This window comes from Rhizobium sp. K33 (assembly GCF_056501445.1).
On the sequence record NZ_CP096478.1, the window covers coordinates 2422343 to 2480013 of the forward strand.

Annotated in this window: 49 protein-coding genes and 1 tRNA gene (2 of these 50 running past the window's edge); 26 read left to right on the forward strand and 24 right to left on the reverse strand. The window is 56.4% G+C overall.

Annotation, left to right across the window (positions count from 1 at the left end; translation table 11 throughout):
• From alc to M1E12_RS11980, 3 genes are all read right to left on the reverse strand, one after another.
• A protein-coding gene (gene alc, locus M1E12_RS11970; protein WP_479561942.1) for an allantoicase crosses the window boundary here: on the reverse strand, positions 1–697 show its 5' portion. 326 nt of this gene lie to the left of the window's left edge; the window shows 697 of its 1023 coding nt (coding positions 1–697); its start codon is at positions 695–697; its stop codon lies off the left edge, out of view.
• A 1-nt stretch (position 698) separates the two neighbouring features.
• Positions 699–1196, reverse strand: a complete 498-nt coding sequence (uraD, locus tag M1E12_RS11975; RefSeq protein WP_479561943.1) for a 2-oxo-4-hydroxy-4-carboxy-5-ureidoimidazoline decarboxylase — start codon at positions 1194–1196, stop codon at positions 699–701.
• A gap of 135 nt (positions 1197–1331) precedes the next feature.
• On the reverse strand, positions 1332–2189 hold the full coding sequence (locus tag M1E12_RS11980; protein WP_479561944.1) for an urea carboxylase-associated family protein: 858 nt from the start codon (positions 2187–2189) through the stop codon (positions 1332–1334).
• Between the two features lie 112 nt (positions 2190–2301).
• Between M1E12_RS11980 and M1E12_RS11985 the strand changes: the two genes are divergently transcribed.
• Positions 2302–3198, forward strand: coding sequence for a LysR substrate-binding domain-containing protein (locus M1E12_RS11985; RefSeq protein WP_479561945.1), 897 nt, complete (start codon positions 2302–2304; stop codon positions 3196–3198).
• Here the strand turns inward: M1E12_RS11985 and M1E12_RS11990 are convergent.
• The 5 genes from M1E12_RS11990 to M1E12_RS12010 all read right to left on the reverse strand — a co-directional run bounded on the left by M1E12_RS11990 (position 3176) and on the right by M1E12_RS12010 (position 6885).
• Positions 3176–3457 (reverse strand): helix-turn-helix domain-containing protein, encoded by a 282-nt coding sequence (locus tag M1E12_RS11990; RefSeq protein ID WP_479561946.1) that lies wholly within the window; start codon positions 3455–3457, stop codon positions 3176–3178. The genes M1E12_RS11985 and M1E12_RS11990 overlap by 23 nt on opposite strands.
• Entirely contained in the window at positions 3454–3765 is a 312-nt protein-coding gene (locus M1E12_RS11995; RefSeq protein ID WP_246035068.1) for a type II toxin-antitoxin system RelE/ParE family toxin, read from the reverse strand. The genes M1E12_RS11990 and M1E12_RS11995 overlap by 4 nt, the downstream gene beginning before the upstream one ends.
• Before the next feature lie 54 nt (positions 3766–3819).
• Positions 3820–4740 carry an allantoinase PuuE gene (gene puuE, locus M1E12_RS12000; RefSeq protein ID WP_479561947.1) on the reverse strand — a complete coding sequence of 307 codons (921 nt, stop codon included), beginning with the start codon at positions 4738–4740 and terminating at the stop codon, positions 3820–3822.
• Positions 4741–4831: 91 nt separating this feature from the next.
• Positions 4832–5539 carry a DUF1045 domain-containing protein gene (locus M1E12_RS12005; RefSeq protein ID WP_479561948.1) on the reverse strand — a complete coding sequence of 236 codons (708 nt, stop codon included), beginning with the start codon at positions 5537–5539 and terminating at the stop codon, positions 4832–4834.
• A gap of 137 nt (positions 5540–5676) precedes the next feature.
• A complete protein-coding gene (locus tag M1E12_RS12010) occupies positions 5677–6885 on the reverse strand; it encodes an NAD(P)/FAD-dependent oxidoreductase (protein ID WP_479561949.1) in 1209 nt (402 codons plus the stop codon).
• On the opposite strand from M1E12_RS12010, the gene mnmC2 reads away from it, so the two are divergent.
• Positions 6884–7606 (forward strand): tRNA (5-methylaminomethyl-2-thiouridine)(34)-methyltransferase MnmC2, encoded by a 723-nt coding sequence (gene mnmC2, locus M1E12_RS12015; protein WP_479561950.1) that lies wholly within the window; start codon positions 6884–6886, stop codon positions 7604–7606. The two genes, M1E12_RS12010 and mnmC2, sit on opposite strands and share 2 nt — an antisense overlap.
• Here the strand turns inward: mnmC2 and M1E12_RS12020 are convergent, their stop codons facing one another.
• Both M1E12_RS12020 and M1E12_RS12025 read right to left on the reverse strand, forming a co-directional pair.
• A complete protein-coding gene (locus tag M1E12_RS12020; protein ID WP_479561951.1) occupies positions 7607–11596 on the reverse strand; it encodes a PAS domain-containing protein in 3990 nt (1329 codons plus the stop codon). It abuts the gene before it with no gap.
• A gap of 26 nt (positions 11597–11622) precedes the next feature.
• Positions 11623–11847, reverse strand: coding sequence for a hypothetical protein (locus tag M1E12_RS12025; protein ID WP_113465484.1), 225 nt, complete (start codon positions 11845–11847; stop codon positions 11623–11625).
• Here M1E12_RS12025 and M1E12_RS12030 point away from each other — a divergent pair.
• Positions 11837–13423: a trimethylamine methyltransferase family protein gene (locus tag M1E12_RS12030; RefSeq protein WP_479561952.1), complete on the forward strand. Its 1587-nt coding sequence runs from the start codon at positions 11837–11839 to the stop codon at positions 13421–13423. The genes M1E12_RS12025 and M1E12_RS12030 overlap by 11 nt on opposite strands.
• A 118-nt stretch (positions 13424–13541) precedes the next feature.
• Here M1E12_RS12030 and M1E12_RS12035 read toward each other — a convergent pair whose 3' ends face one another.
• Together M1E12_RS12035 and M1E12_RS12040 are read right to left on the reverse strand one after the other, a co-directional pair.
• Complete coding sequence (locus M1E12_RS12035) at positions 13542–15365, reverse strand: HAMP domain-containing methyl-accepting chemotaxis protein (RefSeq protein ID WP_479561953.1); 1824 nt, start codon at positions 15363–15365, stop codon at positions 13542–13544.
• A 108-nt stretch (positions 15366–15473) separates the two neighbouring features.
• Positions 15474–16151 (reverse strand): helix-turn-helix transcriptional regulator, encoded by a 678-nt coding sequence (locus M1E12_RS12040; protein WP_102018200.1) that lies wholly within the window; start codon positions 16149–16151, stop codon positions 15474–15476.
• An 85-nt stretch (positions 16152–16236) separates the two neighbouring features.
• Between M1E12_RS12040 and M1E12_RS12045 the strand changes: the two genes are divergently transcribed.
• From M1E12_RS12045 to M1E12_RS12060, 4 genes are all read left to right on the forward strand, one after another.
• Complete coding sequence (locus tag M1E12_RS12045) at positions 16237–16536, forward strand: hypothetical protein (protein ID WP_136541344.1); 300 nt, start codon at positions 16237–16239, stop codon at positions 16534–16536.
• A gap of 4 nt (positions 16537–16540) precedes the next feature.
• Entirely contained in the window at positions 16541–17656 is a 1116-nt protein-coding gene (locus M1E12_RS12050) for a DNA alkylation repair protein (RefSeq protein WP_479561954.1), read from the forward strand.
• On the forward strand, positions 17653–17955 hold the full coding sequence (locus M1E12_RS12055) for a DUF1905 domain-containing protein (RefSeq protein WP_479561955.1): 303 nt from the start codon (positions 17653–17655) through the stop codon (positions 17953–17955). The genes M1E12_RS12050 and M1E12_RS12055 overlap by 4 nt, the downstream gene beginning before the upstream one ends.
• 296 nt (positions 17956–18251) lie before the next feature.
• The gene (locus M1E12_RS12060; protein ID WP_479561956.1) at positions 18252–19655 is read left to right on the forward strand and encodes a DEAD/DEAH box helicase; all 1404 of its coding nucleotides are present in this window, start codon (positions 18252–18254) and stop codon (positions 19653–19655) included.
• 81 nt (positions 19656–19736) lie between these two features.
• Here M1E12_RS12060 and M1E12_RS12065 read toward each other — a convergent pair whose 3' ends face one another.
• Positions 19737–20621, reverse strand: coding sequence for a DMT family transporter (locus M1E12_RS12065; protein WP_479561957.1), 885 nt, complete (start codon positions 20619–20621; stop codon positions 19737–19739).
• A 389-nt stretch (positions 20622–21010) separates the two neighbouring features.
• Here M1E12_RS12065 and M1E12_RS12070 point away from each other — a divergent pair, with 389 nt between their 5' ends.
• The 4 genes from M1E12_RS12070 to M1E12_RS12085 all read left to right on the forward strand — a co-directional run bounded on the left by M1E12_RS12070 (position 21011) and on the right by M1E12_RS12085 (position 24782).
• On the forward strand, positions 21011–22420 hold the full coding sequence (locus tag M1E12_RS12070) for a circularly permuted type 2 ATP-grasp protein (protein WP_479561958.1): 1410 nt from the start codon (positions 21011–21013) through the stop codon (positions 22418–22420).
• A gap of 7 nt (positions 22421–22427) precedes the next feature.
• On the forward strand, positions 22428–23369 hold the full coding sequence (locus tag M1E12_RS12075; protein ID WP_113459757.1) for an alpha-E domain-containing protein: 942 nt from the start codon (positions 22428–22430) through the stop codon (positions 23367–23369).
• A 14-nt stretch (positions 23370–23383) separates the two neighbouring features.
• Positions 23384–24199 (forward strand): transglutaminase family protein, encoded by an 816-nt coding sequence (locus tag M1E12_RS12080; protein ID WP_479561959.1) that lies wholly within the window; start codon positions 23384–23386, stop codon positions 24197–24199.
• Positions 24200–24311: 112 nt separating this feature from the next.
• A complete protein-coding gene (locus tag M1E12_RS12085; RefSeq protein WP_479561960.1) occupies positions 24312–24782 on the forward strand; it encodes a hypothetical protein in 471 nt (156 codons plus the stop codon).
• 3 nt (positions 24783–24785) lie between these two features.
• Here the strand turns inward: M1E12_RS12085 and M1E12_RS12090 are convergent, their stop codons facing one another.
• Positions 24786–25238: a MarR family winged helix-turn-helix transcriptional regulator gene (locus tag M1E12_RS12090; protein WP_310241792.1), complete on the reverse strand. Its 453-nt coding sequence runs from the start codon at positions 25236–25238 to the stop codon at positions 24786–24788.
• A 349-nt stretch (positions 25239–25587) separates the two neighbouring features.
• Here M1E12_RS12090 and M1E12_RS12095 point away from each other — a divergent pair.
• Positions 25588–25664: transfer RNA gene (locus M1E12_RS12095), tRNA-Arg, on the forward strand.
• Positions 25665–25936: 272 nt separating this feature from the next.
• A complete protein-coding gene (locus M1E12_RS12100) occupies positions 25937–27262 on the forward strand; it encodes a DUF6538 domain-containing protein (RefSeq protein ID WP_479561961.1) in 1326 nt (441 codons plus the stop codon).
• A 330-nt stretch (positions 27263–27592) separates the two neighbouring features.
• On the opposite strand, the gene M1E12_RS12105 is transcribed toward M1E12_RS12100, so the two are convergent.
• Positions 27593–28225, reverse strand: a complete 633-nt coding sequence (locus M1E12_RS12105) for a recombinase family protein (protein ID WP_479561962.1) — start codon at positions 28223–28225, stop codon at positions 27593–27595.
• A 593-nt stretch (positions 28226–28818) separates the two neighbouring features.
• Between M1E12_RS12105 and M1E12_RS12110 the strand changes: the two genes are divergently transcribed.
• From M1E12_RS12110 to M1E12_RS12130, 5 genes are all read left to right on the forward strand, one after another.
• Positions 28819–31230 carry a hypothetical protein gene (locus tag M1E12_RS12110; RefSeq protein ID WP_479561963.1) on the forward strand — a complete coding sequence of 804 codons (2412 nt, stop codon included), beginning with the start codon at positions 28819–28821 and terminating at the stop codon, positions 31228–31230.
• Positions 31231–31781: 551 nt separating this feature from the next.
• On the forward strand, positions 31782–32087 hold the full coding sequence (locus M1E12_RS12115) for a hypothetical protein (protein WP_479561964.1): 306 nt from the start codon (positions 31782–31784) through the stop codon (positions 32085–32087).
• Positions 32088–32226: 139 nt separating this feature from the next.
• Positions 32227–32760 (forward strand): hypothetical protein, encoded by a 534-nt coding sequence (locus tag M1E12_RS12120; RefSeq protein WP_479561965.1) that lies wholly within the window; start codon positions 32227–32229, stop codon positions 32758–32760.
• Between the two features lie 68 nt (positions 32761–32828).
• Complete coding sequence (locus M1E12_RS12125; RefSeq protein WP_479561966.1) at positions 32829–34625, forward strand: DUF4365 domain-containing protein; 1797 nt, start codon at positions 32829–32831, stop codon at positions 34623–34625.
• Positions 34626–34673: 48 nt separating this feature from the next.
• The gene (locus M1E12_RS12130) at positions 34674–35393 is read left to right on the forward strand and encodes an HNH endonuclease (protein WP_479561967.1); all 720 of its coding nucleotides are present in this window, start codon (positions 34674–34676) and stop codon (positions 35391–35393) included.
• A gap of 169 nt (positions 35394–35562) precedes the next feature.
• Here M1E12_RS12130 and M1E12_RS12135 read toward each other — a convergent pair whose 3' ends face one another.
• Entirely contained in the window at positions 35563–36027 is a 465-nt protein-coding gene (locus M1E12_RS12135) for a hypothetical protein (RefSeq protein WP_479561968.1), read from the reverse strand.
• Here M1E12_RS12135 and M1E12_RS12140 point away from each other — a divergent pair.
• Positions 36021–37199: an ImmA/IrrE family metallo-endopeptidase gene (locus M1E12_RS12140; RefSeq protein ID WP_479561969.1), complete on the forward strand. Its 1179-nt coding sequence runs from the start codon at positions 36021–36023 to the stop codon at positions 37197–37199. The two genes, M1E12_RS12135 and M1E12_RS12140, sit on opposite strands and share 7 nt — an antisense overlap.
• Positions 37196–37600, forward strand: coding sequence for a hypothetical protein (locus M1E12_RS12145; protein ID WP_479561970.1), 405 nt, complete (start codon positions 37196–37198; stop codon positions 37598–37600). The genes M1E12_RS12140 and M1E12_RS12145 overlap by 4 nt, the downstream gene beginning before the upstream one ends.
• Before the next feature lie 522 nt (positions 37601–38122).
• On the opposite strand, the gene M1E12_RS12150 is transcribed toward M1E12_RS12145, so the two are convergent.
• A complete protein-coding gene (locus M1E12_RS12150; protein ID WP_479561971.1) occupies positions 38123–39757 on the reverse strand; it encodes a recombinase family protein in 1635 nt (544 codons plus the stop codon).
• A 929-nt stretch (positions 39758–40686) separates the two neighbouring features.
• Here M1E12_RS12150 and M1E12_RS12155 point away from each other — a divergent pair.
• Entirely contained in the window at positions 40687–41268 is a 582-nt protein-coding gene (locus M1E12_RS12155) for a hypothetical protein (RefSeq protein ID WP_479561972.1), read from the forward strand.
• A 20-nt stretch (positions 41269–41288) separates the two neighbouring features.
• Here the strand turns inward: M1E12_RS12155 and M1E12_RS12160 are convergent, their stop codons facing one another.
• Together M1E12_RS12160 and M1E12_RS12165 are read right to left on the reverse strand one after the other, a co-directional pair.
• Entirely contained in the window at positions 41289–45647 is a 4359-nt protein-coding gene (locus M1E12_RS12160; protein WP_479561973.1) for an NACHT domain-containing protein, read from the reverse strand.
• Positions 45648–45956: 309 nt separating this feature from the next.
• Positions 45957–46754: a hypothetical protein gene (locus tag M1E12_RS12165; protein WP_479561974.1), complete on the reverse strand. Its 798-nt coding sequence runs from the start codon at positions 46752–46754 to the stop codon at positions 45957–45959.
• A 171-nt stretch (positions 46755–46925) separates the two neighbouring features.
• Between M1E12_RS12165 and M1E12_RS12170 the strand changes: the two genes are divergently transcribed.
• Both M1E12_RS12170 and M1E12_RS12175 read left to right on the forward strand, forming a co-directional pair.
• On the forward strand, positions 46926–47765 hold the full coding sequence (locus tag M1E12_RS12170) for a HamA C-terminal domain-containing protein (protein WP_479561975.1): 840 nt from the start codon (positions 46926–46928) through the stop codon (positions 47763–47765).
• On the forward strand, positions 47762–49882 hold the full coding sequence (locus M1E12_RS12175; RefSeq protein WP_479561976.1) for a DEAD/DEAH box helicase: 2121 nt from the start codon (positions 47762–47764) through the stop codon (positions 49880–49882). Before M1E12_RS12170 ends, M1E12_RS12175 begins: the two co-directional genes overlap by 4 nt.
• A 367-nt stretch (positions 49883–50249) precedes the next feature.
• Here the strand turns inward: M1E12_RS12175 and M1E12_RS12180 are convergent, their stop codons facing one another.
• Genes M1E12_RS12180 through M1E12_RS12190 form a run of 3 tightly spaced genes read right to left on the reverse strand, consistent with a single transcriptional unit; the run spans position 50250 to position 52773 of the window.
• Entirely contained in the window at positions 50250–52286 is a 2037-nt protein-coding gene (locus M1E12_RS12180; RefSeq protein WP_479561977.1) for an AAA family ATPase, read from the reverse strand.
• Positions 52286–52609, reverse strand: a complete 324-nt coding sequence (locus M1E12_RS12185; RefSeq protein ID WP_479561978.1) for a hypothetical protein — start codon at positions 52607–52609, stop codon at positions 52286–52288. The genes M1E12_RS12180 and M1E12_RS12185 overlap by 1 nt, the downstream gene beginning before the upstream one ends.
• The gene (locus tag M1E12_RS12190) at positions 52609–52773 is read right to left on the reverse strand and encodes a hypothetical protein (RefSeq protein ID WP_479561979.1); all 165 of its coding nucleotides are present in this window, start codon (positions 52771–52773) and stop codon (positions 52609–52611) included. The genes M1E12_RS12185 and M1E12_RS12190 overlap by 1 nt, the downstream gene beginning before the upstream one ends.
• A gap of 141 nt (positions 52774–52914) precedes the next feature.
• Here M1E12_RS12190 and M1E12_RS12195 point away from each other — a divergent pair, with 141 nt between their 5' ends.
• Complete coding sequence (locus M1E12_RS12195; protein WP_479561980.1) at positions 52915–53406, forward strand: helix-turn-helix domain-containing protein; 492 nt, start codon at positions 52915–52917, stop codon at positions 53404–53406.
• A 79-nt stretch (positions 53407–53485) separates the two neighbouring features.
• Here M1E12_RS12195 and M1E12_RS12200 read toward each other — a convergent pair whose 3' ends face one another.
• Positions 53486–53674, reverse strand: a complete 189-nt coding sequence (locus tag M1E12_RS12200; protein ID WP_479564875.1) for a helix-turn-helix domain-containing protein — start codon at positions 53672–53674, stop codon at positions 53486–53488.
• 264 nt (positions 53675–53938) lie between these two features.
• On the opposite strand from M1E12_RS12200, the gene M1E12_RS12205 reads away from it, so the two are divergent.
• Complete coding sequence (locus M1E12_RS12205; RefSeq protein ID WP_479561981.1) at positions 53939–55675, forward strand: AMP-binding protein; 1737 nt, start codon at positions 53939–53941, stop codon at positions 55673–55675.
• A 16-nt stretch (positions 55676–55691) separates the two neighbouring features.
• On the forward strand, positions 55692–56591 hold the full coding sequence (locus M1E12_RS12210; protein ID WP_136538306.1) for a bile acid:sodium symporter family protein: 900 nt from the start codon (positions 55692–55694) through the stop codon (positions 56589–56591).
• Positions 56592–56792: 201 nt separating this feature from the next.
• Here M1E12_RS12210 and M1E12_RS12215 read toward each other — a convergent pair whose 3' ends face one another.
• A protein-coding gene (locus tag M1E12_RS12215; RefSeq protein WP_479561982.1) for a beta strand repeat-containing protein crosses the window boundary here: on the reverse strand, positions 56793–57671 show its end. Its footprint extends 4257 nt past the window's final position; only the last 879 of its 5136 coding nucleotides appear in the window; the start codon falls outside the window, past its right edge; the stop codon is at positions 56793–56795.

Genomic DNA, 57671 nt, shown 5'->3' on the forward strand with positions numbered 1-57671 from the left:
GACCGGGACCGCGGCGGCGCTTGGTTTCCCAGCCATCACCCATATTGGTGCCACGGCCGGGAGACAGGATCTTGTCGGGGTGGCCGTAATGCGCATCCGACCAGGCCAGCGCCTTGGCGCCATGGAAGATATAAGCGAGATCGATCTCTTCCGTCGCCCCGACCTTCGACCAGTCGAAATGGGCAGCGCCATAGACGCGCAGACGCGCAATGCCGCCGTCGGGATAGATGTGCAGGCGCAGATGCGTCCAGACCTTCGAACTGTCGGCATTGGCAAAGAAATGCTGTGCGGAGGGCCCAAGCGGCGACTTGACCACCAGCTCCGTCCAGACCGTCGCGTCGGTCGGATCACCGCTCTCGACGAAAGCCGCCTCGATCGAGCAATGGGGCGGGTAGTTGCCGGTGAAGAAGCGGGTATCGACATCGAAGCCGAAGATGCGGCCCGGCATGGCCAGACGGATGATGGCGTGGTCGTGACCCGGCACGCGCTTGCGACGGCTTTCCCAGCCATCCATGTACTTGCCGTTATCGTCATAGAGATCCGGATCGAAGGCAGCCGGATCGTCATTGAGCATACGCGACAGCGGCGCAAAGAACTCGTCCGTCGAGGAGATGCCGACGGCACCCAGGCGGGCCGAGGCCAGATTGACGGCACCGGCAGCAAACTCCGGCAGGGCGACGGTCGAGGTCTCAAGCATGTCAGTGTGTCTCCGGCAGCAGGGCTTCGAGACGAAGCCGGGCAATTTTTTCCACCTGCTGGCAGGCGGTGTCGAATTCCTGGTCTCTGGCGTTGGCGATGCGCGTCTCGAAGGCGGCGAGAATGTCGTCCTTGGTCAGTCCCTTCACCGCGATGATGAAGGGGAAGCCGAACTTTTCGACATAGCCGGTGTTGAGTTCGGTGAAGCGGGCATGTTCCGCAGCGGAAAGCCGGTCCAGCCCGGCACCCGCCTGTTCGCGTTTGCTGTCTTCCGTCAGTTCGCCAGCGATTGCGAGCTTGCCCGCGAGATCCGGATGGGCGCGCAGCACGCCGAGACGTTCATCCGGGCTCGAAGTCCGGAAAATCATCGCCATCGCATCATGCACGTCGAGCGCATTCAGCGGCTCCTCGATCATGCCGGCATCGAAGGCACGCTCGGCAATGAACGGCGAATGCTCGAACACGCCACCGAAACGCTGAACGAAGTCCGCTCTGTTCATGCCCTGATCCATCTGTCATGAGGCCGCGGCTGAAAAGGCGCGGCGAAGGGAAGCGCTTCGCTGATCGACGCGAAGCAGTCGACGGAAGGATTAGCCGAGGCTCAGACGCTTGTCGAGTTCCCCCTCGCGACAGGATCACACCTGCAGATGATAACCGTTCCGCTCCGGAAACGGCCAGTCTGCAAGCAGGCTCATTTCGGGCCGGTAGATCTCCACCTTCAGCGGATAGCATCTGGCCACATCGCTCGAATGGCTGGTGCTGCAATCGCCACCCGGGCAGGCTGAGAGCGCGCCGAGCAGGTCGATCTCGGCGAACATCTCGAGGAAATCGCCGGGACGCACCGGGCTTGCCTTCATGAAATACTGCTGCGTGTCACGGGTGAAGCCGGTGCACATGAAGACATTCAGGACATCATGCACATGCGGCTCGGCGGCCTTGATGTTGATGCCCTTGTGCTGTGAAAGTGCCCGGCAAAGGTTCGAATGGCAGCAGTGGTGGTAGTCGCCGCCGGAGAGCAGCCGGTTCGTATAAGGATCGCAGCGCGTACCGATCACGTCATGCACCCCGCCGCCGAATTCGTCGAAGCCGTACCAGCCGAGCGTGTCATGGCTGATCGTCGCCATGGGGCGCAGCGACGGCAGATTGCTCCAGAGGCGGTTGCCGGTCGTCACATGGGTCGCATGCAGTGCCCGCGTCTTGCCGGAAAAGAAGCGTTCGGACAGGTCGTTGGCATTCCAGAGGTTCAGGTCGCCGACCTGCGGCCCCTCGACGCTGACGATGCGAAAGAAATGCCCCTTCGGCACCTCGAATGTGTTGCCCTCGCGCGGCGGCACGATCACCTCGCCGATCTTGTTCATCGTCGCCCGCGCGCGCTCCAGGATGCCCATGTCGGGCGCTTTCAACGACTCCACCGGATAGCAGACGACAGGCTTGACCGCACGGCGGGCAGCCGCATCGGCAGGAACGGGGACGTTGGCGTTGAAGGACGACATGGGAGGCTCCGGGATCGGGATGAGACGTGAGCCAAAACTGCCCCACCTCCCCCTCGGCTGACAACTGTCTCTCTTCTTGCCCCATGGACAAGTCTGGCTTAGTCATGCGGTGATGAGACTCCCACCACCAGCAACCCTTCGGGCCTTCGAGGCCGCTGCCCGACGCGAGAGCTTTCTCCAGGCCGCAACCGAGCTCGGCATGACGGCAGCGGCCGTCAGTCAGCATGTGAAAGCATTGGAAGACTGGCTGGGTCTCGCTCTTTTCGAACGTCGTCCGCGCGGCGTGCGGCTGACCACCGACGGACGCGAACTCGGCGCCGCCTGTTCCGAAGGTCTCGGCCATATCGCCCGCGCGGCCGAGCGTTTGATGGCCCGCCGCGGCGGGTTGCGCGTCAGCCTCGCCTGCAAACCCTCCGTGGTGAACCACTGGCTCGGCCCCCGCCTGCCCCGCTTTCGCGCCGCACATCCCGAGATCCAGGTCTCGGTCGTCTATCCGCTTGGCGCATTGACGCCGGATGAGGCCGGCACCGACCTGCTGATACGCCACGGCACGCGACCGCCGGCGCGGGCGGAGCGTATCCTGGATGCGGCCACCCGCCCGACCTGTTCGCCGTCCTATCTGGAAAAATATGGACCGATCACCAAGCCAGCCGACCTTCTGACACAGCATCTGCTGCATGATGCGACGGAAGCCGCTTGGCAAACCTGGCTCGCCGCACAGGGCATCAATGGCCCGACCCCGTCAGGTCCACTCTATGCCGATTTCAACCTGCTGGTCAGCTCGGTGCTCTCGGGCCTCGGCATCGGCCTCTGCCCGACAGCCCTGATATCAGACCACCTGGCAGCGGGCACGCTGACAGTCCTGTTCGACGAAGCCGCCGACCAGGACAAGGCCTACTGGCTGCTGTCAGGTCCGGATCTGTCAGACCCCGCCGCGACCTTGCGGGACTGGTTGTTGGAGGAGGCGGAGGTATCGCCTGTAAACATCACTCTGCCGGGACCAAATTGATCTCGAGCTTGAGGCCGACGGCCGCCGCGTAGCGTCGTAGAGTCGTCAAAGATGGGGACACACCGCCGCCCTCAAGCCGCGCGATAGCCGACTGCGTTGTGCCCATACGTTTGGCGAGCTCGGCCTGAGAGATATTGCCCTCTGTCCGAGCGCGAACCAAGGCCTCGACGATCTGGAATTCGGCATCAGCCTTCTCATACTCAGCCCGAAATTCTTCGTTCTGCATGAGCGTCTTTTTCAGATCAGCAAGCTTCGTCATCTTTGTATCTCCTGCAATCTCGCTCTCGCAAGTTCGAGCGCGCGCTGCGGTGTCTTCTGCGTCTTCTTCTGAAAGACGTGCAAGACAACCACTCTTCTGCCTGTCATGGTCACATAAATACCGCGAGCAATACCCTCAGCGGATTTCGCCCTCAGCTCCCAGAGCTTCCCTTCGAGATGCTTGACGTGGGGTTCGCGGAGCTGTTCCAGCCCCAGACGCTCGACAGCTTCCAGCAACCGAACAACGCGTGCCTGAAGTCCTGGCGGCAAAGCCAGGATCTCGGCATCTGCTTCACGGTGGGTTTCCACGTGCCATAACATGCACGCTATATAGCATGCGCGCTATAATCCTTCAAGAAGATCTCACCACGCCGGCTTGTGATGCTTGTGCCAGTGCTCGGCAATCTCGATGCGCTTCGGCACCCAGACCTTTTCGTGGCTGGTCACATAATCGATGAACCGCGCCAGCGCCGCAGCGCGCCCCGGCCGGCCGACGAGGCGGCAGTGGAGGCCGACGGACATCATCTTCGGGCTGCCGTTCTTTCCCTCCTCGTAGAGCACGTCGAAGGCGTCCTTGAGATAGGTGAAGAACTGGTCGCCGGAATTGAAGCCCTGCGGTGTGGCAAAGCGCATGTCGTTGGTCTCGAGCGTATAGGGAATGATCAGGAAGGGCTTGCCCTCGAGATCCGGCACCCAGAACGGCAGGTCGTCGGAATAATTGTCGGAGGAATACATGAAACCGCCCTCCTCCATGACCAGGCGCAGCGTGTTCATGGACGGCTTGCCCTGATACATGCCGAGCGGATGCGAGCCGGTCAGTTCCTTGTGCAGGCGGACTGCCTCCTGAATGTGCTGCCGCTCGACCTCTTCGGGGAAATCCTTGTATTCGAGCCAGCGATAGCCGTGGCTGGCGATCTCCCAATCCGCTTCCTTCATCGCCGCGACCGCTTCCGGATTGCGCGCCATGGCAAGCGTCACACCATAGACCGTCACGGGGACCTTCCGCTCGGTGAACATCCGCCAGAGCCGCCAGAAGCCGGCGCGCGAGCCATATTCGTAGATCGATTCCATGTTGAGGTTGCGCTGGCCGGCCCAGGGCTGGGCACCGACGATTTCCGACAGCAGGCATTCGGACGCCGGGTCGCCATCGAGAATGCAGCTCTCGCCGCCCTCCTCGTAATTCACCACGAACTGCACCGCGATCCGCGCATCGCCGGGCCATTTCGGATCGGGAATGTCACGGCCATAGCCGATCAGGTCGCGGGGATAAGGAGCAGTCGTCATCGGTTCACCTCTCGTGTTTTGACGCGAGGCTATTGGCGACGGCGGCACCTGTCGAGATGGCAAGACAGAGTTTTTGCTGCAGCGCGAAGCGTCAGGCGATCTTGCGGCTCGAAACCCGCCCCAGCGGATGCAGAGAATGCACGGTGAAGGGCGCGCCACGCTCCGGTTCGACGAAGAGCGCGAGATTGGTCACAATGACCGGCTCGGCCAGAACCGGATCGAAATGCGCCTTCAGCCCCTGCTCGATACGGGGAAAGTCCCGCGCCAAAAGCGGACCGGTCAGCGTCATGTGGAAACGGAACTCATCCATCACATAAGGATGGCCCCAGCGGCTCAGATTGCTGAATTGCGGAGCCGAAAGCCGCTCCGGATGTCGCCGCTCGATTTCGGCTTCGGTGAGCGGCGCGCGGAACCCGTCGAAGGCTTGAACGACGGAAGCGGCGAGATGATCGACCTCCGGACAAGGGCGTTCCAGGATCAAGCCAAAAACATCACCGATACGGCCAACCGAAAGCCCGTCCAGCACCACGGGCTCCATGCGGCCGGCAAAATGCATGAGTTCGCGCAGGAGAGCGCTTTCGCTCGATCCCTCGCTCAAACGAAACGGTGCCTTGAAGGTGGCATGAAAGCCGAAGCGGCGGGGCAGCGCCGTGTGGAAGGCGATCTCGTGCACACCGATGCCCTTGAGACCCGGATGCTCCTCCGCCTCGCCCGAAAAAACGTTGCGACCAAGCCAGCGCGCCGCTGCATCGGCGAGCGGTTCACGGGCAGGCGGCGTAAAGCAGATGGCATAGCGCATGTCGAGCACCTCGCACTGGCTCGGGTCGGAACTTTAGCAGTTGCCGTTACAAGCCGGTGGATAGGTGATTTGCATGACAGTATCACGAAGCGGCCTGCGCTAATTTCCCGCGCAAACGCTCGCAGAACCCTAGTATTTCAGGGTATTTCGGCAATTTCCTCATCATTTGCACGACGAGCAGCCACCGAAACGTGATGCGCGAGGCTGAAGCTGTGAGGAAGCGCAAGACGTTTGCCCGCGATCGAATCAAGCACTGCATCGGCCAATAGATGCGCGATGCCGAAGCTCACCTTGAACCCGCCCGTCAGCGCATGCACATGGGGGTGGTCGGGATGCGGCCCGACCATGGGATCACGATCGATGGCCTTGGGCCGCAGCCCCGCCCAGCGCTCCACGACCTCGGCCTTTCGCAGAACCGGAGCCAGCTCGCGCGCCTCGGCGATCAAGGCGTCGAGCTGCGCGTCGGTCGAAAAGGGGTCGTCATACCGGTTCTCGCTGGTGCTGCCGATCGCAACACGGCCGCCCTCATGCGGGACGACATAGAGGCCGTCGAGATAAAGAAGCGGCAGATCATCCGGCAGATCGGCCTTCAACAGCGCCGCCTGCCCTTTCACGCCCCGACCGAGCGGTTTCCCGAGGTTGGGGCCCACCATGTCGAGCAGAGGAAAGGAGCCGACACCGGCCGCGACCAGGAGATCACCAAAGCCGATGGCCGACCCGTCTTCCAAGGACACGCTCCTGGCAGCCGCATCGATTGATTGGACGGCCTGGCCTTCGATGACCCGCACATGCCGTGATCGGGCCAACAACTGCCTGATCGACGCCATCAAGCCGCGCGGCGAAACCCGCCCGGCGAGACTGTCGAGGACGATACCGGCCTCGGAAAACTGGCGTGACGGCCAGTCGGTGAAAGGGCTCTCATCCGTCACGGACCAGTCGAAGCGGCGGCCGGACTGGTCCCAATTCGTCTGAGCCTCATCCGAATGGCGTTCCGCCAGCGGCCGCAGATGCGGTTTCGGCAGAGGGATGAGCCGGCCGCATCGGCGATAGCCGGTGGAGAGCCCGCTCTCGGCCTCGACGGCAGCGATCTCGGCCTCCAGCGTGAGCAGCCCCTCGAACTGCAATTGCTTCTTCTCGTTCCAGCGGTCCGGCATATGCGCCATCAGCGCGCCGAGCAGTCCGCCGCTTGCACCGCTGGCGATGCCCGCCCCGTCGATGAGAATGGTGTCGATGCCGCGCCGCTCTGCCTTCAGCGCGGCCCAGAGGCCCATGATGCCGCCGCCAACGATCACGAGTTCTGCCCGCAATTGACCTGACACCGCAGCCGTCTTATCGGACATGGCCATGACCCATTCGAATTCCACGCCGGACAATCCCGACACTGCACCGCTCACCTGGCATGACGGCGATATGCCCTTTTCGACCGCCTTTGGCGACCATTTTTATTGCCAGACCGATGGGCGGCTGGAATGCGGCCACGTTTTCCTTGCCGGTAACGGTTTGCCAGAGCGCTGGCGTGAGGCCGAGCAGTTCACCATCGGAGAACTCGGCTTCGGCACCGGCCTCAACGCCTGCGAAACCTGGCGGCAGTGGAAGTGGCATCGCCTCCCTGGTGCCCACCTGCATTTCGTCTCCTTCGAGCTCTTTCCCATGCAGGCTGCCGAAATCGATCGGGCCCTGTCCCGCTGGCCGGAAATCGATGCCGAGCGCAAGGCCCTGGTCGCGCTCTGGCCGTCATCGCCCTCAGGCGTGGTGACGATTGATCTTGATGGTGAGACCCGGCTTTCAGTCGTCTGCGGAGACGCCTTCGAGAACCTGGCGGAAAGCGACCTCCGCTTCGACGCCTGGTATCTCGATGGCTTCGCTCCATCCCGCAACAGCGCCATGTGGTCGGCGGAACTGATGCAGAGGGTTCATGACACGACGGTGGAAGGCGGCACGTTCGCGACCTATGCCGCCGCAGGCTTCGTCCGCCGCAACCTGATTGCCGCGGGCTATGCCGTGGAAAGACGTCCGGGCTTTGCCGGAAAGCGGGAAATGCTCTGCGGGGTCCGGCCGGCGGCCTGATCAGCCCTCGGAGCCGGCGGCGGCCAGGATTGGCCGGCCGCTCCACTGCTCGATCTTGCGCATCAAGAGCTCCGGCGAAATCGGCTTGGAGAGATAGTCGTCCATGCCGGCGGCGAGACAAGCGTCCCGGTCGCTGTCCAACGCATGGGCCGTGACCCCGATGATCGGGATGCGGTCGCCCGGCCCAAGACCTTCTTCGCTGCGGATGACAGCGGTCGCCTGATGGCCATTCATCACCGGCATCGAAACGTCCATCAAGATCAGATCTGGCGGTTCGCTGCGCCAGGCCTCCACCGCCTCCTCGCCATTGCCGACAATGCGATAGGCAATGCCACTGCCAGTCAGAATCTGCCGAAAAACGATCTGGTTGACCGGATTATCCTCTGCGATCAGCACCCGAAGCGCGCCGTCATCCCGAGCAGCGACCGGTGCTGGCCTCGGCTCGACCGGCAGGGGCGCGCGTGGCGCAAGCGGAGCCGGTGTGGCCACCTGGCGCAAGCGAGGTCCGTTCACCCCATGGACGCGTGCGGTCCGGACCACATCGATGATCGCGCCGCGCAGGACATTCGCGCGGGCAGGCTTCATCAGATGCGCCTGGATCTTCAGGCTCTCGAAGAGACGGTCATCCCCCACCATGTCCATCGAGGTGAGGAAGACGAGGGCGATATCGTCGAACCGGCTGTCGCTGCGGATCGCCTTTGCGACATCGATGCCGTTCATGTCGGGCATCTGGTAGTCGATCACGACCACATCGATCGCAAGCCCCTCCCTATGGGCTGCACTGAGGATCTGCAGGCCGGTTTCTCCGTCCGGCACGGCAAGTCCGTCGAAGCCCCACATTTGCAGTTGTTCGGTGATGATGCGCCGATTGACGGCGTTATCGTCGATGACGAGGACCCGCGCATCCTTGACGGTCGCCGGCAATTCCTTCTGCCGGCGCCGCTCGGCAACGATGGCGAGCGGCAGTTCGACGGTGAAGGCAGAGCCACGCCCGACTTCCGACTCGACATGGAGCTTGCCGCCGAAGAGCCTGACCAGACCTGCAGTGATCGCAAGCCCGAGTCCCGTCCCCTCGTGGCGGCGTGTCGAGGAGGTGTCGACCTGCGAGAACTTCTCGAAGATCTTCGCCTGCATCTCCTCGGGGATCCCAATGCCGGTGTCTTCGATGCGGAGCTTCAGGACCGCCTGGCCATCCACCTGCGGCTCGGCGGAGACCTCGAGATGCACATGGCCCTTCTCGGTGAACTTGATCGCATTGCCGAGCAGGTTCGTCACGATCTGCCGGAAACGGCCGGGATCGCCCATGAAGGTGTGGTTGACCTTCTGGTCGCCGGAAACAACGAGCTCGATATCCTTCTCCGCAGCCGCGGCCGACAGGAGCGTGGCGACATCTTCGATCGCTTCGACCGGATCGAAGGGCGACTTGCGCAGCTTCAGCTGGCCGGCATCGATCTTGGAGAAGTCGAGGATGTCGTTGATGATGGTGAGCAGCGCATTGCCAGACTTCACCATGATGTCGACGAAGGTTTTCTGGCGGCTGTCGAGTTCGGATTTGGACAGGAGTTCCGCCATGCCGAGCACACCGTTCATCGGTGTGCGGATTTCATGGCTCATATTGGCGAGGAAGTCGGACTTCGCCTTGTCGGCGGCTTCGCTACGAGCCAGCAGCACCTCGAGCTCCGCTTCACGCGCCTTCACTTCGGTAAAGTCGGTAAGCACGACCACGCAGCTGCGATCACGCCCGAAAGTCGCCTCCAGCTTGACCCAGGTCTTGCCATTGGCGAGGAAACTCGTGGAAACGGCGTTCGCGCTGTGCAAGGCCGATTGCCACTGCTCAAGGATGCTCGAGGCTTCCGCGCCGAAGTCACCACGCGCCGCGCAGAATTCGAAAATCGGCCGCCAGCTCGAGCCAGGTACAATGAGGTCGTCGGGAAGGCCGAGGATGTGCGAGAAGGACGGATTGACCTCGGCGATCCGGCCCTGCTCGATCATCATCAGGCCCTGCGTCATCATCCGCATGGATTCCTGGACGAACCTGCCAAGCCGCTCCAGTTGCTGCTGGGCCTGGTCGATCTCCCGTTCCCGCGCGCGCATCTCGGTCAGATCGGAATAGGTGAGCAGGATCTTGCGGTCGTGCAGGCGCGTGATGGTCGCCAGCACGAACTTGCCATCGTCGTAAGCAAGCTCGGTCACATGCGAGCCTTCGAGCGCATCGAACTGCGCGATCCGGGCGCGGTACCCCTCTTCGAAATCCACACCCGGCCAGGCATAGCCGAGCTTGTAATTCTGTTCGCAATAGGAGCGGAAACTCGAGCCACTCAGCTTGATGTCGGCCGGCCAACGCCAGATTTCGCGGCACTTCTCGTTGGCGAACTCCACCATGTAGTCGGAATCGATGATCACGACGCCGACCGGCATCACCTGCAGCATCGACACGATGTCGGCATAAAGCGACTCGGCCCGGGCCTGAGCCGCCATCAGCGCTTCTTGCCCCTTCTTGAGCATGGAGATGTCGTTGACCGAGCCGACGAGATAATGCTTCTTCTGTGCGGTGGTGATGCGGCTGAGGCGCGTGATGACCGAGATCTCCTCGCCGTCGCGAACGACAACTTCCCGGTTCTTCTCGATCATCTCGCCGGTGGCAAAGATGCGAAGGTTCTCTTCCTTCATGATCTTGCCATGCTCCGGCCAAAGCTCTTCCTCTGTCAGCCCGTAAATGTCTTCGCGGCGCTGACCATGCAGGTCTTCGTAGGCCTTGTTCACATAGATCATCCGGCGATCGGGATCGCGAATAAAGACCGGCACCGGCATCTGCTCGAGTGCTGCGCGATAAAGGAGTGTTTCTTCCTCGCGCTGGATGACATCCGAGACATCCGAATAGGTGAGCAGGATCCGACCGCCATCCAGCCGACGGCTGCCGCCGGCCAGCGCCCGGCCCGATGGTGTCTTCACGTCGATCAGCGGGCCCTCCTCAAGGCTCACCACTTGCTCGATGCGATAGTCGACACGCTCATCAAGCTCCTCGCGCGAAACGCCGGTACCGCTGCGCCCCATGGTTCGCAGCAGGAACTCCCGATATCCCATGCCGATCAGCGACAGGGGAGGGTCAAATTCGGTCATCTCCACGGCTGCCGGATTGGCGAACGAGATCCTGAGATCCGGATCGAGCACGATGATCCCGACTGGAAGCGAACCCATCAGGCTGTGCAGATGCGCCTGAAGCGCTTCCGACTCCTGCCGCACCGCTTCCAGCTTCTTCTGCTCTTCCCGCAGCGGAGAAAGGTCGGTGATGGAGCCGACGATGTAGCGGGCTCCATCCGGACCCGTCACCGCGCCGGTCCGGGTCAGCACGGGAACCCGCGTTCCGTCCGCCTGGATGAAGGTATCCTGGACTTCCTCGGTTATGCCCGTTGCGAGCACATGGCTGTTGCCTTCGAAATAGGCCTGCCCCAGCTCCGGAAACATCTCCTGCTCGGTCAGCCCGACCAGTTCTTCGATCGGCCGGCCGACGATTTCGGCATAGGCACGATTGGCAAACAGCAGCCGGTGGTCTTCCCCACGGAAATAGGTGGCGATGGGATATTGTTCGAGCACAGCCTGAAAGACAGCAGTCGACGGAAGCGTCTCGGAAGCGGCACCCGCGTTTACAGGCGCCGACGAACGTTCTTCCATGAAACCAAAGAGATAAATCCGGTCGTCATCGTCGAAGAAGCGCTCGATATGCAGGATGCGCGCGGGCCCAGACGGCTCCGGCCGCAGATGCAATTCTTCCTCTTCGCCGAAGACGAGCACGCGCCGCTCGCGGTCATCCCGATGGTCATCGAGATTGGCGCCGAGGATTTCCCGATCGCTGCGGCCGATAAAGCTTTCAGGCGCGAGATTGTGAAGCAGCGCGAAAGCAGCATTGACCGCGACATAGCGCAGTTCGCTGTCCTTGACATACGCAGGCAGGTCAAGCGCGGCAATCTTGTCGCGGACTAGCTCGAGCAAGGCGCTTCCCCGGGTCAAATCTCTGTTCACCATGAGATCAATGACTTGTTTTGGTAAACAGCGAGTAAGCAGAGAACAATCTGATACTTAAAAAGCGAATACAGATAGACCTTCTGCCTCGCGACAAACAGCTGACCATGCCACTGTTCCAGATGAGCCGGTTTTTCGTCGCAAACGGCAATGCCTTTTGCGGCCCGAACCTGCGAGACTTGATGTCGAATTTGACACAATGGATCGACCATGAGCGACATTAGCATCTCCGCCTTGTCCGAGACTGAAACCCCGTCGGCCGGTGGCGAACGCCGCAGACGCACCGGCGGCCGCGGCAGCGAGCGCAGCCGCGCCGGTGCTGCCGGCAAATATCGCAACCTCGTCAATCGCCTCGCCAAGACCGAACTGCTCGATCCGGAAGCACTCGACGCCATCCACGATGCGTCGCTGACCATTCTCGAAGAAATCGGCATGGACATCATGCTGCCGGAGGCGCGCGCCATCATGAAGGCGCATGGCGCAGAGGTGACGGAGGGCTCGGACCGCGTCCGCTTCGACCGCGGCCTGATCATGGACATGATCGCGTCTGCCCCGCGGGAATTCCAGATGTTTGCCCGCAATCCCGAGCGCAACGTCAAGATGGGCGGCAACAATCTGGTCTTCGCCCAGATCGCCTCCGCCCCCTTCGTCGCCGACCGCGAAGGCGGCCGCCGCGCCGGCAATCAGGAAGACTTCCGCAAACTGGTCAAGCTCGCCCAGTGCTATGACGTGATCCACACGACGGGCGGCTATCCGGTCGAGCCGATCGACATCCACGCCTCGGTGCGCCACCTCGACTGCCTCTCGGACATGGTGAAGCTGACCGACAAGGTCTTCCATTGCTATTCGCTCGGCAAGCAGCGCAATCTCGACGCGATCGAGATCGCCCGCATCGGTCGTGGCATTTCGATGGAGCAAATGGAGAACGAGCCCTCGCTCTTCACCATCATCAACTCGTCTTCGCCGCTCCGCCTCGATGGCCCGATGCTGCAGGGCATCATCGAAATGTCGTCGCGCGGCCAGGTCGTCGTGATGACGCCGTTTACGCTCGCCGGCGCCATGGCGCCCGTCACGATCGCCGGCGCCGTCGTCCAGCAGAATGCGGAAGCGCTGTGCGGCATCGCCTTCACCCAGATGGTCAAGCGCGGCGCCCCGGTCGTCTATGGCGGCTTCACCTCGAATGTCGACATGAAGACGGGCGCACCTGCCTTCGGCACGCCCGAATACATGAAAGCCGTCATCGTCGGCGGCCAGCTCGCCCGCCGCTACGGCATTCCCTACCGAACCTCGAACACCAATGCGGCGAACACGCTGGACGCTCAAGCCGCCTATGAGAGCGTCTTCTCGCTCTGGGCACTGACCCAAGGCGGCGGCAACTTCATCATGCATTCCGCCGGCTGGACCGAAGGCGGCCTGACAGCCTCCTTCGAGAAGTTCATCCTCGACGTCGACATGCTGCAGATGGTGGCCGAATTCCTGACGCCCCTCGATGTCAGCCAGGATGCGCTCGCTCTCGACGCCGTCCGCGAAGTCGGCCCCGGCGGCCACTTCTTCGGCACCGCCCACACGCTCGCCCGCTACGAGACGGCCTTCTATTCGCCGATCCTTTCCGACTGGCGCAATTTCGAGACCTGGACCGACGCCGGCCGCCCGACCACCTACGACCACGCCAACCGCGTCTTCAAGGAGAAGCTCGCCACCTATGAGCGCCCGCCTATCGACCCTGGTGTCGAGGAAGAGCTCGATGCCTTCGTGGCGAAACGCAAGGCCGAAGGCGGGGTTGCGACGGATTTCTGAGGCGCCGGGTTCAGCCCATCGAAGCAGACTCGAGCAACAAAGCAAAACGCCTCGACCCGTAAAGGTCGAGGCGTTTGAGTTTTACGGCTTTGAAAAGGCGTGCGGACAGGACCGCGCCTTATGCCGATCGGCGCATGGCAGACGCATAGCCTCTGTCTGCCTGACCAGCGGCTTTCGCAGCGCTGATCTCGAACCGCTGGACCAATTGGCGAAGGCGTGTGCTTTCCGTTGCAAGTCCCGCACTTGCCGCATTCGTCTCTTCGACCATCGCCGCGTTCTGCTGGGTGAACTGATCCATCTGATTGACCGCGGTGTTGACTTCGGCAAGCCCCGTCGCCTGCTCTTTCGCCGCCGTGGCGATCGCGTTCATCTGGACATTCACCGTCGTGATGAAGCTCTCGATGGTCTTCAGAGCAGCGCCGGTGTCACTCACCAGCTTGACGCCGTTTGCGACCTCTTCGGTCGAAACCCTGATGAGGTCCTTGATCTCCTTTGCAGCCTGGGCCGACCGCTGCGCGAGTTCACGCACCTCTTGGGCGACGACCGCAAAGCCCTTGCCCGCTTCCCCGGCACGCGCGGCTTCCACGCCAGCATTGAGCGCAAGCAGATTGGTCTGGAATGCGATTTCGTCGATCACGCCGATGATGTTGGAAATCGACTGGGATGACTGCTCGATACGGCCCATGGCCGCAACTGCGCTCGCGACGACGGTGCCGGAAGTCTCGGCACTGTGCGCAGCATCCGATGCTGCGGCACGGGCCTCATCGACGCGGTTCGAGGCGTGTCGGACGTTGACGGTGATTTCGTCTAGTGCTGCCGCCGTTTCTTCAAGCGAGGCAGCCTGCTGTTCGGTACGACGCGAGAGATCATCTGTGCTGCCGCTGATCTCACGGCTGCCGTTGTCGATTGACGTCGTGGCATGCGCGACGGCCGAGAGTGTTTCGGCAAGTTGGGCGACGGCTTCGTTGAAGTCTTTCCGCAGGGTTTCGAATTCCTCGGCAAACGGCTGTCCGAGGCGAATTGTGAGATTGCCCTTTGCAAGTTCTGCCAAGCCACCGGCAAGCGTTGCGGTTGCCTGCGTCATCGCTTCGGAGCGAGCTTCGTCGAGCTTAGCGCGTGCGGCCCTTTCGGCCTCCGTCGTAGATTGCTGCAGCTTCGCATCGGCCTCGAGCTTCAGCGCGGCAATCGCATTGGCCCGGAACACTTCGACAGCGCCGGCCATCGAGCCAAGTTCATCCCGGCGCTCCATGGCCGGGATGTCGATGGACGTGTCCCCTTCCGCCAGCTTCCGCATTGCCAAAGTCATGCCTCTCAGGGGCGCCGCAAGGCTGCGTGTCAGCAGGATACCCATGGCAACGGCAATGAGGGCGGCCATGACACCACCGCCGATGAGAGTCATAGTACCGGTCTGGAAGGCGGCGTTTAGAGACGCAGTTCGCTCATCGGCAAGTTTCTGATTTGCCTCGTCGAGCGCGGTCAGCGCTTTGCGGATATCACTCAGGCGCGCCGTTGTTGCGATATTGCTCCGCGTTTCCTCGATCTTCGCGGGATCACGCGCATTGGCGACGGTCGCGTCGAGCTGCGAATAGAATGTTTGCATCGCTAAGCGGACGGGCGGCAGATAGGTGTCCGCATCGGACTTCTCAAGCTTCTGTTCAAGCTGCGCCATCAAGGGTGGAACGGCGTCGCCGTACTTGGCCATTCGCTCGATGAATTCCTCGTTCAGGCTCGCCACAAAGCCGCGCATGGCGTTCTGATGTTCAACAAGCGTCGCGAGGATCTGACCGGACAGTTTAAGCACCGACTGCGTCTGCTGATTGGCAATCGTGGCTTCGTGGATCCGCTGCATGGACACAAATGCAACGGAACAGAAGGCGATGACAACAAACAGCACCGAGGCGAAAGCCAGGGCCAGCTTGCGGGAGACTCTCAGGTTTTTCATAGGCGTCTTTCAGAAGTTGCTTTCGTAGCTCCACCTATCGGCTCGAACCCCTTAATTTTTAGGGAAATTAGGAGACCCGCATAAAAAAATTTTGCTTCGCAGCAAACTTCAGCTGAGCTGCTTCAGATACGCCTGATAGGTCTGATGCGGCTGAGGCTCGAAGCGATCCTGCATCACCTTCCAGTCCTCAACCCTGTCGAGGCGGAAGTCGCGGAACCCCTGGCGCATCTCGCACCAGGCGGTCATCACCCAGATCGCGCCGAAGGCGGCCAAGCCCAGCGGCCAGACGACGCGCTGGCTGCGCTCGCCGGGCAGCGAGTGATAGGCGATCCAGACCTTGCGTTTGGCCGACAGCGCCGAGCGCACATCGCCCAGACAATCCGGCACCACCGGTTGGGCCGATGAGCGGAAGGCGTGGATCGGGGCGGAGATCAGCCGTTCGGCATGATCCTTCGGCAGCATCGCCAGCATCTTGTCCTTCGCCTCCCGCGCCGCCTGGCCGAGCCGCGGATCGCCGAGCATCTCGACGGCGCGAAGCCCGAAGGCGAGTGCCTCCAGCTGCTCGAATGTGAAGGTGAGCGGCGGGGCATCGAAGGCCTCGCGCAGCATGTAGCCGACGCCGCGCTCACCTTCGATCGGGGCGCCCGAGGCAATCAGGTGATCCATGTCGCGGTAGATGGTGCGCGGCGCGACCTCCATCTTCTCCGCAATCTCAGCGGCCGTCATGGCACGGCCGGTGGAGCGCATCAGTTGAATGATCCGGAACAGGCGGTCGGCGGGGCGCATGCGATACCTCCGGCAAAGACTATGGCCAGAAGGTTGTCAGTTGGGTCGTGTTAGGTCAAGCCGTCATCAACACCGGGAGAGCCACATGACCACCACCACCGTTCTCGAACTCGCCGTCTGCAGCGTGGCAGACAGACCTGCCGCCGAAGAGGCCCGCCGTGCCGCGATGGCGGCCGTTAAAACCTATCCCGGCTTCGTCAGCTGGAAGGCGCTGAACTCGCTCGACCAACGCGACCTGATCGCCGATCTCGTCGAATGGAGCGACAAGGAAAGCGCCGATGCCGCCGCCGCCAAGGTGCAGGCGGACCCCGCCTTCGCCCCTTATATGGCAGCGATCACCGGTGTTACCCTGATGCAGCATTTTTCAACGACAGACACGATCTGACATCATGGCCGAGCCGCTGAAACACCTGATCGGCGCCGAGACGGCCCGCGACACGGCAGACGCCGTAGCGCGGGTTTGGCGCCCTTTCGACCACGCCGCCTTCCTGACCGATACCCTTCCGGTGATCGACAGCCTCGAACTCATGCAGCGCGGGCAATGTATCGCGGATGCGCTGCACCGACATCTGCCGGGCGACTTCGAGACCGCCGCAAGGATCCTGAACGATTGTCTGCCGGCACCCGAAGTGTCAGGACTGAGCGGCTGGGCTCTCCTCTCCTTCAACCAGTACATTGCCCGCCATGGCCGCGGGCATCTGGCGACCGCACTCGATCTTCTGAAGGCGCTGACGCCGCATTTCACCGCGGAATTCGGCATCCGTCCCTTCATCGCGGAGGAGCAGGACGCCGCACTTGCGGTGATCTCAACCTGGGTGCTCGACCCGAACCACCACGTCCGCCGCCTTGCCAGTGAAGGCACGAGGCCCCGCCTTCCCTGGGCTATGCGCCTGCCCCAGCTCGTCGCGGACCCCACGCCGATCCTGCCGATTCTGGAGGCCCTCCTTGACGACCCCGAGGATTATGTCCGCCGCTCGGTCGCCAACAGCCTGAACGACATCGCCAAAGACCATCCGGATCTCGTCGCCGATTTCGTCGAGCGCCACTCGAAAGGCGCCTCCAAAGAGAGGCTCTGGCTGCTCAAACACGCCTCGCGCACGCTGATCAAGAAGGGACACGGCAAGGCGCTCGCCAATTTCGGCTTCGCCGTCCTCACCGACGTCGAAGCCACTTTCACGCTTGCATCTGACCGGATCAATTTCCCCGGAGAACTCGCCTTCGAGATCCAGCTCTCCAACACCGGCGCTGAAGCAAGGACGGTACTGGTCGACTATGCCATCCACCATCAGAAGAAGGACGGCTCGCTCTCCCCCAAGGTGTTCAAGGGCAAGAGCCTGACGATCGCGGCAGGCGACAGTGTGACGATCGCCAGGCGCCACGCCTTTCGGCCGATCACGACGCGGGTTTATCATCCGGGAAGGCATGCGCTGGAGGTCATGCTGAACGGCAGACGGGTCGCCATCTGCGATTTCCACCTCAACATGCCCCAAGGTGACAAGGGATGAGCGGGAGCGGACAGACCATCCGTTTCGAGGCAGAGGTCGTGAAGTTCGACGGCCCCGGCAAATGGCACGGCGTCTTCCTGGACGAAGAGGCGGCGGCGAGAGCCCGCTTCTTCGGTCACCCCAATGCTTTGGGCGCCATTGCCGTTCAGGTGCAGATTGGCGCCAGTATGGTCAAAACCTCTCTTTTCCCGGACAGGAAACGCGCGACCTACCTTCTGCCGCTGAAGGCGGAACTACGCAGGCGGGAGGGCCTTGTCGAAGGATGCATGATTTCGGTGCTGCTGACGGTCGACAGCTGAGCATGGGCCGGCACCTTTCACGCTGCACTGCAAACATTTCCTTGACTTCTCGGCCAAATAAGCCCATTTGCAGGTCAGCTTTCACCTTCCGGCCGCCGCGTGAGCGAGCCCAGCGACATCTGAGACGCGACGAAGGACAAGCGCATGACATGACTGGCGGACACTCCGCCGCTGCGCTGGAAGCTTTTTCCAACTTACAAGTTCCCAAATCACGCGGGGTTCTTGACGCCAATGCCAACCGGATCGCGAAGACCGCGTTCCGGGGTCGTGCATTTGGCGCCCCGAAAGGTATGACTTTGACAACTTTCGATGATCTTGGCCTCTCCAAGAATATCGTCGCGACGCTGACGACGCTCGGCTTCTCGACGCCCACTCCGATCCAGGAGAAGGGTATTCCCGTCGTCCTCGCAGGCCGCGACCTGATTGGCCTCGCTCAGACCGGCACCGGCAAGACCGCCGCCTTCGGCCTGCCGATGATCGAGATGCTTCTCAAGGACGAGAAGCGCCCCGACAACCGCACCACCCGCGCCCTCATTCTCGCCCCGACCCGCGAACTGGTGAACCAGATCGGCGACAACCTGCGCAGCTACCTGCGCCGCCTGCCGCTGAAGATCAACCAGGTCGTCGGCGGTGCATCGATCGGCAAGCAGCAGCTGCAGCTCGAAAAAGGCACCGACATCCTCGTCGCGACGCCTGGCCGCCTGCTCGACCTGATCGCCCGCAACGCCATCTCGCTGCGCGCCGTCCGTTACCTCGTTCTCGACGAAGCCGATCAGATGCTGGATCTCGGCTTCATCCATGACCTGCGCAAGATCTCCAAGATGGTCCCGCCGAAGCGCCAGACGCTTCTGTTCTCGGCCACCATGCCGCCGTCGATCGCCGATCTCGCCGCAAGCTTCCTGACCGACCCGCTGAAGGTCGCCGTCTCGCCCCCGGGCAAGGCCGCCGACAAGGTCGAACAGCACGTGCATTTCGTTGCCGGCCAGAACGCCAAGACGGAAATGCTCAAGAAGATCCTCAACGACAATCCGGATGGCCGCTCCATCGTCTTCCTGCGCACCAAGCATGGCGCGGAAAAGCTGATGAAGCACCTCGACGCCACCGGCTACTCGGTCGCCTCGATCCACGGCAACAAGAGCCAGGGCCAGCGCGAGCGCGCTCTGAAGGGCTTCCGTGACGGCGAGATCAAGACGCTGATCGCCACCGACGTTGCCGCCCGCGGCATCGACATCCCGGCCGTCTCTCACGTCTTCAACTACGACCTGCCGGAAGTGCCGGACGCTTACGTCCACCGCATCGGCCGTACGGCCCGTGCCGGTCGCGAAGGCATCGCGATTGCATTCTGCGGTCCGGACGAAGGTCGTCTGCTGCGCGACGTCGAAAAGCTGATGGGCATCGAGATCCCGGTCGCCTCGGGCGAACCGCCGGCAAACCTCGCGCGTCCGGCCCGCCCGCAGCGTCGTGGCGGCGGTGGCGGTGGTGGCAACAACCGCAATCACCAGGGCCAGGGCAAGGGTCGCGGCAAGGCCGAAGGCGCTCCCAAGGCCGATGGCCGTCCGGCCAAGACCGGTCACCGCAAGGGTGGCAATGGCGGCGGACAGAACCGCAACGCCAATGGCGGCCAGGGCCGTCCGGGTGGCAACGGCCAGGGCCGTCCGGCCCGTTCCGGCACCGCCGGCGGTCGTCGTCGCCAGGCCTAAGTCGTGGCTCGATAAGCTCTAGAATTTTGAAATGGCGCGGCACCCACCGCGCCATTTTTCATGGCCTGCGCGGCCGGCCGCTCACTCTGGCGCCGATACTGTCTTGCGATTGGTCAGGTAAACGCCGACCATGACCACGCAGGTCCCGACCATCATCGGCACTGTCAACTCTTCCCCGAAGGCGATGGCGGCTTCGAGAGCCGCCATCGGCGGAACGAGATAAATGAGCGAGGCCGCCTTCGACACGTCGCCGTGGCGGATCAGATAGAGAAGCAGCGCGATCGCGCCCATCGAGATCCCAATGACAGACCAGGCAAGCGTCGCGAAGAAACCGAGGCTCCAGTCGACATGCAAGTTTTCGAGCGCAACGGCCGCCGGAACCGTGACGATCAGGGCGCCGACATATTGCAGCGTTGCCACGGCGCGCAGATCGCCCTCCTTGACCAGCCGCTTCTGGTAGATCGTGCCGGCCGTCACGCAGGCCATGGCCAAAACGTTGACCGCCACGGCATAGGCCGGGATCGTGGAAGCATCGATGACCAGCACCTTAGGCAGGACCGCGATACCAACCCCGAGGAAGCCGATCACCAGGCCAAGCCGCTGACTGGCGCTGAGGTCCTCGCCGATCAGATAGGCGGCGGCGACCCCGGTCATCAGCGGCTGCAGGCCCGCTATGATCCCTGACAGCGCCGCCGGCACCCCCTGCCCGATCGCCCACCAGACCATGCCGAGATAAAGCCCGTGCAGGAACATGCCCGAGACGATGGCATGCATCCATCCGGCCCGATCCTTCGGCCAGGAGACGCCTCCGACACGACAGACGATGTAGAACAACACGACCGCCGTGCCGTAGCGAACGACGAGAAACGTCAGGGGATCGGCAAAGAAGGTCGCGTATTTGGCGGAGACCCATCCCGTCGACCACAGCAACACGAAGAGGACGGGGGCGATGCGGGCGAGTGTCATGAGTCGGTTCGTCTTTCCAGGACCGGATCGCAAGCCGCCGGCTGTCCGCTTCGATAATGCCGACCCCGGCCGCGGTCAAAAGAGTTTTCCTGCAAAGCCCGTTGAATTTCGCTCACATCTGGCTCGGACACAAAAAACATTCCCAAACGAATGCCTAATTAAGCGGCAGAAATTCATGTCACGCAAAAGCTGCGGTTCAGCGGCAGGGATTCACCACCCGGTAGAACCGGGAGATGCAGTGATCACACCGTCCCGATTGCTCAAAAATGGCGCTCATGCCGATTTTCCAGGCAGATAAAGCCGTGCCTAATTCTCGTCCCTTGACCTGCGATGCTGCTTGCATTGGCCAAATGCTTGTATTCAAATGAACCAAAAAGGGGATGGCGCCATTGGCATTTGATGAAATGATGACAGCGGACGGTGCTCCGCGCGGACCTTACCAGAACTACTTCGATTGGTATTCCAGCCAGGACCCGGCAAGGCTTCTGGCCAAGTCGAGAGATGCGGAAAACATCTTTCGCAAGACGGGCATCACCTTTGCCGTCTACGGCCATGCCGACAGTGCCGAAAAACTGATCCCCTTCGACATCATCCCGCGCATTATATCCGGCCGCGAATGGCGCAAGCTCGCCCAGGGCATCGAACAGCGCGTGCTGGCGCTGAACGCCTTTCTCGACGACATCTACCACAAGCAGGAAATCATCAAGGCCGGCCGCATTCCCCGCGAGCTGATCGAGAAGAACGTCGCCTTCCTGCCCGAGATGATCGGTTTTCGTCCGCCGGGCGGGGTCTACACCCATATCGTCGGCACCGACATCGTGCGCACCGGTGAAGACCAGTTCTACGTGCTGGAAGACAATGCCCGCACGCCCTCCGGCGTCTCCTACATGCTGGAGAACCGGGAAACCATGATGCAGATGTTCCCGGAGCTCTTCCAGCTCAACAAGGTGCAGCGCGTCGAGGATTATCCCTATCTGCTCCGCCAGTCGCTCGCCTCGCTCGCCCCTCCCGGCTGCAAGGGCAAGCCGCGCGTCGCAGTCCTCACCCCCGGTATCTACAATTCCGCCTATTACGAGCATTCCTTCCTCGCCGACATGATGGGCGTCGAGCTGGTCGAAGGTTCTGACCTCCGCGTCATCGACGGCAAGGTGAAGATGCGCACCACGCGCGGCTATGAGGCGATCGACGTGCTCTACCGCCGCGTCGACGACGACTTCCTCGATCCCCTCACCTTCCGCCCCGATTCGGCGCTCGGCATTCCCGGCATCATGGATGTCTACCGGGCCGGCAACATCACCATTGCGAACGCTCCGGGCACCGGCATCTCCGACGACAAGGCGATCTACAGCTACATGCCGGAGATCGTCGAGTTCTACACCGGCCGCAAGGCGATCCTTGAAAACGTGCCGACCTGGCGCTGCTCTGAGGCAGACAGCCTGTCATATGTTCTCGAACACCTCGAAGAACTGGTCGTGAAGGAAGTGCACGGCTCCGGCGGCTACGGCATGCTGGTCGGCCCGACCGCCTCCAAGAAGGAGCGTGCCGCCTTCGCCGAAAAGCTGAAGGCCCGGCCGAACAACTACATCGCCCAGCCGACGCTGTCTCTCTCGACCGTGCCGATCCTCGTGAACAAGGGGATCGCGCCCCGCCACGTCGACTTACGTCCCTATGTCCTCGTCTCCGACAAGGTGCAGATCATCCCCGGCGGCCTGACCCGCGTGGCCCTCAAGCAGGGTTCGCTCGTGGTCAATTCCAGCCAGGGCGGCGGCACCAAGGACACCTGGGTACTGGAGGACTGACATGGTCATGCTCGGAAGAACTGCCAACGGCCTCTTCTGGATGTTCCGCTACATCGAAAGAGCCGAAAACATTGCCCGCCTCGTCGATGCGGGCTTGCGGATGTCGCTCACCCGGACCGGCGCCTCGGACGATGACTGGGATGCGGTGCTGCAGAGTGCCGACGTCCGAAGCCTTTTTGCCGAGCGGCAGGACAAGGTGACCGCAGCCGACGCGATCGACTTTCTGCTGCGCGATACAGCCAACCCTTCCAGCGTCATGTCCTGCATCGACGCCGCCCGCAACAATGCCCGCATGGTGCGCACGGCTCTGACCCGCGAGACCTGGGAAGCCACCAACGAATGCTGGATCGAGCTGAAGCAGATGCTCGCCCGCAAGCTGAAGTCCGCTGATCTGCCTGAGGTCATCGACACCGTGAAGCGCCGCGCCGGCCTGATCCGCGGCGCCTTCCACGGCTCGATGTTGCGCAACGAGATCTATAACTTCGCCCGCATCGGCACCTTCATCGAACGCGCAGACAACACCAGCCGCATCCTCGATGTGAAGTACTACGTGCTTCTGCCGGCGATCACCCATGTCGGCTCCTCGCTCGACAACATGCAGTGGGAATCGATCCTGCGCTCGGTTTCCGCGCATCGCTCCTATCGCTGGGTCTATGACGGAGAATACAAGGCGGCCAACATTGCAGATTTCCTGATCCTGAGCGGTCAGATGCCGCGCTCGCTTGCCTATTGCTACGAGAAGATCACCTCCAACCTCGGCTATGTCGGCCAGGAATATGGCGAGCGCCTCGCGGCGCACCACACCGCCGATGCCGTGCTTGCGACCCTGAAAACGACCAGCATCGATCAGATCATGGATCAGGGGCTGCACGAGTTCCTCGACAATTTCATCTCGCTCAACAACAAGCTGGGCAATGAAATCACCGAGGGTTACAGGTTCTATAGCTGAGCAGGATTGAGCGCATGCGTCTGCGGATAAGCCATACCACCGAATATCGCTATGACGACCCGGTCCAGTACTCGCTGCAACGGTTGCGGCTGACCCCGCAAGATGGTCCGGGCCAGAAGGTGCTGTCGTGGAGCATCGCCGTCGACGGCGCCAATGTCGAAGCCGGCTTCAACGACCAGTTCGGCAACCAGACCCATCTCGTCTCCACCGAAGGCGATAGCCACAGCGTTCATATCGTCGCGTCTGGCGAGGTCGAGACCGAGGACCGCTCCGGCGTGTACGGCCCGCACCAGGGCTATGTGCCGCTCTGGCTCTACCTCCGCGACACACCGCTGACCAAGCCGGGTAAACTGATCCGCGAGCTTTCGCGCAGCCTGTCCGGCGACAATGATCTGGCCAAGATGCATGACCTGATGGGCAAGCTCAACGCGCAGATCGCCTATGAGACGGGTTCGACCGGCACGGAGACCACCGCTGAACAGGCGTTGGAAGCCGGTCGCGGCGTGTGCCAGGACCATGCCCACGCCTTTATCGCCGCTGCCCGCCTGCTCGCACTGCCCGCCCGCTACGTCTCGGGTTACCTTTTGATGGACGACCGCATTGAGCAGGTCGCGACCCATGCCTGGGCCGAGGTTCACCTGCAAGGTCTTGGCTGGGTGGGTTTCGACGCCGCGAATAACCACTGCCCGGATGCCCGTTATGTGCGGATCGCAACCGGCCTCGGCTACCCCGATGCCGCCCCCGTCTCCGGCATGCGGATCGGTCTTGCTGGCGAGGATCTGACCGTCACGCTGGTGGTCGAGTCCTCACAGAGCCAGTCGCAAAGCTGACCTGCCGCTCCAGCGGCGCGCGCGGTCGGAACCTTTCCGCAAGCTCCACTCCATCCCGGCATGATGATGTGCCCTTGAGGCGCGGCACGGCCGCAGCGGAGGTCGAACACGCATGCTGTTTGGAAAGTCTCTCTTCCAGTCGGTAGTCGACAGGCTTGATGACGAGGCCGAAGAGCAGCCCGTAGCCGAAGAACAGACCTTCCGGATCAAGGGCCTGAGCACCGGCTTCGTGGCCGAGCCGGATCTCGCAGCTTCCCCTGAAACCGGCGCCGACCAGCGTCTCGACGCCTACCTCTTCCTGATGCCCGAAGACCTGCCACCGGAAGAGCCCGAGCCGCCTGCTCCGCCGCCGCCACCCGCATGGGCAGGCCGCCTCTCGCCGCAGGAGATTGCCGAGGATCTCGGCATCGAACCGTCGGACGACCGCGATCGGCTGCAGGAGCGCCGCCGCCGCTTCGCCCGCGAGAACCATCCGGATCGCGTCGCCGCAGACTATCGCGACGCAGCGACCTTGCGCATGAAGATCGCAAACGGGCTGGTCGACGAGGCGATCAGCAGCCACGACCTGCGAAGCGGTCGTTGACGATCAGTCGTAGAGACGTCTGAGCAAGCGGTTGACGCTGTCGCGCTCGGCAATGCCGCCGAGTTGCTCCAGGACCCAACGCTCATGATCGACCCAGATCGGCATGAGTTCCTCAAGATAGGCCTCTCCCGCCGGCGTCATGTAAAGCGACTGGACACGCCGGTCGGTCTCGGACTTGCGCCGTTCGATGAAGCCCTTGTTTTCCAGCCCGTCGACGATGGCGACAAAATTCGCCCGCTGAATGCCGAGCGCCTCGGCCACTTCGCTCTGCTTTGCACCCTGGTTGTTGGTGAGCAGAAGCAGGACCGCAAAATCGGTCGGCCGAAGTCCCTTCGAAGAAAAAGCTTCATTGAAATGTTGAAAAACAGCGAGCTGTGCCCGCCGCAACCGATAACCCACAGCATCGTCCATGACTGAAAAGTCCAGCTTGGTCGTGTTGGGTATCAATTCATCCATGTTAAGTTCAGGCATTTCCCCGCCATCATCATTATGTCCCCTCAGAGAGCCATTACACGGGGCAATGACCTTCCTGCAACGATACTAACGGTTAAAACCGCTGCCACAAGGGCGCAAAGGCAACCGATTGGGCATGAAGCACCGTTTTTGGACATTTGCCGTTCATTTCCCCCAGGATTGGCTCCTTGCATTCTCGAAAGCCGGGCATTTGATCATCTACCGATCATTTCGCCCACCACACGACAGGCAAGCGGGATACCGCCACGGCCAAACGCTTTTTCGGATTGATGCGCGCGAGCGACTGCGCTATGACCGCAATCGGAACGGCGAGTCAAAGCCGCCTTCGGATGCACCCGTAGCTCAGCTGGATAGAGTGTTGGATTCCGATTCCAAAGGTCACAGGTTCGAATCCTGTCGGGTGCGCCAATTTTCTATTTAAAATCAGTGGGTTGGCCTGGAGGCGTGCAATTTTGCTACGTTTCTAGCGCAGAATTGCTACGTTTTCGCGCTCTTTCATGTACAATTAAATTTAATATTAGAATTTTATTCCAATAGGTCAGTACAGGCACGCACACCCAGTACTGAATGTTGACTATGTAGTATAGACCACTCACCCCAACGAGAACGCTTGACAATACGCTGTGTTTTGCTTATAATTCTCCCATAACGACAACATAATAGAAAACAAAGGGGAGAGAATGAGCCTTAATTACATCGTTTTACGTGAAAACGGAAACTATTACTTTAGACTATCCGTTCCTAAACGCCTAATTCCGAAATTTGGGAAAAAAGAAATTTGGAGGACTTTGAAAACTAGAGACAGGAAGGAGGCGCTAATCAAAGCCGGTCAACTTCTTGAGCAATATACTACGCTCCACAATTCGCATTTTATTACTGACGACACACCTCTCACTATGCCATTAATGCAGAAGACATATGAAAGACTTGGTCTGCAGCGAGCATCACCAAGAGATATAGAGGCTACATCCCTCCAGGACTATGTCGCCATGATGAGCCGAAGCCTGGAAATCTTGCAGCAGATCAAGAACCCCGACATTGCCGAAGTTGCAGCAATCGGCAGCGCCCTCGAAGATGAGCTGTCTTTGGATGCAATGTTCGAACGCTTTCAGGAGCTGTCGGCGGGCAAATGGAACGATCTCGACCACAGAGCACGCCAGAAGAAGTGGAACCGACACCGAGAGCCAGTTGATGACTTCAAGCGGGAGATGGGTGACCTGGATGTTCTGAAGATCCGCCCCAGAGACGCCGCAAACTACGCGATCAATCTAGGCAAGCGCGTCGAAGCAGGGGCGATCAGATCTGAAACTGCGAAGAAGAAGCTTCTGTTTCTGAACGCCATGGTTCGGAAGGTGTTACAAGCCGATCACCCAGATCATCGGAACCCATTTGAACACGCTAAGATCGACCACAATGGCAACGACGCAGAACAGCGCCTCCCATTCACGGAAGCGGAAATCGTCGCTCTTCGCGGCAAGCTAGCGTCTTCCAAAGCTAATGATGAACTAAAGGCAATCCTGCTGCTCGCTGAGTTCACCGGCACCATCGCAAGTGAACTGGTCTTGCTGCATGAGTCAGACTTCCACCTAGACTGCGAGATTCCCTATATCCGAATCGGCAAGAACCCAAACCGCAGGAGCCTAAAGACGGACAATCGACCTCGTGACATTCCTTTGATCGGACCAGCCTTGAACGTAGCAAGACAGTTCCCAAAAGGATTTCCCCGCTATTGCCGCTCAGGCGGCTCGGAGGCTCTATCGCAGGCGGCAAATAAGATAATCCGCAAAGTCGCCAATGACAAAACCACCTACAGCTACCGACATCGCTTTGTTGACCTACTTCGACAAGTCGAGGGCATGCAGGACAGTTTGCTTAAATCCATCGTCGGACACGATGGGAGCATGACTGGACGATACGGCGAGGGATACTCGCTAGAAAAAAAGCGTGACGCCATGCTTCAAGCCTTCGCCATAGCAGAAGAAAAACAAAAGAATATAACCCATTGAATATCAATCCAATATGCCTGACGTGACGTTTCGGCACACCGAACCAATTATATTATGAAGAAGGCATGTTCCACATAAGGAATATGCAAATTGCAACAATACGAATATCGAAAACTAATAACGGATCTTAAACTGAGGCAAAAATTTCTCTGCCAGCTACAACAGCTAATCGACCTCCTCATGCATAAGGGATATGTCGAAGCGGCGATGATCCACGCAAAGAAGCGTAAATTGCTAATCGACGACCTTAGGACCGCCGATGAGCTACTTGGCAGAATGGCGTCTTCTTGAGTTAAGGCGCCACATTGTAAATGCGCGCATTTCAATTATTCAGTAGGCAGGCGCGGCGACACTCCTCAGCCTCTTCGCAATCTTAGCGATGGTGGCTCTGCTTGCCCCAGTAGCATCCTGGATCTGGGTCCACGACATTTTTTTATTGAGCATTTCCGCGATACTGTCGTTGCGCCTCGCGTTTTCCGGGCGTCCTTTGTATCGACCCTCCTGCTTCGCGGTCACGATACCTTGGGCTTGTCGGCGCCGCCTGTCAGTGTAGTCCTTGCGCGCGAAGGCAGCGAGCATGTCCAACATCATTCCGTTGATAGCGTCGAGCATTCGAGCCTGGATATCATCCTCATCCGCGTTGGCGAGCATCCAGGATGTGGGCAGGTCGAGCGCCACAACACGCACGCAGCGAGATCGGATCTCGTCTTTCAACTTATCCCAGTCTTCAGCATTGAGACGCGATAGACGGTCTACCTGCTCGACAAGCAGAATGTCTCCCGGCTGACAATCGGAAAGCAGTCGAAATAGCTCAGGGCGTCTGAGAGAAGCCCCGCTTTCGTTCTCGACATAGAACGCAGCGACCTTCAGTCCCCGCCCTTCCGCAAACTCGATGAGGTCTTGGCGGGCACGGTTTGCGTCCTGATCTTCAGTGGATGCACGAAGATAAGCGCGAAGAAACATGCTCGAAACACCAACGGTTCATTTTAGATGGTTTACTTATATCTGGTTCATTATGGGTGGTCAAACGAATTAATTGAACCAGTAGTTTGACTAGTCTTGCAGAACTACACCCATATGGAACCAGCCCCGGCTGAACAGAACTGCACGCAACTCAAGGAATTCGCCAACACCGAGAGGACGCTTCGCGTCTCTCGCTTCGCTCGACTGCACCTGAAGCTGCATTAACATGTTATCGGGTATATCGCGCCACTCTTAAGTAATAATACAGGACCGGCTTAACAAAAAAATAAGAACGTCACAAAAAAAGACTTTATATATTAACAGTACACAAGTGTGATGAAAATTATTATTCCGTCCTGATTCTAAAGACCAAAGTGGCGCCATTTACCAAAGAACCATAGAATAAAAACGAACAATATATCATATTAACATAAATATAAATTAGAAACCAAAGCTGTCGGAAATGGCTCGGTTTCGAGGGTCATTAGACAGCAAAGGTTTCGCACGCCTCAATGGACAGAATAGACGCCAAGAGACATAGCGAACTCCGACAGCCGCTATGTCTCTTTCTTTCATTTCAATGAGGTATTTTAATGTCAAATCTTAAATTCTATTACGTTGACGGTCCAGTTGGAAGTCATAAGACAACGTCGCTACTGTCCTATCTCCGTAAAAAGCCAATACCCGCCACCATTTGCACACAGACGAACAATCTCAGCGACCAATACAAGTCTGCTGAAGGTCTTGGTATCGAAATGATATGTCGGGATATTCGCCCGGATGGTGATTATACCGCTGCAGGGAAGACCTACCGGGAAAGGCTCAAGAACCGCAACAGCGGCATTTATGCGGTTAATCAGCAAGTAGCTATTAGCTGCCAAGACGCCGATCCGGACCGGCTCTACTTCTTCGATGAAATACCAACTATCTTCGAAACGTTTAAATTCAATTCCCTGCCCCTAACTCAGGATTTCGTATCCGGATGGCTCGCTTCCTCACTCTCTGAAGCACCCGAATATTATGAACTGGTGCCTACAAATCACATTAGAAATATTGCCGAAAGTGGATGGAAAGATGACGTCCTGAAGGATTGTGAAGACATCCTGAAAGTGGCTCAACGGATTGCTAGCCCGCACTACCGAGTTTTCGTACTCACTAAGGCGTTCAACGCGTTCAAGAACGGAATCCCGAAACAAATTCAGTTCTTTGTCGTCGCCCGCCCGTCACTCTTTCCCAAGCATTCGACCTTCATTGGTGCGAACTATAAGAATTCCCTCCAATACCTTATTTGGTCCGCATCTGAGGATGTCGATCTGATTCCGCATGAGTCAATCAGGGCGGACCATGAGGACCTTAGCCATAAGGCTGCAATAACCGAAATCTACTACGTTAGCGAACGCGACTTCAGCAAGGCGCTCTTCACCAACAAAGGTCAGGGAACAACCAGGGCAGCAGCACCGACGAGCTTCACCAAGATAGCCAAGGCAACCGGAAAAGCCATTGCGGAAAACTTCCCAGGCATAAAGTTCCTGTATTGCACCAACACCATGTACGAAGCAACGAAATGGGATGCCCCGCTGGGTCATTTAATTTCGAGCAATTCCCGCGGTTGGAATGGTGGTCGAGAATTTAACATGGCAGTATTCTTGGCGGCTATTAACTTCGACCCGGCGACAGTCAGTTTCTTATGGAAGGTCTACGGCATAGACCGTCAGGCAGCTAAGTACGCTCTCACATATGAATCTGCCTATCAGTTTGCCGGTCGCACAAGCCTACGAACCAAAGAGGTGAACGACCGTGTAATTCTGATCTTTGGGGATCAGGCGACCGCCAATGCTATGCAGGGATTTATACCGGGTTGCGCGACGCCGACGCTACTGGATATCGGCATTCCGGAGCTGTTGTTCCGTAAGGACATAGAGACCGACGAGGAACCACAGAATGAGAAACAGCCGCTCAAGGTTGCGAAGCAAAGAGACGATGCCGCTCGGAGTCAGCTTCACCGCCGCCGCAAACGCATCGTCAGCAATCACAACCAAACAGTTCAATACGACAATTTTCGTTTCCGGTTTTGGGCAAATCGGTCTGCGGGTGAAACTTTTGAACCCGAAGCGCTCAACTGGGGGACCGTCCTTGAGTATTTCGAGACGCAGGTGAATGGGACAGAAATTCCCTCAAAAGACGCAAACTCGATGTTTCGCGAAGGCTTCTTCTTCAATTACGAAAACCATCTTCTGAAGGGCAACATTCAGTCGACCAAACTCGTCATCCTTGACATCGACGAAGTCACAGGCGACGTGACCGAGCTTTCCGACTACCTGAAAAACCAGAAGATTTCGCACCTGATAGTCAGCACGTTCAGTTGCGTTAACTTCGGCAATTTCAACGAACGTCAGATCAAAATCCGCGTTCTCATTCCGCTCACAGAAGCTGTGGATGCTGAGAACTACAATCGCATTATACGACTGTTGGATCAGGACATCAGAGAAAAATTTCCGAGGGAAGACGGCGGTAGTCACTTCCCGGTTGATCCGTCGTGCATGAGCATCAACAATCGCTTCTACGCACCGTGCCGTCCGACCAAGGGCGATCCAATTTACATCGATGGAACGTACTATGAGTTCGAATTAACACGATCTTTAGAGAAGAAGCCCGTGTTTCTCGATGCGCGTTGGTTCATCTGCCGTAACCTACCCGAAGATCGGGAAACGCCTGTTACGAAGCGCCACGTAGCTGCAAGCGTCCGGAAAGCAGCCAGAGCCATCGTTCTCGAGTGTGCCGCTATCGCGGGCAAAGGCAATGGTGATCGCACATGGTATAACGCCGCTGTCGAGCTCATAAAGGCGGGATACTCCAAGGAAGAAGCAATAGCTGCTCTGGTGGGCAAGGAGCACATGTTCGGCTCAGGGAAAGGTCGTGATGCTATTCGTGCGGTTAATCATGTAATAGACAGGAAACGATCACACGCGTTGAACGCTTCAGGACCAATCAATAATTTCATCTGAATGGGAGAATTAAAATAAATGATTATGATTTTCTTTAAATATAGATTCTGGATACAACCATGATGAATAACAATTTCGGCAGCTGGAGACAAAATGTAGCCATTACGGTCGAAGCTCAATATCGCAATCAGGCGCTTGTCCAACTTGGTTTGACTGCCATGGGGCAAGAGCCAGACATAATAGTGTGGACGCGCCAATCCGCGCGCAGGGGCGATTGCGAAAGCGTAGTTGCGGAATTGACGCTTCTACTAGCAAGCATACCAGTATCCAGTTGGACGGTGGACTGGTCGAGATCCTCGTACTGATCGTACCCTGTTTAAGCTAGGATTTTGCTACTCATGACACGGGTCGCACTGGATAACAGGATATGCAGCTCAGGCGACCATCCAGATCCTAAGTTTGTCTGGCAGGTATTGCCCGTACCAGTCGCGTTCAATTCGAATACATCGCCCAAAAATAATCGCGGATTCCAAGACATATTCCTCACACGTTCTCTTCCTTGGTGACGCAGTCCGTTTACAACTAGACGGATCGATCGTTAGGAGGAAATTGTGCTTATAGATCAATGGACATTCATACTTATACTAGCATCCATTATCGGCGGGGGAATCGGTGCCCAAATATCCGAAGTTGCAGCTTGGAAAGGGGCGCTGATCGCATCGCTGGCTTCGATCGTCGCGATATTGATAGCAATATTTGTTACAGCTAATGGGTTTGTTACGTTCATCTCATCGATGATTGTTGTGGGCGTGAGCGGCGGAGCTTTCAAGCTTACTGGCAATCAAAACATCGCAGTTTTTCTTGGGATGATTCTGGGTGCAGGCGCTGCATTCTTCGTTGCCGATTTGGGGCGGTAGCATCAACACGGGCACCTATCTCTACCTTACAGGGCGTAGACCAAAAAGTTCGCGCTTCTGTCGACTAGAACTAACGGCGATCAATTGCCTAGCTGCCGCGTAGGAGTTTTTTGACCGCCCCCTAGCTGGTCGCCACGTTATGCTTGCACAGAAATCAGGTTCACTTTCTACTGTCGAAATTCAAGGGGATCGCATGCTTCGCGCCGTTTCTATCTTTTTTTTAGCGTCCACCATTCCTGTTCACGCCGAATTTAAAGACTGGAGTGGTGGCTACTATTGCAAGATTACAGCCAGCGTTGGTGTCGAGTATAACAAAAGTACAAATGACTGGAGCGGCGCTATTTTTAATCCTTCTGATGCGGCGCTCATGCTTTCGGTCGAAGCGACTGGCAACATCGCGAAGTCATCTAGCGGTCCGGTTCCTACATATTTGGTGAGGGTAAAAAGGCTTGGTGAAAACTATGAGGCGGAACGGTGCGCGATCAATGGCAGTGACTTGCATGTGCCAGTTGATCTCGATGGCTCAGGCAGCTGCAGCAACAGATTCAATTATAGGTTCAATTTGATGACGTTAAAACTGCAAGTCTCGTATGATGGCAGTTTCATGGATGACTCGACCACAAGCTTTGACCCAGCATTCATTGCCGTAGCACAGTGCGAAAGAGCCAGCTGATGGGCATTCACCGCTGCCAATCCGCTAAACCCTAGCGAACACTATTTAGCGCGAATAGGAAGCCAAGATTGCCAGTACGCAGCAGATCCCATCAACTTGAAACGACCTCGATAAAGGCGTTCGAAAACCTGCTGCCGCCCCACTGGGTATGCAGGAGAAAGAGCGACGACTACGGCGTTGACCTAGAGGTTGAGCTCTTCGGTGAAGACGGAAAAGCAACTGGGTTGCAGTTCATCGTGCAACTGAAAGCAACTGACAACCTCATCAAAGAACGTTCAGTGCAGATGGAGGTAGATCGTATTGAGTACCTTGCCTCCTTTCAGCATCCCGGTATGGTCGTCCGGTATTGTGACGCCAACAAGAGCCTCCACTACGCCTGGGTCAGCAACATCATCGCCACCCACAAAAAACCTACGAGCAAAACATTCACGCTAAAATTTCGCCCGGACGAAGTTTGGACCGACGCCACCCCCGAAGCGATTTCCAAGACACTTAGAGTCAAGCGCACACTGACTAATCCACTTCGGCTTCCGATTGGGCTCAAAGTGGATATGGAAAGGACAGACGCCAGCAGCTTATTTAACTTGAACCATGCGATTTCGCGGCTCGTTAACTTAAGCAGTCTGATGACGTTTAGCGACGACCCGGACCGCTGCTTACCTGTGACGGTCTGGCTAAACGATCAACAGATGGCACTAGCGGTAGATGTAGTTGCAAGCCTTCAGTTTTCCTCACCTGACTCTGAACGCGCCGAAATTTTCAATAAACTAGTTTACGGCTTGGCTTTCATTTCGGGCACGTTGGGCATGAATGCTCAGAACGATGAGCTCAACCGCATCATCGTGCAGAATAAATTAGTCGCCCAATCCCGACCCATCTCGGCGACCGTAGCGGTGCACGCCCTTGAACACCCGGAGTTAGCCAGCGAAATCGCCAGCTTAAACTCTTTGCACGAATTTCAAGATCTGGCTTACGCTGAATATATTCACAGCCTACTGTCAAAACACACGGACCCAGGAAAAAGATCAGCCGCCGTCACACGATTTTTCTCGGAAGCAATATCCTCTGAACGATCGGAAACCGCGAAATCAGCGCTGCATTATTCATTAGCAAACTACCACTACAACACGCAGCAATATCTGCTCGCTCTAAAAAACTACAACCTAGCAAGGAAACTTAGTAATGAATACCTTCAGAGGGATTACTTTCTATGCGAGCTAGGCGGAACACTTTTCTTTAGAAAGAAGTATAGAGCAGCGGCTTCCGCTTACAGAGCTGCCTATGAAATTGCGCCTGCGCCAAAGGTAGCAATCTGCGTAGGTGATTGTCTTATATACTCAGGCATGTTTAGCGAGGCGAAAGGGTATTTCGAACGAGTCGGCGACGACGGCGACGAATTCCTAAAGCACGAGGCAAGTCTAAAATCCTGGCTATGCGACTGTCTCCTGAGCTTCGAGGGTACAACAGGCACTGAGTACCTATCCGACTCCAATTTTTGGATCACGGAACTCGACAAGCACAACGCTTCTCACAGTTTTGATGCCGCGGTGATCGCATGCTTGATGGTAGCGTTCTTAGTGGAGGACGAACCGAGCTTGTGGGCTCAAGCATTGCTGCTAAGCCTTCAAATAAGAGATTTCTCCCTTTTGGGCGCGGTAGTGACCTGTTCTGTGTTTCGCACCGGCTATGATGCGTACACAGAGTTCAGAGACAGGTTGGCGGCAGTAGGGCTCAGAAGTGACGACTTGGCTGACATTGATGGATTAGTTGATGAACTGCACAAACTTCGAGAGGAGAATCGGCTCAAAGGGGTCACGATGCGATTTCCGTCATTTGACACTACGACTGAGCAGAGCCACGACTGACTGCGGTAGTCGGCTGCAAAGCTGCATTTTTAGCACAATGAGGATGGGATGCCGGTAACAAAGGGTGCAGGAAATCCAGATTGGACTTGGGACGAGACGTTATTGACCCTTGACCTGCTCTACCGCCACGGCGCACCGCTCGACAAACGGCATGTAGATGTAATCGCGTTGTCCGAACGTTTAAGATCAGCAGCTATCCATCCGGAAGAGGTAAGGAAGGACAGCTTTCGCAATCCTGACGGTGTGGCGCTCAAGATGCAGAATCTGCAGTCCGCGATCGATCCAACTCGACGTCTTTCATCATCGCGCACCGATCGTGCAGTTGCTTCTGCATATCCACCCACAGCGAAGGAAGTTGTCGCGAAGGTGGCAGCGCAGATCTTGGGCGAACTGGCGCAGGTTCATCAGATCGAGGATGTTCCAGAAGACGAGCAGTTTATCGAAGGGCAAGTTTTGAGTTCTTCTCACAGGCGCCGAGACCGGCGGCTGCGTCGCAGACTTCTCGACAAGTGCTCAGACCAAGGTTTGATATGCCAGGTGTGCGACTTCAGCCCGCCTCCTTTGCCCAGAGACCTTATGGAGAGTTTCTTCGAAGCGCACCATATGATCCCGTTGAGTCACGGTACGGGAGAGACATCAACCCGGGTGCGCGACATGGCATTGCTTTGCGCTGGTTGCCACAGATTTATCCATAGGCTCATCAGTAGGAGCAAACGGTGGGTGGATATACCGGAGGCTCGACTAGCAATTTCTGACAACAAGATCTGAGGCTGAGCTGCATAGCCTTGGCGACCTCCCTTGTCCCGAAGGCTAATGCGGTTCTGCTGCTGCTAGACAGCTATTTGTCATACTCAATCCTCTAGACTCACTTCAGCGCAAGGAACTTGGGTCACGCAGGCAGAAGCTAGGCACGAAGGGATAAACTCTACAAGAATACCTACTGATCGTAATAATGTTCGCAGCGATTGATGAGAGAGCGAGACGAATCCCACCACCAAATAAAAACCGCGGCGCAAAATAAAATCGGAAGCGATACCACTGCAATAACCAACATTACCTCTGCTTTGTCCAGACACAGCCGTACGAAAGCACTGAGCATTAACGTCAAAAACGCAGTCAGCGCCGACAAAGACGAAATTAAAATAAATAATTGTGCTGCCTTATCCATTTTATTACTAGATGATTGAAATGCTATCATCATTGACGCAAGATCCCTCATTGACGCCCTGTCGCCCTGCGATTCTAGCTCTTCCACTAACGCCCTGGATGAAGACAACAATTTTTTTGCCCGCTCAGATAGCAGTTGATATACAACCGGAAAGATGAAACCAACTCCAACCGCTGTACCGAGCAAACTTTCCAAGCTCTTCAACTCAAAACCAGCGCAGACCGCTAATGCCATTTAATCCAACCATCTTAAATCAAGTTCTCGAAGCCCGAGGGATTGACGCGACGAGTCTTGCGGAATCGTTAAAAATTAGCAAGGAACGATTTCTAGAAGCGCTGAGTGGAGATCGAATCCCGACGAAGAACCAGATCTTCAGAATATCGTCGCTCCTCGCAGTCCCGGCTTACGCATTCTTCATGGAAGAGTTCAAGGTTCCGGATCCGGAGATTATTGACTTTCGTCGGAGGATCCCGAGGAAGTTTAAATTCGGACTAAGTGCAGGAAAATTTGAGAGCATTTTCCAGCTGAGGGATTTCCTGGCTGATTTGTATAATAGACTAGATCTAGATGCTCCCCAAAAGCTGGTGTCAGAACAACCAGATGAAAACCCGGAGCAGTTCGCTGCTACGATCGCGAAGCTCATTTCAATCGATGATCTTCAGAAGACCAGCAAAACGAAAGCAGATTTTTATAAGATATTCCGAGAAAAGATTGAAGATCTTGGAGTTTTTGTCATGCAAGATCATCACTTACCAGACGAAATTGATGGACTGGCGCTGTATCATAGTAATTTCACATCTAATGTAATCTATATCAATTCGTCGAAGCGTAATCATGGCGCCAAGACTTTTACGCTAGCACACGAGTTGGCTCATATCCTCGGAAAGCGATCTGCGATCAGTGATAATTACAGATTTCGCAATGATGTCGAAAGATTCTGCAACAGGTTTGCAGCTTCACTTCTGATTCCCAGAAACATGTTTTTTAACGCAGTTGAGCAGAAGAGGCTGTCATTCACTTCATTTGATGAAACCATTGAGTCAGCGAAAGTTATCTCCTTCTTATTCAAAACCAGCGTTAGCGCTGCTCTAGTTCGAGCTGTAGAGCTCGGCGTTGCCGAAAGAAAGCACTACGTTGCTTTCGCTGCGGGATTCGGCTCTCCGGATTTCCTTGATACATTGAAACCGAAAGGTGGAGGCGGGAATGAAGATGGACCAGAAGCTGGGATTATTGACCTCGCGACCTATGGCAAACGGGCAGTGTCAGTAATTACAGAGGCACTCAACACCAACAAAACAACCGAGTATGAGATCTTTAAAAAAACTGGATTATCCAAGCGCCGTATCAAAGGGCTTCAGTCGATTTCAGTTAAAAAAGGTCTAGATATCGGGGACAGCAGACAATGAGCTCAATTCTAGAGACCTTCTTGGGTCATGAAATCTCGACATCGATCGATGCTTCTGGAACCTGCACACATAGCGGCGATATCAATAAGCCATTTCATATCTGCGAGGTTGAAGCTTCAGAACTGAGCCGATTCGACCCAGATGCCTACGCAGCGCTAATCGCTTTCGGTGCAACCGTCGAGCCGATAACGCTCGACGATTTGGACAAGGTTGGCGAAAAGATCTCAATGCTGGGAACAGTGCTCACGGTCCACGGGAACGGTAAAAATGAATTTCTTTACAAATACGCTATGTCTAAGCGTGTAAAGAAGCCGCTTTTGATTTCCCAACAGGACCCTCACTACGAAATACATATCGAGTGTACAAAAAAGTTCAAGAATACTGTCATTGAATTCCCTTAGAGCAAATTCAGAGGCATGACTGCGGACTGAGGACTTTCCTCCAGACCAACTTATCGTCAAAGGACAGGTTGTACGTATGCTCAAAGGCTCGAAGACCGGCGCCTGCGGCAGAGGCTTCTCAAATGAGCACAGGCCAAGGTTTTGAGTGCCAGACGTGCGAATTTTGCTCACCGCGCATGCCAGAGAGCTCATGCTGTTCTTTTTTTTGTAGCCCAGATGGAATCGCGGCAAGTCAATATTCGGACGAAGCTTCGACCTGGTGTGCAACATGGCATTGCTCATCATTAGGAGGAACCGGTGGATATATGGCGGAGGCTCGACTAGCACATAATTTGCTACGTTATATCCCAATATTTGCTACGATGTGCCTGACGCGGACATCAAAAAACCATTGAATATACTGTATTATATTGAGATATCGAATCCTGTCGGGTGCACCAATTGCGTTTATATCTGCGAACCGTGTTTTCGCTGCCTAATCCGACATTGATATTGGCTTCGCGGGCTATCTCACCTTTCAGATCAGATAGCCTGCCAACGATGCTGATGTCGTCGCTGCCTACTTCGACGCGTGCAACTACTGCTGCCAGATAACTTTTTCATGCTGGCTCGGTTCGATTTCCGCAGCCGCTTAATGATCAAATTCGAAAACCAATTGATTTGCTGCTCGGTGATCGAGACATCATCTCCCCCGCTCGCCATCAACACTTTCAAACTATTTCGGTGTCGGGTCAGGTCACGTTCTAGCTCTGCCAGCTTGCTGAGCAAAATTGGTTCGCTTCCAAGGGATTCGGAACTGGCGACAGCAGCCAACAAGTTTCTATACGCGCGCTCTGAGGCTTCCAAGTCAACTCGAATTTCATTCGCGCGCGCCTCACCATGTTTCCCGGCCACCGCGATCTTTTCGTTCATCGAATCGAGGATGCCGCGCAGCCTATCTGGCACGAGCACATTCTCGATAACCGCCTCTACCACGGAGTCATCTAGTTGCTGCTCCGGCACGGTTGCGCCGTTACAAGTATTACGACCCTGTTTTGCGACGCGGGCACAGTGGTAGTATCGATAGATATCTCCCGAGCGACCCGTGCCTGTTCGGAGCGTCATTGCTGCCCCGCATTCACAGTGTACGAGCCCCGATAGCAAAAGCGGACTACTCACCGTCTTCGCTGCGCCCTTGCGAGGATTTTTCGAGCGTAGCAATTTCTGCAATTCGGCGAACTCATCAGGTGTGATGATCGGCGGCACCGGAATCTCTACGACCTCAGCGGCTACCGGTGTCCATCGTTTAGCCTTGGCGTTTTGATTATATATTTTTCTGCCCATATAAATGGGGTTGGTCAGCATTGAATGTATGTTGTTGGTCGAGAAAGGCGCGCCTGACCGAGTGCGATAGCCCGTGCTATTGAGGTGATTGACGATGGCTTTGATGCCGAGAGCAGGACCGTCGCCATTTCCATACAAAGCGAGCTGGAAGATTTTCGCTGCTAGCGGCCTCTCACTTTCGTCGATCACGACGCGTTTTCGTCGCGGATTTACCTCGTCAGGCTGCAACGTATAGCCTAGTGGCTGGACACCTCCGACGGCGTATCCTTCTTTTGCCATCGACGTCATGGTTCGCGTCACATCGGTCGACGTTCGCCTAGAATGATACTCGTCGAAAACGGCTGTCGTTGTTTCTGCGATAAATCCACCGGTATCATTAGAAAACTGCTGCGTCAGGCTGACGACTTCGACGCCATTTGCGTACAGTTGATTTGTAACGCGATTGTAGTCCTCGACGTTTCGAGCAAATCTGCTGATAGAGTGAACGATAATTTTCTGGACCGGCTTTGATGAATCCAGAGCTTCGGCAATCATCAACTGAAACTGAGGCCGATCCGCAGTCTTAGCAGATACCCCCGCCTCGATGAACGTTTTAAGAACCGTCCATCCATTCTCAGCTGCACGCGCTTTGGCCTGACGCTCCTGATCAGGTATGGAGAGATCGCTTTTAACGCTCTTATTGTCGGAAACTCTACAGTAGATAAAAACGGCGGGATTGGCAGTGCTTTCGAGTGAGGGCCACGAGGTTGGCGCTTCGATTCGTTGTCGCCTCGCCTCTACCGAAAGGCGTTTCGAGGAACTGCTATCCGGCGACAAATTTTGGCTTTGTTGCATACGTTTTCTTCGAGCCATTCGTAGCGACCTTTTAGTGAAACGCGGAAAACTGCGGACGCCCTAGGCTGCTATTTCGAGGGCCATCCATCCCCATTTAAGCTAGGAAATATGGACCGAAGTTCCTCGCGCAGGGCCGTAAGCAGGGCGGTTGTCTCCATATTGGAAAATGCCTCCGTCCTGGCAAAATCACAGAGTATAACTCGGTTGGCTCGCGGCTTAGCTCGCCTGATATTTTCTTTGCGATATCTTTTCTTGCCGGTTCTCGTTGGTGTCGATGTTCGGGCTGCTGCGATATCGAGCACAGCCGGATTGCTGCCTTCGCCACCAACGGGGTGGTTGTCTGTGAATTTTCTCATCTCAATGCTCCATTCTACCTACAGGCTACACAGGGTAATTTGAGGCACTTTCAATTCATTGCTGGGCGATGTTGCTCTGAATTGCGAGACAAAGGCTGTAATACTATAATTGATTTGTAAATATCTTTTGAGATTGCGTTTATGTCTGGGGGCGGCGCAATAATGTCAACATTCAAAAATCGAAATCCCATATCTGTATTTTTTTAGAATTAAATATTGACTGAATTTCTTCTTTTGAAGGATTTCTCCGAACTTTGGTTCGCACCCTATTTTCTAAACTGATCTAAAACTGCTCATGCTTTTGCAATATCACATTTTTGTGAACGACGGTGCGGCGTCTTTAAAACGGGCTTTTGTGAGGTGCGGACGCGGTGCAGGCTGGGCCACATCGCATCCACGGGCTCGGCCCAAACCGTCACGGGACGGCAATCGGTAGCATGGAACTTGAAGGTCCCTATCGAAATGACGGGGTTTCTAACGCGGCAGTTCAGGCAGCCACCATTACGGGAAACGACATTTCAATGGTAACCATTACCGACGCAGATATAGTGGCTGTCGATTTGGAGAGCGACGATGGAAAATGAGCGCCAATCCGAGTTGCGCATCCTGAATTCAACTGAGAACCTCGCCGGAGAAAAAGCCGACGTTGGACAGACGTTAAAGGATACCGCAATCGGCAATCTAACGATCCGCGAAGCCGCAGCTTTTGCATTTTTTGCCGTGTATGCTCGGTATGAGTACGCTGCTAAGGTCTGCGGCTTTGTACATCAAGGTCCGCCCCCTCGGGACCTCATAGTCAATCCGCAGATGGTAGCTGACAACGTCCGTGAACAATTCACAAGACAAATGGACGAAAATCCTCATCTTCGACATGCCGTCGACTATTTCGAAGCAAACCCGCCTCAAAAACAGGTTTGGGACGGACGCGGCGCAGCTTGGGTCGCACCACAGTATCAAGGCGCGGACGGTTTAAAGAAGCTTCTACTGCACCTTGCCCAGGCACGAAACAACCTGTTTCATGGTGGCAAAGGCTGGAAGCCTGATCTTCGTGAAGTTGAACGCGACAATGATCTGATAAGATATGGCCTAATAATCCTAGATGCGGTGATTAAGTCTGACGACAATCTATTCCATGAGTTTTCGTCATATGAGTGAGCGCTGGGTCCAGGTAAATGCTAGTGCTGCGCCCTTTTGGGAGATGATCTTACGGTGAGATCGATTCCAATAACCTGAATGGCTTCAATATCCGCCCGGCTGACTATTAGCGCCTGCGCATGGTCCTGCAATGCTTGGCAAAGCGCAGAGAAGTCCAAGGTGTCTGCGCTCTTTGGATTCGCCCATGACGCCCGCTTTCCATTTCTTAAAAGCATAAAAATACCATGTGATGATCGCTTGTCTCGAAGGTAGTCGTTGCAAAGTTGATTTTCGATCCGCTCAAATAGTTTGGGGCCAGACCAGCGGTCGGCAATTTTAACTTCGGTGGGCACAGGGCCGTCAAAGCCGGTTGTCAAAAAGCGAAGGTCTGGTCTCTTCGCATCAGCTAGTTCGTCCTCCTGGGGAACCACGTACCGGCCACGCGCGCGATCTCGAAGCCATCCGCTTACGAAGTTGCGCAGCTGCGTTTCCTTGGTCGCGTTCAACAGTATATCGGCTATGCTAGTGTCTCCATTTTCTAGATCGTCCTTGAGATCGAGAAGGCGCGAGCACGCAAGTTCGAATAGCTGTCGGTGATCGGAAGGTAGGACTTCGGCTTCACGGGAAAAATCTTTCACATCATTTGGCCGCCATGCGGGCAAATCTGAGTCTTGGATAGCTCGTCCTACGGCATGGGTCATCATCCAAGCCCGAGTCTCGATTTCTGGATAGTTCTCCGCGATTTCTTTGAGTGCCAGATAGGTCTCCTTACCTGGAATCTCACTGAGCAACTTGAAGACGGTATTCCTCGCGTCTTGGGCGTCGTCTCGGAGACCCGGAGAATAGACGCCTTTCCCTGCGCGCTCGATGTCGTCCTTCCGTTTGATGTTCTCATGCAGGACAAAATGGAGCTGTCGCAAGTGACGAGCGTTTTTGTAGTTTTGCCGAAACTTACCACCAGACCGTCTGCCACCCAAAAGCTGCACGGCAAAATTCATGCAAAACTCCGTTCGCAATTCCTCATTTTCGAGTTCGCGAAGGACGCCGTGAAGTCGCTCAATGCCCTGATCAGGATCGACCGACACTAAGAGTGCAACAAGGAAGGATTTTGTTTTAAAGTCAGAAGTCGTATCTATCAAGCTGGAAGCAAATATGGCGATTTCGTTGTCTGTGATCACCTCATCACGAACGATGATAAGAAGAGCGCTTTCTAGGCTGCGGTAGTTTTTAGGCATTCTACGCTTAAGTATGTCGATGATCGTCCGAGAGAGGCCGATTGCCAGATCATGGCCATGCCATAGCAAATCCGACAACAGGTAATTTGGGTCTACCTCGTTGTTAGATGTAGTAACTTCCCACTCGATCTCCGCTGCAAATCGTTCATGAACGATGTCTGGAAACGCTTTGCTCAAACTCGCCAGCCATGCCGGGAATCCGTTCAGTTCCCACAATGCGTACCGCACTGCTCGGTCTACTTCCGCTTTCGTGAGCCCGGACGGCCAATCGATGGTTTCGCTGCTTTCAATGGCAATTCCACTGAGCCCAAGTACGATGGCATGCGGTACGCTGTTCGGATTTTCCAATCCCTCAGACCGAAGTGTCGGCTGGTACTCGCGCCAATAAGCCACAATGCTATCCCGAAATGACTGGGCGACAGCAGAACCGTACGTCACTTCCAGGTCACGCCAATTGGAATAGGCCCATTTATTTCTGTCCGGCGCAGACTTGCGCATTTCTGAATGAAGGTTCACCTGGCAACGCCAAACCGACCCTGCCGCCGCTTCTCGATTGTCCAGCATCTGGGCATGGTTCTCGATGAGCCACTGTCGGTTATGCTCGTAGATTTCCGCTTCCCTCTTTTTTCGGTCGCGGCGTCGGCGCTTGTATTCACTCTCCTGCTTTTTCCATTTCCGCTCCGCCTCGGAAAGTTTGGGAGGCCGCAGGCGTTCATTCATCACAGCTTCCAGCTCCGAATTTCCTTTGACCTTTCGGCGAAGGGCTCTCAATTCTACGGCTGGCCTTCCTGCCTGCACATAAAGGTTTAAGGCCATGGTCAATGCGACGAGCTTGTCATCCTGATCTTCACGCTCTTCTATCTGCGCAATGAAATATGGGAGGTCTTCAGCTTTGAATTCCCAGTAGTCCCTGAAAATCCGGGCATGCCACCAATCGGTTAGTCGCTCACCATTTTCGGCTAGTTTAAGCTTTCGGGCATCCTCCACGTCAAACCAGAAGAGCGCCTTGTTAAGGTCTCCCCATGACCTAACGGCATCTTGAAAATTATGGCGTTCTTCGCCGTTTCCGTTCCAGTTACTATTGAGGGACGTGAGGGATATTGCTCCGAGGCTGGTTCGATCCAAGGCGTGCCTAGATTTCAGTGCGATCAATCGGGCCGCGATCTTGGCTGCTATGGGAAGAAGCCATTTAAAAGCTTGTGAAAGCTCAAGCTGATTGCGTTCCGCGAACGGTGAGCGCTTCAACAGCGGTGACAGCCCGTGAAGCGTCTTAACAAGGTCGCCCTCTGAAAGACGGTCCATCAGATTTCTAAGAGATCGTTCGAGGTCAGAGTAGCCTATTTCCTCAGGTTCGATGGTATGTTCCAAGCAAGCCAAAAGCTCGCTGATAGGCAGGTGCTCTGGAACGAACAGATCAACTACCTCAGAGAAAAGCCGTCTGCTGGGTTGAGGTGTCGATCTTGCGATCAACGTGGCTGCATCTGTTTTCTGCTTGATGGTCCCCACTACATTCAAAGCCCGTACGGCAGCAATTCGGCTGTATGTGTCCTGAGCCGCATCAATGGCGATCTCAAACGCGACATCCCGGCATGAGGCGTACTTTCCCTGCCAAACAAATCCAAGGAGAAGGGAGTTCACGTTGGCGTCGCTTTTGTGGAGGACGAGCAGGTCGCTGATCGTATGCTCCAAGTCATCCGTCGCGAACCGCCTTATCGCTGAATAATCCACTGAAGAGCGGAATAGCGTTTCCTGTTTAATTCGGTTGCACACGTCTCCTATGATCGCCGCTCGATCATCGTGTGGGAGTTTCGTTGGGTCACCATCGTGGAAAAGAATGTCCGGTGCGATCTTCATCACTCGTTCGCGAATGCGTTGATCGCCGATGCACAGCCAAGGGAGTATTGGCCTGGAGGTGGGCACAACGACTTCCAGGCCATATTGCACCCTGAACAACAAGTTTTCGATTTCGCGGCGCGATTTCCCTTCCGCAATCAGTTCCAGCAACCAAGCTGCACAAAGGAACTCACGAACAGAGCGATGATGAAATCGAACCGTACCGTATATCGCTTGGTCGAAAATCGGGCGCGCTAAAAGAGAAGAAATGTCGTCTGCCGACCAATCGTCCAGCACCTTCGAAGGGTCGATGCAGTCGGGGCGCAACTGAGTATCTGGCACCTGAATGCGAGATATTTTCTGATAGGTCACGGCCGCAGCAAGACGCTTTGCGCCAGAATACGCTTTGCTCCAAGTCAGCGGTCTCAGTCGATCTCGATTTGGATCGCGCTCCCGAAGCCTCAATTCAATATCCGCTTCCAGCAACTCTGCGCGCGTACCAATGCGCCCGTTGGTCTTCCAGAAGCTGACCAGCTCGATAAAATCTTGTGGGCGAGAGAGGTAGTCTCTGACATCTCTCCGCTCGACCTGGTCGAAGAATTCATTTTCGTTGGTGACGTTTAAGGCGCGAGCCAATTGCTTAACCTGGTCGTCATCCAGATGACCAAGAGTAACGACGCGAATCGTCCTTCGCATTTCTTTGGGCTCTGATGCTTGGCCATCATCTTGAATGTCGGAAAAGAGTACCTCATCCACGCGTTCCGACCCTGCCATATCGACGTTCGGCCGGGTCGCTTCAGCTTCGGCCTGATAGGGGAGCTGGGCCACAATAAGATCAAGGTCCGTCTTTGGACGCCATTCTGAAATCCTGCTCGTTATGAAGATATGGCTACGTTGACACGCCGACCCCAGCTTTCTGGCTAGCCTTCTGATCGCCCTTTCGAAGTCCCGGGGATCGCTTAGTCTTGCTTCGTCGACCGAGTCTAGGAACAACCAACCTTCATCGTCAGACCTGAGCCAGTGCTCAAATTCGTGAAAGGAGCCTGTCAGTTGGTCATCGAAGGCATCCTCGATTCCGTCCAGAAGATATTCCAGACGAATGAAAAATGCCTGCTTCCCGGCGGCTCTGATCCTCTTTGCCGCTTGCTGTATTTCTATGGTTTTCCCGGACCCGGCCTCTGCGAGAATAATGGTCCGGTATTCAGTCTCTAGATCATCCCAGTGAATTGCCGAAGACAAAGCCCAACGCGGCCTCTCTTCGTAGTCGGCCAGATTTGCAACGTCTTGTGGAACGGAATAAAAATTTCGACGAAGCTCTATGAATTCATCCATCGACCAGGCACCTGCGACTCGTCAGTTGTCACATGCAGATTTTCCCGACATTCAGATCGCTCAATCGCATTTTCATCCGATTGATGGGTTTTCACCAGGAAACAATATGGTTCGACCGAAGCACAGAGGAAGTCCGCCAAGTTTTGCCGCAAACCGATATTTGCAGCAGCAGTCTAGTTAACGTGTTCTGAGGCTGTGAGCATTCTGTGTCAAAATACTTGATAGCCCCGAGCTATCACACATCAGTCTTTTTCCCGGATGCATGATACGGAAAACGACATGGATCGTTGTCGTTGTCATATGGCACCGTCAGAATTTGATATCACCCATTTGCACTACGTCTGCATTGATGATCCGGTAGCCTGAATACCATTTTGTCGGCCGGTCGCATTTGTTGAATTCCACGTCGCCATTTTCAATGACATCTAAGACTTGGTTGGCGGCGGAGTCAGCGGCCTGGAGCACGCGGTTGACTACGTTCTCACGGCCGGTGTCCGCGCTCCCGTAGATCAGCTGGACACCAACAGGAAGATAGGTCGCGTCGAAGACCGGCACCTGACGTGCGTTGATTGCCGGGATGTTGCCGAGGTCGGAGTCTACAACCATTCCGACACGGTCCCCTTGCTTTATCATTCCCCGGTATAGCAGCTCTTCCAAAGCTGCGAGCCAACCAAGGTTTTCTTTCTTGTCTGTCGTGAGGTTGATGAATTCCCAGCAAAAGGGGATATCGAGTTTCCAATAGGCGTCCGCGCCTTCAGGTGGAGGCGCTTCCTTGAACGACACCACGGCTGTCACAGACACCTCGTGCCCCTTTATTGAGCGAGTGTTCGTGTCCACTGCGATGGTGTAATCGTAATTCCGGGACAACGCGTCTTTGGGATCAAAGCTCATAGAGCCAGCGCTTTGGGGAATCCTGGTAAGGACTTTTGGTCCTTTCGGCCGTTCATAGCTGACCTCGGAATACGTGTTTTCCATAGGCTGGTTGAACTTGAATTCGCCCGTTGACGGGTTGACGCTGATAGAGAGAGAGGTCACGTCTCCGACCGTCGTCCCATAAAGGTGCTCAATCCGCTTCTTAGTCGGCCGGTTCTTCCGCTTTGGCGACAAAATATGCTCCTCACGCAACGTGTATAATCGTTTCAGGGGTAGTTGGTGGGAAAACGTCTATCGTCCACATATCTTCACTCAATCCTTATCTGCTGATTGTTGTGAAGCCAATAGAAATAAGGGAAAGTTATAGCGCGATTCTATGCATGGTTGAGGTGGCATTGCAGCGACATGCTGAAGTATCCTGATAAGTTTCTAGAAGTCCGAGCGGAATGCGTAGACCTGCCGCCCTTTTCATCGCTGTGCGCGGGGTTTGACAGCGACCATTGGCGTGCAAAGCCGTTCGCGGATCATCTCTTCCAATGGTTACCGTTCGCAGCGTTGAGCCAGGAAAACCAATTGGCATTCGGAGCCAACAATTTTGTGGAAATGCTGCAGCTCGCCGCCGCGCACATTTACAACACGAAGAAGACAGCATCGAGAGGAGAGATTGGCGAGCTGATATTCCACTTGGCATGCATACAGCACTTCGGGACTTGCCCGGTGCTTTGCAAGCTCGTGCTCAAAACGTCTTCCAATGACACGGTGAAAGGCTTCGATGGGGTCCACATCTTGCCCAAGGGCGATGATTTTGAAATTTGGCTCGGCGAGTCGAAGTTTTACTCTGATCCGTTGAAAGGGATTCAGGATGCTGTCGCCTCGGTGAGAGATCATCTAATTCCTGCGTTTTTAGATACGGAGAAGGCGATGATTCTTGGCCATGTTGCCGAGGGAATTCCCAATCGAGAGGCAGTAAAAAAGGCGTTCAAACCTCAAACGTCGAAGGACGAGCTTCTGAAACGGGCGGTTTTCCCGATTTTGATCGCTTACAACAGTGACACTGTAGCGTCTCATAAAAATTTGTCTTCAAATTACATTGCAGAACTTCAAACTGAAGCTGAGAAGTTACGGACTTATTTTTCTGATAAAGCAGCAGGTCTCACGGTAAAATTCGTGCTGATGTTCGTGCCTATGAACAACAAGAAAGCGGTGATCGAGAGTTTCGACAAAAAATTAGAGGCTTTCCTATGACGATCCTGGAACGTTTGCGCACTCTTGAACCGGATAGGATGCTTAGTGCTGACGATATCTTTGATGCAATGACCAGCGCGGGTATTTCGCTTGCTCATTCTGATGATCGAGAGGACGACGAAGCACTCGAAATATCGATCCGTTTGCTGGAGGCCCGACGTCAGGGGCAAATTCCAGAAGATTGCCTCGCGGTTGTCGAGATGCTGGCTGAGGAGTGCGGACTTTATCCTTACGTCAACAGCGACAAGTTCAGCTTGTTCGGCCAGGCAGTTATCGAAGCACACGCGATACAACTCGACGAGAAACTGTACCTGCACTCCAAGCAGATGGAAATTCTGCTTCATTTGCTGGCAGGCGACAATGTAATCCTCAGCGCTCCGACGAGCTTTGGAAAAAGCATGCTCGTTGACGCCTTTCTGACGTATAAGTCACCGAACACCGTTGTGATGCTCTTGCCAACCATTGCGCTGATCGATGAAACGCGTCGACGTCTCACACGCCGCTTCGGGGATAGATACGACATTGTCACGACTGTGACGGACGCCGCTGATCCTATTCGGCCAACGATCTTTGTCCTTACTCAGGAGCGGTTCCTGCAACGCAAAGACGTCAAAAGGATTGATCTGCTTTTTGTCGATGAGTTTTACAAGCTCGATCCCACACGCCAAGATGATCGATACGAGAACCTGAATATCGCCCTGTATCGTGCATTGCCCGCGTCAAAGCAGTGTTTCATGGCCGGGCCGCATATCAAGACAATCTTCCTGGGTGACCAGTACCGAGGCAATTTTCGGTTCGTGCAAACCGACTATCGAACTGTATCTGTCAATATCTTCGACCGCTCGTCCCGCGAGGATAAAAAGCATTCGCTCCTTTCCGATCTTGCAGGTGTCGGGGATGAAAGCTCAATCGTTTTTACAGCAACCCCGGGGTCGGCCCAAAACCTCATGAAAGAGTTCGTCGCTGAGGAGCTTGGCACGGCAAACCGCATAGGGTCTCAATTGAAGGCCTGGATCGCTGAAAACTATCACCCGGCCTGGCCCGTCGGCGATGGGACAGAGAGGGCAATCGCCGTGCATCACGGACGGCTTCCTCGGTCACTCGGACAACTATTCATTCAGCTTTTCGACCGTGGCATAATAAAAATCCTAATCTGCACATCGACGCTGGTAGAAGGTGTGAACACGTCAGCGGCTAACGTCTTCATCTTTGATAAGAAGATTAATCATCGCGCTGATCTGGACTTCTTTTCATTCGCAAATATTCGTGGACGCGTCGGGCGGATGATGAGGCATTTCGTAGGGCGAGCATTCATATACTATACCCCGCCGGAGGTTGTAGAGACGAACGTAGAAATACCCATTCTTTCTGACCCCGCATCTTCTTCCGACTACATCCTCATGAACGTCGATAGCGACGAGCTATCCCCGGCGGGTAAGTCACGGAAGGACAGACTGCCTGCCGCAACAGGGCTGAGTATCGCTGTGCTGAAGGAGCACGGCGCGCTGGGCGTCGATAACCTGATGCTCGCGAACAGCCGCATTAAGCAGACGCTGATAGATAATCCGGGTCTACTACTCTGGAAGGGTTTTCCGTCTAAGGAGCAGAGGATTGAGATCGCTGAACTCGCCGTCACCATCGCCAGAGCCCGGGGCGAGCAGTTTGGCATGGGGAGCGGAAAACAGGTCGCTTGGTCATGGGCGCAACTCCAAAAAATTTCGACTCTACCGAAGTATCTGCGCTGGTTTGAGAGGACCTTTGCTCCGCGTGACAAAGCAAAAGGTATCGATGATGCGTTTCGTTTCCTTCAGGCGTGCGAATTCGCTTTCCCTCGGTCGCTTGCTGCAATCGAGGCTCTGGTTTTGATGAACGAGCCCTTGGAGGACGCCAATTATGGGCCATTCATCTCGTCGTTGGAAAGCTGGTTCCGGCCTCCCTGGATGAAGCAGGTCGACGAAGCCGGAATTCCGCTACCATTAGCGGAACGTTTGGCCAAGCATCTCGCCGCTCCGGTCGATAGGAAGGATGCTCTTGGACAGATTGCGCGGCTCGATTTGGAAGGACTTGGTCTAGGCGAAATCGATAAGCTATTGATCGAACTGGCGGCTGAGAAGTAGTGACCGTTCCTCGCGTCTGTTTGTTTTCTCCCTTACACGCCACTAGTTTCGGACACCTCCGATCCGATCCGCTGATGTGAAAGGAAAGACAGTCCAAAAGATGGGAAATCAGCCGAACGAGGTATTCAGATTTTAATCACGAACTCCGGCCGAAAACCTGTCGTTTCCCGACTATGGCCCATTGGGTTGCTTACGATTCAGCGCAGATGCAGATATCAGCGTCAGGTATAGCTATTTGCGCGCTGGCGGGGTCATGACATGCATATCGCTGACGATCCATGCGCGCATGGGCTTGTCTCATAAGTTTCAGGGGTTTGTCGGAGATGCGCTGTACACCTGTCTGGCCTGAAGGACGGGCTGCAGCGTGCTACGGTGCCATAGGCCTGTTGTTTAGGTTGCGGCTGCTGGCAAAAACTGCGCTGGGGTTCCCAGAAGGCAAAGGACGGAGGAGAGCGGCCAAAACTTGCCCGGTAACGCTGCGCTGCTGTCTCAAGGCTTCGGCCAATGAGAAGACGACATCCCTATGTTCCGCGAGGGTCATACGTGCTTCTTCCAATGCGGACTTCAAAATGTCATCTATCTCCTGCCGAATGAACGGATATTTTTGGAACAGCGCCGCATCTTTGGTGTCGAGGAAGCGCACCGGTAAGACGTGTAGTGTATTGCCCATTCCGAACATACCGACCATCCGGATGGCTAATTCGGTTGCTTCGACAAGGTCGCCTTTCTCTAGGCCGCCGGAAGCCGTTGATCGGTCCCCGATGAACAATTCCTCGGCCGCAAGACCAGCAAGCTTCATGGCGATCTCGGCACGATAGGAACTCTCAGTCTGCAATGTGACGTGCGGGGCGAATATCGTTGTTCGACCGTGAACGTCATCGTCCTGGTCGGCGCGATGGTCATCCGTGTAGATTTCGACCGAGGTGATAAGTCCGATGTCGAAAACCTTCGCGAGCACGGCGTGGCCTGCTTCGTGAAGGCAGATTCTCCATAATTCATCCGGCTTTAACGGAATGAAGACCGGGACTAATTCGACAAGGTCAGCGATCTGAGGAGATCGGCTGTCGTCTCGTGCACGCTGCCGCACCTGGCGAGCTATATACTCAAGATCGGCACCGCCTTTGCCGCTCAAATTCCTCGCGACCTCTTTCAAGACGCCGTTCCCGGAGAATTCAGGCAGATAGTGTGTGAGGATTGCCTCTCGCCCTGCGATATCGGGCTTCGACAATTCGATGTGTTTTTCCAAACGTCCAGGACGAAGGAAAGCCGGGTCAATTCGTTCAGGGAGATTGCTCGCCGCGACGATGATCACACCTTCACGGCCGGTAGCGCCGTCTACTGCTTCCAGCATCGCGTTGATGACTTCCAACATGTACTGGGCATTGTCACCAGAAAGTTTTGCCCGATGGCCGAATGAATCGAACTCGTCCACTAACAATATCGACGGAGCAGATGCCTTTGCATCCGCAAAAGTTGCGTACATTGCGTTGAGCAAGTCGCCCATGTGCCCAGCACTCTGCCATTGACCGAGTGAGGACGCGATAAAGTGCGCATCGCACTCGACGGCTAATGATTTCGCAAATGTCGTCTTGCCGGTTCCAGGAGGTCCGTAGAGCAGAATTCCTTTGTCGATTTGGTTCCAGGGGAGAACTCCTTCCCTCCAAAGCGCAAGATCACGCTTTAGGCGTTGTCCCCATTCTCCTGCAGAACCAAATGACGACAAAGGAAGGGTGCGTTTGTCGGCTCCATGCGACACCAGCTTTCTAAGTCTCCCAATAGCTCTTTCTGCGGGCTTGCCGCGCCGAAACGCACTGTCGATAATGCCGACGTCCTGTTGCTGAAGAAATTCTCTGTCATCGTCAGAAAGCCTACCGCTCCCCAAATATCTGCAGAGACCTTCAACGCACCGATGATCCAAAACATCCAAATCCGCTGTCCAGTCGACCACTGCTTCGAATTCCGCGTGCAGTTCATTTCCCTTTGAAATGAACACGATTGTCCTAGGAGCGGAGAGGTATCTCTGCGGCTGGAAATCCCATTTGCCCTTTCGGTTCCGAGAGGTGTGACAGCACACACTGAAATCTAAGGTGTCTCTGTTCTTGCCAGGCCCCAAACATAAATCCGCAAGAGGCTCGAAGTCTTCTATGGGCCAGCGAGAAGGCACTCGTACTACCAGAACCCCGCCGCCTTTCGACAGGAATCCATATTGCCGTTTGAGAATGCGAACTAGAGCGCAGTATCCAAGGAATTCACGCGGACTTTTATCAAGTAGCTCTCTGCCGCGACCACGATAAAGCCGCTGAGGAGCTTCTTGAATTAAGCGATTAAGCTCCCGTTTTGCGTGCGTTACAGCTCGCAACGCATCGATAAACTCATCAATTTGAGAACCGTGCTTGTCGCTCATCACACCACCAATTGGTCGTGGGCCCCGGGGCCTAACCGGTACCAGCGATTGAACGACCGAGCCAAACCAGCGGTCGCATCAATATAAAAAATCTCGGTTGTCGCACCGATATTGCCATTCTTGATTGAGGGGTGACCCATCATCCTTCCTACGAGGATGGGCACGACCCGATTTGCGAAAGTCCACTCCGAAATCGAGACACTAGCTTCGATCCCCTCCGGACCGACGGAACTCAATTCATCAAGAGCGGAGGCAAGGTCTCGCAGCTTATTGGCGAGATCAGCTAATTCGGTGCGAGTGTTCGCTTTGTCAGATGGCAACATCACACCTCTCCACAAGCCAGCGGCAGCCGCGAGATTTGAGGAGAGACCTGGCGTGCAAAATCAGGCACGGCGAATATGAAAGCCAAGTCGAGTTGCTGGCTCTTACGTTCCAGCGGCACTTCCGAGCGGAATTCAGGTCCAAACTTAAAAGGAATTTCAGTCATCGGACGTCCTCTTGATTCGTTTGATACGCATCAAAAACACCGATTCGGGACCTAAATGCAAAGAAAAAGATCGAAAACTCATTAAAAGGATCGAAATATCACCTATGTTGACATTTCAAGCTCCAGCGATTTCTTGAGAGAATGCAATCACTTCCGGCCCTTCTGCGAGCTGCACGATTTCTGCTTGGCTACAGCCAAAGTCATGTTGAAACCTCGTGCAAGCTGACTGGCCGGTTCCTAATCACTTTAGAGAACGGCACGCGGCAACGGCTGCCAAGCGCAGCTTTGACAGTTAAAGCCTTTTACGAAGTCCACGGGGTCGAGTTTCTTGATCCAACAGACGGATACGGTGCCGGAATCCGATGGAAGTCACCAGACAAGGCAGACGCGTTTGGTGGGCAAGTTTTTCGCGCCGCGCGAGGTCTTGCCGACCTTTCCCAAGAAAAGTTGGCTGAGCAAGCCCAGGTCGGCCGAAAATTTATCGCGTTGTTTGAGCGGGGAGAATTGAAGTCGATAAACTTGGAGACATTGAAAAAAATAGAGCTTTGCCTTCGCGATCTAAATATCGAGGTCACGAAGGGGACGTCGTCTCACGGAGCAGGTGCGCGCTGGATCAATAACGTGCTTCAGTAGAAGCTAAGTTACAGACATACGCAGGATTAAAGGCCTCTATGCTGTATCTAGGCTCCAATAGAAGACGCCGTGGACGTCTTCACTCCGCCCCTTTGCCCGTGCGGGTGTAACGTTTCGCGGTGGATAAAGACACATTCAAAGCTTCAGCTATCCACGCATGTGTGTAACCGGCAGCTTTAAGCATAACTGCTTTTCGCATTCGTGGGTCTTCGCTAAGAGACTGTTTTCTTAAAGAAAAACTCCAGAATTGCTCGGGGTTCGCTTTTATGTCATTCTTGGTGCGCCATCCTCAAAATCCTTCTTCTCTCCGACTTCCCGACACCCAATTGGCATGCACGCGTCGCGCGATAACGCGGACGTGATGGGATTGGGCCGGTCTTGCCCCACGAGAACGCCGGTCCGAGGCTGCCAAGCCCCCGAAATCGCTGGACTTTGACCAAAGACAAATTCATCCTTTCCCTGTTCCACGCCCTGCAGTTCAACGCAGGGCTGGAACGGCAAGGGCGCCGCAGAGCGCTTTCGGGGAGGAAACATGGAACATATCTTCACGCCGCCACGGCCGTGGCTGGCGGCCTATGGCACAAGCATTCCACAGGAACTGGGAGACCTTCGCTACCGGAGCATCGCCGATCTGGTCGATCAATCTTGTGCTGCTAACGGTCCGCGCAAGGCGTTTACCTGCGTCGTACCGAACGGCATGAACGGCAGCCTGACCTATGCCGAAATCGGCGAGATGTCGGATGCTTTCGCCGCCTTCCTGCATCATGACTGCGGCCTGCGCGCCGGCGACCGGGTCGCCGTGCAGCTGCCCAATGGCCTGCCCTACCCCGTCGTTGCCTTCGGCGTCTTCAAGGCCGGCTGCATCCTGGTCAACACCAACCCGCTCTACACGCCGAGCGAGATGGTGCACCAGTTCAATGATTCCGGCGCCAAGGCGCTGGTGATCGTCGACATGTTCGCCGACAAGCTTGCGGACGTTGTGCCGAAGACCGGCATTCAGACGGTGGTCCTGGCAGGCGTGCCGGAATTCTTCCCCAAGCTGCCGGAGATCATCATCCGCGGCGTGCAGAAGGTCTGGAACAAGGTGCTGCCGCCGGTGCCGAAGCTCGCTGTCCCCGTCCTGCTGATCAAGGAGGCGCTGGCCAAGGGCCGCGCGCACCGGGCGGATGTGCAGGCCATGTGGGCGGCTTCCGGTCCCGACGACCTCGCACTTTTGCAATATACCGGCGGCACCACCGGCGTCGCCAAGGGTGCAATGCTCACCCACGGCAACATCCTCACCAATCTCGATCAGGTGCGCGCGGTCTCCGGCGGCGTCATGGCCCGGGAGGACCAGGTGCTGACGGCACTGCCGCTCTATCATATCTTCGCCTTCACGGCGAACCTGATGACCTTCTTCGAACTGGGTGCCCGCAACATCCTGATCCCCTCGCCGCGCCCGGTGCAGAACCTGCAACGCGCCATCGAAAACTACCCGATCACCTGGATCACCGGCGTCAACACGCTGTTCAACGGCCTGATGAACGAGGAATGGTTTGCCGCCTATCCGCCCCGGAAGCTGCGTGCGGCGATCGCCGGTGGCACCGCGCTGCATGAAGCGGTCGCCACCCGCTGGCGGGTGATGACGGGAACCCCGATCGCGGAAGGTTACGGCCTCAGCGAAACCTCGCCGCTCGTCAGCTTCAATCCGCTGGACGACCGGGCACGAGCCGGCAGCATCGGCGTCCCGGTGCCAGGCTGCGACGTGATCCTGGTGGATGCCGACGGCAAGCAGGTGCCGCCCGGCGAACCGGGCGAACTCTTGGTGCGTGGCCGCCAGGTCATGCTCGGGTATTGGCAACGCCCCGACGAGACTGCGACAGCCCTGCAGAACGGCTGGTTTGCAACCGGCGATATCGCGGTCATGGACGGGCAAGGCTTCCTGAAAATCGTCGACCGCAAGAAGGATCTGGTGCTCGTCTCGGGCTTCAACGTCTATCCGAATGAGGTGGAAGACGCGCTTGCCAAGATGGATGCGGTGCTCGAAGCCGCCGTCGTGGCAATCCCCGACGCGAAGACCGGTGAAGCGGTGCGCGCCTATGTGGTGAAGAACCCCGATCATGAGGGCGACCTGACGGAAGACGCGATCCGCAGCCACTGCAAGACGCTGCTCAGCGACTACAAGGTGCCGAAATCCATCGTTTTCCGTGATGCCCTGCCCAAGACGCCGATCGGCAAGATCCTGCGCAAGGATCTGAAGGCCGAAGTGCTGGCAGAGTTCAAGAAGTGAGCGGAGGGCAAAGACCATGTTGACAGAACTTGAAACCACCCTGCTCGGCATCATGATGATGGTGATCATGTTGGGCATGGGCGCGTCCATGACCTGGCGCGACTTCTTCATCGCCTTCCGCAAGCCCAAGGGCATTCTGGTCGGCCTCTTCAGCCAGTATCTCATCATGCCGTTTCTCGGCTATGCCCTCGCTCTCGCGCTGGGCCTGCCCGCCGGCATGGCGGCCGGTCTCATCCTAATTGCGTGCATGCCGGGCGGTACCACCAGCAACATCTTCGCCTATTTCTCCAAGGGCGTGCTGGCGCTGTCGATCATGATGACGACGGTCTCGACGCTGGTGGCCGTCGTCACGGTCCCATTCCTGCTCAGCTTCTACAGCGGGCTCGCCGGTCTCGGCGGCGACTACGTGATCCCGGCCGGCAATGTCGCGCAGGTGCTCGTGGTCCTTCTGGTCCCGACCGTGCTCGGCATGTTCCTGCGCAAGATGAACGCCAATGCCGGCGCCACGATCGAGATGATCGGATCCTTGCTCGGCGTGGTCGTCATCCTCTTCTTGATCGGCTCCTGGGTGCCGCGCAATTACCAGATGCTGCTCGACACCCCCTTCCCCGTCTATGTCGCGGCGATCGGGATCGGCCTGACCGGCATGTTGCTGGGCTACTGGCTGGCCCGCGCCCTGCGCCAGGACGCCAACCGCTCGCGCACCATCAGCCTGGAAACCGGCATTCAGAACGGACCGCTGGCAGCCCTGATCGTGACCCTCTCCTTCACCGGCACGCAACAGCAGGAGGTCTTGTTCATTCCGATCCTCTACAGCCTGTTCATCGTGATCACCTCATCGGTCATCACGCTCTGGTATCGAAGGACAGCCACTGAAGAGGCTCTAGCCCGGGACATGGCGAAGGTCAGGGCTTGAGGCGAACGGACAGAGGCTGATGCTGCCGGCAGAACAGAAGCTCGTCGCGACTTCACCGTGCCACGGCGATACCCATTAGCCACCGCAACAAACGCCTCGACGTATGAGTACTCTCGGCGCAGACAAAGAAAAACCCCGCCCTTTCAGGCGGGGTTTGTTGTTTCAGGAGTTCGATCGTCGAACTCGGTATACTCAGGGCAATCAGATCGCCTGGTAGGCGGCGATGATGGCCGTGACCTGATCCGAGTTCATGGCCTGGATCTGGGCGGTTGTGATTGCCTGCAACTGGTCGGTTTCCAGCTCGCTGATGTCGGAGGTCGACAGACCGGCGATCGCTGCCGTGGTGATGGCGGCGATGTCATCAGTGGAGAAGGTATCCAGATCTTCGCTCGACAGCGCGCTGATGGCGGCCGAGTTCAGTGCTGCAACCTGGGCCGAAGTCAGAGCCTCGATCTGATCGCTGGTCATTGCGACCAGCTGATCGGTCGTCAGGGATCCGACAGCCCGCGAGCCGAGGGCCGCAACCTGTTCGGTCGAGAAGGACACCAGACCATCGGTCGAGAGGTTCTGGACCTGCGCCGACGTCAGGGCACCGATCTGGGCCGTCGAGAACCCGTCGATCTGTGCAGAAGTCAGGCTTCCGACCTGAGCCGACGTCAGGGCCGCCACCTGGGCTCCCGTCAGTCCTGTTAGCTGCGCGGATGTCAGGGCCCCGAGGTTCTCGGTCGACAGGGCTGCAATCGTCCGGGTGCTCAGCAGTGCCAGTTCACTCGAGTCGAAGGTCGCCATGTCTTCGGTCTGCAGGCCGGCGATGGCACCCGTGCTCAAGGCAGCGAGCTGGCCGGTCGACAGAACGCCGATCTGGGCGGAGGTCAGTGCGGTGACCTGATCAGACGTCAGGCTTGCAAAGACCCGCGTTCCGAGAGCCGCGATCTGCTCGGTCGAGAACGAAGCGAGGTTCGCAGTCGACATCGCAGCAACCTGGGCGCTGGTCAGAGCACCGACCTGAGCCGTATCGAGCCCGTCGATGTCATCCGTGGTCAGCACACCGATCTGAGCGGTCGTTACAGCAGCCACCTG

Coding starts and splice junctions, on each gene's coding strand:
- M1E12_RS12090 (WP_310241792.1), bottom strand. CDS start 25,238: ATGGATGAATTGATACCCAACACGACCAAGCTGGACTTTTCAGTCATG.
- M1E12_RS12140 (WP_479561969.1), top strand. CDS start 36,021: ATGCCATTTAATCCAACCATCTTAAATCAAGTTCTCGAAGCCCGAGGG.
- M1E12_RS12130 (WP_479561967.1), top strand. CDS start 34,674: ATGCCGGTAACAAAGGGTGCAGGAAATCCAGATTGGACTTGGGACGAG.
- M1E12_RS12120 (WP_479561965.1), top strand. CDS start 32,227: ATGCTTGCACAGAAATCAGGTTCACTTTCTACTGTCGAAATTCAAGGG.
- M1E12_RS12135 (WP_479561968.1), bottom strand. CDS start 36,027: ATGGCATTAGCGGTCTGCGCTGGTTTTGAGTTGAAGAGCTTGGAAAGT.
- M1E12_RS12050 (WP_479561954.1), top strand. CDS start 16,541: ATGGCCGAGCCGCTGAAACACCTGATCGGCGCCGAGACGGCCCGCGAC.
- M1E12_RS12005 (WP_479561948.1), bottom strand. CDS start 5,539: ATGCGCTATGCCATCTGCTTTACGCCGCCTGCCCGTGAACCGCTCGCC.
- M1E12_RS12190 (WP_479561979.1), bottom strand. CDS start 52,773: ATGACTGAAATTCCTTTTAAGTTTGGACCTGAATTCCGCTCGGAAGTG.
- M1E12_RS11990 (WP_479561946.1), bottom strand. CDS start 3,457: ATGACGAAGCTTGCTGATCTGAAAAAGACGCTCATGCAGAACGAAGAA.
- M1E12_RS12085 (WP_479561960.1), top strand. CDS start 24,312: ATGCTGTTTGGAAAGTCTCTCTTCCAGTCGGTAGTCGACAGGCTTGAT.
- M1E12_RS12150 (WP_479561971.1), bottom strand. CDS start 39,757: ATGCAACAAAGCCAAAATTTGTCGCCGGATAGCAGTTCCTCGAAACGC.
- M1E12_RS12105 (WP_479561962.1), bottom strand. CDS start 28,225: ATGTTTCTTCGCGCTTATCTTCGTGCATCCACTGAAGATCAGGACGCA.
- uraD (WP_479561943.1), bottom strand. CDS start 1,196: ATGAACAGAGCGGACTTCGTTCAGCGTTTCGGTGGCGTGTTCGAGCAT.
- M1E12_RS12170 (WP_479561975.1), top strand. CDS start 46,926: ATGCTGAAGTATCCTGATAAGTTTCTAGAAGTCCGAGCGGAATGCGTA.
- M1E12_RS12180 (WP_479561977.1), bottom strand. CDS start 52,286: ATGAGCGACAAGCACGGTTCTCAAATTGATGAGTTTATCGATGCGTTG.
- M1E12_RS12010 (WP_479561949.1), bottom strand. CDS start 6,885: ATGGCCATGTCCGATAAGACGGCTGCGGTGTCAGGTCAATTGCGGGCA.
- M1E12_RS12025 (WP_113465484.1), bottom strand. CDS start 11,847: ATGTCGCTCATGGTCGATCCATTGTGTCAAATTCGACATCAAGTCTCG.
- M1E12_RS11980 (WP_479561944.1), bottom strand. CDS start 2,189: ATGTCGTCCTTCAACGCCAACGTCCCCGTTCCTGCCGATGCGGCTGCC.
- M1E12_RS12145 (WP_479561970.1), top strand. CDS start 37,196: ATGAGCTCAATTCTAGAGACCTTCTTGGGTCATGAAATCTCGACATCG.
- M1E12_RS12205 (WP_479561981.1), top strand. CDS start 53,939: ATGGAACATATCTTCACGCCGCCACGGCCGTGGCTGGCGGCCTATGGC.
- M1E12_RS12195 (WP_479561980.1), top strand. CDS start 52,915: ATGCAATCACTTCCGGCCCTTCTGCGAGCTGCACGATTTCTGCTTGGC.
- M1E12_RS12065 (WP_479561957.1), bottom strand. CDS start 20,621: ATGACACTCGCCCGCATCGCCCCCGTCCTCTTCGTGTTGCTGTGGTCG.
- M1E12_RS12160 (WP_479561973.1), bottom strand. CDS start 45,647: ATGGATGAATTCATAGAGCTTCGTCGAAATTTTTATTCCGTTCCACAA.
- mnmC2 (WP_479561950.1), top strand. CDS start 6,884: ATGACCCATTCGAATTCCACGCCGGACAATCCCGACACTGCACCGCTC.
- M1E12_RS12080 (WP_479561959.1), top strand. CDS start 23,384: ATGCGTCTGCGGATAAGCCATACCACCGAATATCGCTATGACGACCCG.
- M1E12_RS12035 (WP_479561953.1), bottom strand. CDS start 15,365: ATGAAAAACCTGAGAGTCTCCCGCAAGCTGGCCCTGGCTTTCGCCTCG.
- M1E12_RS12030 (WP_479561952.1), top strand. CDS start 11,837: ATGAGCGACATTAGCATCTCCGCCTTGTCCGAGACTGAAACCCCGTCG.
- M1E12_RS12045 (WP_136541344.1), top strand. CDS start 16,237: ATGACCACCACCACCGTTCTCGAACTCGCCGTCTGCAGCGTGGCAGAC.
- M1E12_RS12210 (WP_136538306.1), top strand. CDS start 55,692: ATGTTGACAGAACTTGAAACCACCCTGCTCGGCATCATGATGATGGTG.
- M1E12_RS12175 (WP_479561976.1), top strand. CDS start 47,762: ATGACGATCCTGGAACGTTTGCGCACTCTTGAACCGGATAGGATGCTT.
- M1E12_RS12040 (WP_102018200.1), bottom strand. CDS start 16,151: ATGCGCCCCGCCGACCGCCTGTTCCGGATCATTCAACTGATGCGCTCC.
- M1E12_RS12155 (WP_479561972.1), top strand. CDS start 40,687: ATGGAAAATGAGCGCCAATCCGAGTTGCGCATCCTGAATTCAACTGAG.
- M1E12_RS12185 (WP_479561978.1), bottom strand. CDS start 52,609: ATGTTGCCATCTGACAAAGCGAACACTCGCACCGAATTAGCTGATCTC.
- M1E12_RS11985 (WP_479561945.1), top strand. CDS start 2,302: ATGAGACTCCCACCACCAGCAACCCTTCGGGCCTTCGAGGCCGCTGCC.
- M1E12_RS12100 (WP_479561961.1), top strand. CDS start 25,937: ATGAGCCTTAATTACATCGTTTTACGTGAAAACGGAAACTATTACTTT.
- M1E12_RS12075 (WP_113459757.1), top strand. CDS start 22,428: ATGCTCGGAAGAACTGCCAACGGCCTCTTCTGGATGTTCCGCTACATC.
- M1E12_RS12110 (WP_479561963.1), top strand. CDS start 28,819: ATGTCAAATCTTAAATTCTATTACGTTGACGGTCCAGTTGGAAGTCAT.
- M1E12_RS12055 (WP_479561955.1), top strand. CDS start 17,653: ATGAGCGGGAGCGGACAGACCATCCGTTTCGAGGCAGAGGTCGTGAAG.
- puuE (WP_479561947.1), bottom strand. CDS start 4,740: ATGACGACTGCTCCTTATCCCCGCGACCTGATCGGCTATGGCCGTGAC.